General features: G+C 38.3%; 64 protein-coding genes, 6 tRNA genes and 1 riboswitch (2 of these 71 running past the window's edge). Of the genes, 58 read left to right on the top strand and 12 right to left on the bottom strand.

Annotated elements, in window-relative coordinates:
- The 10 genes from BN1068_RS02790 to BN1068_RS02835 form a co-directional block, all read left to right on the top strand.
- Positions 1–203, top strand: the final stretch of a protein-coding gene (locus tag BN1068_RS02790; RefSeq protein WP_175637043.1) for a Na/Pi cotransporter family protein. 1426 nt of this gene lie to the left of the window's left edge; only the last 203 of its 1629 coding nucleotides appear in the window; its start codon lies beyond the left edge, outside the window; its stop codon occupies positions 201–203.
- A 285-nt stretch (positions 204–488) separates the two neighbouring features.
- A tRNA-Asn gene (locus BN1068_RS02795) sits at positions 489–563 on the top strand.
- 1 nt (position 564) lies between these two features.
- Positions 565–641: transfer RNA gene (locus tag BN1068_RS02800), tRNA-Met, on the top strand.
- 30 nt (positions 642–671) lie between these two features.
- Positions 672–747: transfer RNA gene (locus tag BN1068_RS02805), tRNA-His, on the top strand.
- 14 nt (positions 748–761) lie between these two features.
- Positions 762–838, top strand: a tRNA-Ile gene (locus tag BN1068_RS02810).
- Between the two features lie 12 nt (positions 839–850).
- Positions 851–943 (top strand) — tRNA-Ser (locus BN1068_RS02815).
- 52 nt (positions 944–995) lie between these two features.
- Positions 996–1068, top strand: a tRNA-Phe gene (locus BN1068_RS02820).
- A 306-nt stretch (positions 1069–1374) separates the two neighbouring features.
- Positions 1375–1986, top strand: a complete 612-nt coding sequence (gene sodA, locus BN1068_RS02825) for a superoxide dismutase SodA (protein WP_077601311.1) — start codon at positions 1375–1377, stop codon at positions 1984–1986.
- A 150-nt stretch (positions 1987–2136) separates the two neighbouring features.
- Positions 2137–3414 (top strand): MFS transporter, encoded by a 1278-nt coding sequence (locus tag BN1068_RS02830; RefSeq protein WP_077601312.1) that lies wholly within the window; start codon positions 2137–2139, stop codon positions 3412–3414.
- Between the two features lie 141 nt (positions 3415–3555).
- On the top strand, positions 3556–5646 hold the full coding sequence (locus BN1068_RS02835; protein ID WP_368483267.1) for a peptidoglycan D,D-transpeptidase FtsI family protein: 2091 nt from the start codon (positions 3556–3558) through the stop codon (positions 5644–5646).
- Positions 5647–5813: 167 nt separating this feature from the next.
- Here the strand turns inward: BN1068_RS02835 and BN1068_RS23905 are convergent, their stop codons facing one another.
- A complete protein-coding gene (locus BN1068_RS23905) occupies positions 5814–6437 on the bottom strand; it encodes a hypothetical protein (RefSeq protein ID WP_077601313.1) in 624 nt (207 codons plus the stop codon).
- A gap of 12 nt (positions 6438–6449) precedes the next feature.
- Positions 6450–6680, bottom strand: coding sequence for a hypothetical protein (locus BN1068_RS02845; protein WP_077601314.1), 231 nt, complete (start codon positions 6678–6680; stop codon positions 6450–6452).
- A gap of 239 nt (positions 6681–6919) precedes the next feature.
- On the opposite strand from BN1068_RS02845, the gene rpmG reads away from it, so the two are divergent.
- The 8 genes from rpmG to BN1068_RS02880 all read left to right on the top strand — a co-directional run bounded on the left by rpmG (position 6920) and on the right by BN1068_RS02880 (position 14873).
- Positions 6920–7069, top strand: a complete 150-nt coding sequence (gene rpmG / locus BN1068_RS02850; protein ID WP_017797039.1) for a 50S ribosomal protein L33 — start codon at positions 6920–6922, stop codon at positions 7067–7069.
- 71 nt (positions 7070–7140) lie between these two features.
- Positions 7141–7719 carry a 5-formyltetrahydrofolate cyclo-ligase gene (locus BN1068_RS02855; protein WP_077601315.1) on the top strand — a complete coding sequence of 193 codons (579 nt, stop codon included), beginning with the start codon at positions 7141–7143 and terminating at the stop codon, positions 7717–7719.
- 97 nt (positions 7720–7816) lie between these two features.
- A complete protein-coding gene (locus tag BN1068_RS23520) occupies positions 7817–7990 on the top strand; it encodes a hypothetical protein (protein ID WP_175637044.1) in 174 nt (57 codons plus the stop codon).
- Positions 7991–8249: 259 nt separating this feature from the next.
- On the top strand, positions 8250–9800 hold the full coding sequence (locus BN1068_RS02860; protein WP_077601316.1) for a rhomboid family protein: 1551 nt from the start codon (positions 8250–8252) through the stop codon (positions 9798–9800).
- A gap of 236 nt (positions 9801–10036) precedes the next feature.
- The gene (locus tag BN1068_RS02865) at positions 10037–11482 is read left to right on the top strand and encodes a spore germination protein (RefSeq protein WP_077601516.1); all 1446 of its coding nucleotides are present in this window, start codon (positions 10037–10039) and stop codon (positions 11480–11482) included.
- Between the two features lie 67 nt (positions 11483–11549).
- Positions 11550–11762: a YqgQ family protein gene (locus tag BN1068_RS02870; protein ID WP_077601317.1), complete on the top strand. Its 213-nt coding sequence runs from the start codon at positions 11550–11552 to the stop codon at positions 11760–11762.
- Complete coding sequence (locus BN1068_RS02875) at positions 11755–12714, top strand: ROK family glucokinase (protein WP_077601318.1); 960 nt, start codon at positions 11755–11757, stop codon at positions 12712–12714. Before BN1068_RS02870 ends, BN1068_RS02875 begins: the two co-directional genes overlap by 8 nt.
- Positions 12715–12935: 221 nt before the next feature.
- Complete coding sequence (locus BN1068_RS02880; protein ID WP_077601319.1) at positions 12936–14873, top strand: LTA synthase family protein; 1938 nt, start codon at positions 12936–12938, stop codon at positions 14871–14873.
- Between the two features lie 483 nt (positions 14874–15356).
- On the opposite strand, the gene BN1068_RS24250 is transcribed toward BN1068_RS02880, so the two are convergent.
- Positions 15357–15548: a YqzE family protein gene (locus BN1068_RS24250; protein ID WP_077601320.1), complete on the bottom strand. Its 192-nt coding sequence runs from the start codon at positions 15546–15548 to the stop codon at positions 15357–15359.
- 151 nt (positions 15549–15699) lie between these two features.
- Between BN1068_RS24250 and comGA the strand changes: the two genes are divergently transcribed.
- The 8 genes from comGA (at position 15700) to BN1068_RS02925 (ending at position 19903) form a co-directional block, all read left to right on the top strand.
- Positions 15700–16698 carry a competence type IV pilus ATPase ComGA gene (gene comGA, locus BN1068_RS02890; protein ID WP_077601321.1) on the top strand — a complete coding sequence of 333 codons (999 nt, stop codon included), beginning with the start codon at positions 15700–15702 and terminating at the stop codon, positions 16696–16698.
- A complete protein-coding gene (locus tag BN1068_RS02895) occupies positions 16667–17707 on the top strand; it encodes a type II secretion system F family protein (RefSeq protein WP_175637045.1) in 1041 nt (346 codons plus the stop codon). The genes comGA and BN1068_RS02895 overlap by 32 nt, the downstream gene beginning before the upstream one ends.
- A gap of 12 nt (positions 17708–17719) precedes the next feature.
- Complete coding sequence (gene comGC / locus BN1068_RS02900; protein WP_175637046.1) at positions 17720–18025, top strand: competence type IV pilus major pilin ComGC; 306 nt, start codon at positions 17720–17722, stop codon at positions 18023–18025.
- The gene (comGD, locus tag BN1068_RS02905) at positions 18012–18443 is read left to right on the top strand and encodes a competence type IV pilus minor pilin ComGD (protein ID WP_077601323.1); all 432 of its coding nucleotides are present in this window, start codon (positions 18012–18014) and stop codon (positions 18441–18443) included. Before comGC ends, comGD begins: the two co-directional genes overlap by 14 nt.
- Positions 18427–18765, top strand: a complete 339-nt coding sequence (locus BN1068_RS02910; RefSeq protein ID WP_077601324.1) for a hypothetical protein — start codon at positions 18427–18429, stop codon at positions 18763–18765. Before comGD ends, BN1068_RS02910 begins: the two co-directional genes overlap by 17 nt.
- Positions 18749–19183, top strand: coding sequence for a competence type IV pilus minor pilin ComGF (comGF, locus tag BN1068_RS02915; protein ID WP_175637047.1), 435 nt, complete (start codon positions 18749–18751; stop codon positions 19181–19183). The genes BN1068_RS02910 and comGF overlap by 17 nt, the downstream gene beginning before the upstream one ends.
- Entirely contained in the window at positions 19155–19529 is a 375-nt protein-coding gene (locus tag BN1068_RS02920) for a hypothetical protein (RefSeq protein WP_077601325.1), read from the top strand. Before comGF ends, BN1068_RS02920 begins: the two co-directional genes overlap by 29 nt.
- A 131-nt stretch (positions 19530–19660) precedes the next feature.
- The gene (locus BN1068_RS02925) at positions 19661–19903 is read left to right on the top strand and encodes a DUF2626 domain-containing protein (protein ID WP_040985302.1); all 243 of its coding nucleotides are present in this window, start codon (positions 19661–19663) and stop codon (positions 19901–19903) included.
- Positions 19904–19985: 82 nt separating this feature from the next.
- Here BN1068_RS02925 and BN1068_RS02930 read toward each other — a convergent pair whose 3' ends face one another.
- Positions 19986–20615 (bottom strand): MBL fold metallo-hydrolase, encoded by a 630-nt coding sequence (locus tag BN1068_RS02930; RefSeq protein WP_077601326.1) that lies wholly within the window; start codon positions 20613–20615, stop codon positions 19986–19988.
- 142 nt (positions 20616–20757) lie between these two features.
- Here BN1068_RS02930 and BN1068_RS02935 point away from each other — a divergent pair, with 142 nt between their 5' ends.
- Entirely contained in the window at positions 20758–20931 is a 174-nt protein-coding gene (locus BN1068_RS02935; RefSeq protein ID WP_077601327.1) for a DUF2759 family protein, read from the top strand.
- 104 nt (positions 20932–21035) lie between these two features.
- On the opposite strand, the gene BN1068_RS02940 is transcribed toward BN1068_RS02935, so the two are convergent.
- The gene (locus tag BN1068_RS02940; protein WP_077601328.1) at positions 21036–21821 is read right to left on the bottom strand and encodes a YqhG family protein; all 786 of its coding nucleotides are present in this window, start codon (positions 21819–21821) and stop codon (positions 21036–21038) included.
- Positions 21805–23472, bottom strand: coding sequence for a DEAD/DEAH box helicase (locus BN1068_RS02945; protein ID WP_077601329.1), 1668 nt, complete (start codon positions 23470–23472; stop codon positions 21805–21807). Before BN1068_RS02945 ends, BN1068_RS02940 begins: the two co-directional genes overlap by 17 nt.
- 137 nt (positions 23473–23609) lie before the next feature.
- Positions 23610–23699, top strand: a riboswitch (glycine riboswitch).
- Between the two features lie 320 nt (positions 23700–24019).
- Here BN1068_RS02945 and gcvT point away from each other — a divergent pair.
- From gcvT to gcvPB, 3 genes are read left to right on the top strand one after another with little or no spacing between them, the layout of a single operon-like run.
- Entirely contained in the window at positions 24020–25123 is a 1104-nt protein-coding gene (gene gcvT, locus BN1068_RS02950) for a glycine cleavage system aminomethyltransferase GcvT (RefSeq protein ID WP_077601330.1), read from the top strand.
- Positions 25124–25158: 35 nt separating this feature from the next.
- Positions 25159–26508 carry an aminomethyl-transferring glycine dehydrogenase subunit GcvPA gene (gene gcvPA / locus BN1068_RS02955; protein ID WP_077601331.1) on the top strand — a complete coding sequence of 450 codons (1350 nt, stop codon included), beginning with the start codon at positions 25159–25161 and terminating at the stop codon, positions 26506–26508.
- Positions 26501–27961: an aminomethyl-transferring glycine dehydrogenase subunit GcvPB gene (gcvPB, locus tag BN1068_RS02960; protein ID WP_077601332.1), complete on the top strand. Its 1461-nt coding sequence runs from the start codon at positions 26501–26503 to the stop codon at positions 27959–27961. The genes gcvPA and gcvPB overlap by 8 nt, the downstream gene beginning before the upstream one ends.
- Positions 27962–28152: 191 nt before the next feature.
- Here gcvPB and BN1068_RS02965 read toward each other — a convergent pair whose 3' ends face one another.
- Positions 28153–28527, bottom strand: a complete 375-nt coding sequence (locus BN1068_RS02965) for a rhodanese-like domain-containing protein (RefSeq protein ID WP_077601333.1) — start codon at positions 28525–28527, stop codon at positions 28153–28155.
- A 332-nt stretch (positions 28528–28859) separates the two neighbouring features.
- On the opposite strand from BN1068_RS02965, the gene BN1068_RS02970 reads away from it, so the two are divergent.
- On the top strand, positions 28860–31424 hold the full coding sequence (locus BN1068_RS02970) for a vitamin B12-dependent ribonucleotide reductase (protein WP_077601334.1): 2565 nt from the start codon (positions 28860–28862) through the stop codon (positions 31422–31424).
- A 49-nt stretch (positions 31425–31473) separates the two neighbouring features.
- Here BN1068_RS02970 and BN1068_RS02975 read toward each other — a convergent pair whose 3' ends face one another.
- Positions 31474–32247, bottom strand: coding sequence for an ABC transporter permease (locus tag BN1068_RS02975; protein ID WP_077601335.1), 774 nt, complete (start codon positions 32245–32247; stop codon positions 31474–31476).
- On the bottom strand, positions 32234–33208 hold the full coding sequence (locus BN1068_RS02980; protein ID WP_077601336.1) for an ABC transporter ATP-binding protein: 975 nt from the start codon (positions 33206–33208) through the stop codon (positions 32234–32236). The genes BN1068_RS02975 and BN1068_RS02980 overlap by 14 nt, the downstream gene beginning before the upstream one ends.
- 459 nt (positions 33209–33667) lie before the next feature.
- Between BN1068_RS02980 and mntR the strand changes: the two genes are divergently transcribed.
- Positions 33668–34087 (top strand): transcriptional regulator MntR, encoded by a 420-nt coding sequence (gene mntR / locus BN1068_RS02990; RefSeq protein WP_077601338.1) that lies wholly within the window; start codon positions 33668–33670, stop codon positions 34085–34087.
- Positions 34088–34227: 140 nt separating this feature from the next.
- The gene (locus BN1068_RS02995; RefSeq protein WP_077601339.1) at positions 34228–35118 is read left to right on the top strand and encodes a patatin-like phospholipase family protein; all 891 of its coding nucleotides are present in this window, start codon (positions 34228–34230) and stop codon (positions 35116–35118) included.
- 182 nt (positions 35119–35300) lie between these two features.
- On the opposite strand, the gene BN1068_RS03000 is transcribed toward BN1068_RS02995, so the two are convergent.
- Positions 35301–35678, bottom strand: a complete 378-nt coding sequence (locus tag BN1068_RS03000) for an SA1362 family protein (RefSeq protein ID WP_077601340.1) — start codon at positions 35676–35678, stop codon at positions 35301–35303.
- A 261-nt stretch (positions 35679–35939) separates the two neighbouring features.
- On the opposite strand from BN1068_RS03000, the gene BN1068_RS03005 reads away from it, so the two are divergent.
- The 24 genes from BN1068_RS03005 to spo0A all read left to right on the top strand — a co-directional run bounded on the left by BN1068_RS03005 (position 35940) and on the right by spo0A (position 55713).
- Positions 35940–36446, top strand: coding sequence for a YqhR family membrane protein (locus tag BN1068_RS03005; protein ID WP_077601341.1), 507 nt, complete (start codon positions 35940–35942; stop codon positions 36444–36446).
- An 86-nt stretch (positions 36447–36532) separates the two neighbouring features.
- Entirely contained in the window at positions 36533–37594 is a 1062-nt protein-coding gene (locus tag BN1068_RS03010) for a M24 family metallopeptidase (RefSeq protein WP_077601342.1), read from the top strand.
- Between the two features lie 180 nt (positions 37595–37774).
- Positions 37775–38332, top strand: coding sequence for an elongation factor P (gene efp, locus BN1068_RS03015; RefSeq protein WP_077601343.1), 558 nt, complete (start codon positions 37775–37777; stop codon positions 38330–38332).
- A 243-nt stretch (positions 38333–38575) separates the two neighbouring features.
- Entirely contained in the window at positions 38576–39529 is a 954-nt protein-coding gene (gene spoIIIAA, locus BN1068_RS03020) for a stage III sporulation protein AA (RefSeq protein ID WP_077601344.1), read from the top strand.
- Positions 39492–40010, top strand: a complete 519-nt coding sequence (gene spoIIIAB, locus BN1068_RS03025) for a stage III sporulation protein SpoIIIAB (RefSeq protein WP_254846700.1) — start codon at positions 39492–39494, stop codon at positions 40008–40010. Before spoIIIAA ends, spoIIIAB begins: the two co-directional genes overlap by 38 nt.
- Positions 40011–40025: 15 nt before the next feature.
- Entirely contained in the window at positions 40026–40226 is a 201-nt protein-coding gene (gene spoIIIAC / locus BN1068_RS03030; protein ID WP_042534715.1) for a stage III sporulation protein AC, read from the top strand.
- Positions 40227–40237: 11 nt separating this feature from the next.
- Entirely contained in the window at positions 40238–40630 is a 393-nt protein-coding gene (gene spoIIIAD, locus BN1068_RS03035; RefSeq protein WP_077601346.1) for a stage III sporulation protein AD, read from the top strand.
- A gap of 79 nt (positions 40631–40709) precedes the next feature.
- Complete coding sequence (gene spoIIIAE / locus BN1068_RS03040; protein ID WP_077601347.1) at positions 40710–41891, top strand: stage III sporulation protein AE; 1182 nt, start codon at positions 40710–40712, stop codon at positions 41889–41891.
- A gap of 5 nt (positions 41892–41896) precedes the next feature.
- On the top strand, positions 41897–42523 hold the full coding sequence (gene spoIIIAF / locus BN1068_RS03045) for a stage III sporulation protein AF (RefSeq protein ID WP_254846687.1): 627 nt from the start codon (positions 41897–41899) through the stop codon (positions 42521–42523).
- Positions 42520–43158 (top strand): stage III sporulation protein AG, encoded by a 639-nt coding sequence (spoIIIAG, locus tag BN1068_RS03050; RefSeq protein WP_077601348.1) that lies wholly within the window; start codon positions 42520–42522, stop codon positions 43156–43158. Before spoIIIAF ends, spoIIIAG begins: the two co-directional genes overlap by 4 nt.
- A gap of 13 nt (positions 43159–43171) precedes the next feature.
- The gene (locus tag BN1068_RS03055; protein WP_077601349.1) at positions 43172–43726 is read left to right on the top strand and encodes a SpoIIIAH-like family protein; all 555 of its coding nucleotides are present in this window, start codon (positions 43172–43174) and stop codon (positions 43724–43726) included.
- A gap of 214 nt (positions 43727–43940) precedes the next feature.
- A complete protein-coding gene (accB, locus tag BN1068_RS03060; RefSeq protein ID WP_077601350.1) occupies positions 43941–44432 on the top strand; it encodes an acetyl-CoA carboxylase biotin carboxyl carrier protein in 492 nt (163 codons plus the stop codon).
- A gap of 13 nt (positions 44433–44445) precedes the next feature.
- Positions 44446–45819, top strand: a complete 1374-nt coding sequence (gene accC, locus BN1068_RS03065; RefSeq protein WP_077601351.1) for an acetyl-CoA carboxylase biotin carboxylase subunit — start codon at positions 44446–44448, stop codon at positions 45817–45819.
- A 12-nt stretch (positions 45820–45831) separates the two neighbouring features.
- The gene (locus tag BN1068_RS03070) at positions 45832–46215 is read left to right on the top strand and encodes an Asp23/Gls24 family envelope stress response protein (RefSeq protein WP_077601352.1); all 384 of its coding nucleotides are present in this window, start codon (positions 45832–45834) and stop codon (positions 46213–46215) included.
- A 172-nt stretch (positions 46216–46387) separates the two neighbouring features.
- Complete coding sequence (nusB, locus tag BN1068_RS03075; RefSeq protein WP_077601353.1) at positions 46388–46768, top strand: transcription antitermination factor NusB; 381 nt, start codon at positions 46388–46390, stop codon at positions 46766–46768.
- Between the two features lie 12 nt (positions 46769–46780).
- Positions 46781–47635: a bifunctional methylenetetrahydrofolate dehydrogenase/methenyltetrahydrofolate cyclohydrolase FolD gene (gene folD / locus BN1068_RS03080; RefSeq protein WP_077601354.1), complete on the top strand. Its 855-nt coding sequence runs from the start codon at positions 46781–46783 to the stop codon at positions 47633–47635.
- Complete coding sequence (gene xseA / locus BN1068_RS03085; protein WP_077601355.1) at positions 47632–49002, top strand: exodeoxyribonuclease VII large subunit; 1371 nt, start codon at positions 47632–47634, stop codon at positions 49000–49002. Before folD ends, xseA begins: the two co-directional genes overlap by 4 nt.
- On the top strand, positions 48980–49222 hold the full coding sequence (locus BN1068_RS03090; protein WP_077601356.1) for an exodeoxyribonuclease VII small subunit: 243 nt from the start codon (positions 48980–48982) through the stop codon (positions 49220–49222). The genes xseA and BN1068_RS03090 overlap by 23 nt, the downstream gene beginning before the upstream one ends.
- Before the next feature lie 4 nt (positions 49223–49226).
- Complete coding sequence (locus BN1068_RS03095; protein WP_077601357.1) at positions 49227–50111, top strand: polyprenyl synthetase family protein; 885 nt, start codon at positions 49227–49229, stop codon at positions 50109–50111.
- 55 nt (positions 50112–50166) lie between these two features.
- Positions 50167–50973: a TlyA family RNA methyltransferase gene (locus BN1068_RS03100; protein ID WP_077601358.1), complete on the top strand. Its 807-nt coding sequence runs from the start codon at positions 50167–50169 to the stop codon at positions 50971–50973.
- A gap of 55 nt (positions 50974–51028) precedes the next feature.
- The gene (ahrC, locus tag BN1068_RS03105; protein WP_077601359.1) at positions 51029–51478 is read left to right on the top strand and encodes a transcriptional regulator AhrC/ArgR; all 450 of its coding nucleotides are present in this window, start codon (positions 51029–51031) and stop codon (positions 51476–51478) included.
- Between the two features lie 24 nt (positions 51479–51502).
- Positions 51503–53197 (top strand): DNA repair protein RecN, encoded by a 1695-nt coding sequence (gene recN / locus BN1068_RS03110; protein ID WP_077601360.1) that lies wholly within the window; start codon positions 51503–51505, stop codon positions 53195–53197.
- 247 nt (positions 53198–53444) lie between these two features.
- Positions 53445–54635, top strand: a complete 1191-nt coding sequence (gene spoIVB, locus BN1068_RS03115; protein WP_175637048.1) for a SpoIVB peptidase — start codon at positions 53445–53447, stop codon at positions 54633–54635.
- Positions 54636–54930: 295 nt separating this feature from the next.
- Positions 54931–55713 (top strand): sporulation transcription factor Spo0A, encoded by a 783-nt coding sequence (gene spo0A, locus BN1068_RS03125; protein ID WP_077601363.1) that lies wholly within the window; start codon positions 54931–54933, stop codon positions 55711–55713.
- 202 nt (positions 55714–55915) lie between these two features.
- Here spo0A and BN1068_RS03130 read toward each other — a convergent pair whose 3' ends face one another.
- Positions 55916–56179, bottom strand: a complete 264-nt coding sequence (locus BN1068_RS03130) for a hypothetical protein (RefSeq protein WP_077601364.1) — start codon at positions 56177–56179, stop codon at positions 55916–55918.
- A gap of 195 nt (positions 56180–56374) precedes the next feature.
- Entirely contained in the window at positions 56375–56995 is a 621-nt protein-coding gene (gene lexA / locus BN1068_RS03135; RefSeq protein WP_077601365.1) for a transcriptional repressor LexA, read from the bottom strand.
- Between the two features lie 477 nt (positions 56996–57472).
- Here lexA and BN1068_RS03140 point away from each other — a divergent pair, with 477 nt between their 5' ends.
- On the top strand, positions 57473–57671 hold the 5' end (the start) of the coding sequence (locus tag BN1068_RS03140; protein ID WP_077601520.1) for a YneB family resolvase-like protein. It continues 452 nt past the right edge of the window; only the first 199 of its 651 coding nucleotides appear in the window; it begins with the start codon at positions 57473–57475; the stop codon falls past the right edge of the window.

Consider the following 57671-nt stretch of genomic DNA (forward strand, 5'->3'; position numbering starts at 1 on the left):
AGGAAGCAGCTTTAGAAGTCATTCAAAAAGAAGATCAGATTGACAAAATGGAACGTAAATTCCGTAAAAATCATATCATTCGTATGAATGAGGGGATTTGTAATGGAACAGCAGGTATCGTTTTTGTAGATGTTCTAAGTAATTTAGAAAGAATTGGCGACCATGCTGTTAACATTGCACAGAATGTTTTAGAAGAGCATTAATTATTAACTTATATAAAAGACTCTGTCTGATAAAAATGAACAGACAGAGTCTTTATTTAATAAAGGATGTTAACGGAGTTTCTGCAAAAAACTGCTTTATTTGTTATTAATTAAAAGAAATTATATAAGTTTTAAAAGTTTTTGTTGAAATATGTTATGTTACGTGCTATTATAATTCTTGCAGTCAACTTCTGATAAAAACTTTTGCAAGACCGCAAAAAAAGTTGTTGACATAATCTACATAACATGATAAATTATATTTTGTTGCTAATTAAAAAACATTATTCCACAGTAGCTCAGTGGTAGAGCAATCGGCTGTTAACCGATCGGTCGTAGGTTCGAATCCTACCTGTGGAGCCATGGCGGTGTAGCTCAGCTGGCGAGAGCGTACGGTTCATACCCGTGAGGTCGGGGGTTCGATCCCCTCCGCCGCTACCAAAAAAATTATACATAAACTACTATTACATGGCGGTCGTGGCGAAGTGGTTAACGCACCGGATTGTGGCTCCGGCACGCGTGGGTTCGATCCCCACCGGTCGCCCCATTAAAATAGTAAAAGGACCCTTAGCTCAGTTGGTTAGAGCTATCGGCTCATAACCGATCGGTCGCAGGTTCGAGTCCTGCAGGGTCCACCATTTATTTTGTCCGGAGGTATACCCAAGTCTGGCTGAAGGGATCGGTCTTGAAAACCGACAGGCGGGTCAAACCGCGCGGGGGTTCGAATCCCTCTACCTCCTCCATACATATTTAAAAAAGAATCATGAAGAGCTTTTATATAAAGCTCCAATACACGGCTTGGTAGCTCAGTCGGTAGAGCAGAGGACTGAAAATCCTTGTGTCGGCGGTTCGATTCCGTCCCGAGCCATCCAAAAACAAGCGTATAGCTTGTTTTTTTTATGTTCATTATAATCTTTCTGCATTCCTTTCAGTCTCTCTGTTTGAAATATCACCAGGCAATTTTATGAAGAAAAGCTGGCTATAAAGGAATAGTTCTTTAGGGCAAAAAAGTTTACTTTATTCAAAAATAGAAACATGTCATTTTCTAAACTGTCATTTTAAAAGGAATCAGCGACACGTAGGAGTGCAAAATATTTGCAAGAAATACTTTCCTTTGATACCTTTATAAGTGAAGATCTTAAAAAACATCATTTATTTAGAGGAGGAGTTACACATGGCAAAATTTGAATTACCGGAGTTACCTTATGCATACGATGCGTTGGAACCAACTATCGATAAAGAAACAATGAATATCCATCATACGAAGCATCACAACACCTACGTTACAAAATTAAATGATGCACTGGAAGGACATGAAGATCTGCAAAATAAATCCGTAGAAGAGCTTGTAACTGATTTGAATTCCGTACCTGAAAGCATTCGTACAGCAGTACGCAACAATGGCGGCGGACATGCGAACCACAGCTTTTTCTGGAAGACACTGTCACCAAATGGCGGCGGAGAACCGGCAGGAGAACTGGCTGATAAAATCAACAGCAAATTCGGTTCTTTAGACAAATTTAAAGAAGAATTTGCAGCTGCAGCAGCGGGACGCTTTGGTTCTGGCTGGGCATGGCTGGTATTAAACAATGGCGAGCTTGAAATTACAAGCACACCGAACCAGGATTCACCATTAACAGAAGGTAAAACACCATTATTAGGACTGGATGTATGGGAGCATGCATACTATCTTAAATATCAAAATAAACGCCCTGAATACATTTCAGCATTCTGGAATGTAGTAAACTGGGATCAGGTAGCTAACAATTACGAGGCTGCGAAATAATAAATAAGAGGATGTTCCAAAAGTGCTTATGCCTTTAAGCCTGGACATGCTTTATAATAAAAAAGCTTGCAGGACTTTAGTTTTCTGCAAGCTTTTTTGTATAGATACGATTCCTTCGCTAAAAATAAAAGGAGAAGGAGTCGTTTTCTTATGCAATTACATCAGCAATATAGAAGATATCGAAACCAGAAGGATGAATATAGAGACTTATGGATGCTCCTGTTGATTGGAACATTATATGCAGCGGGGATCTTTTTATCAAATACTTTTGTAAATGTGTACTTATGGAAGCAATCCGGGGACTTTTTTGTGATTGCTAATTATCATTTAGCGAGCTACGTATTTCAAGCATTATCATTTATTTACGCAGGGAAATTATCAAAAAAAATAGACCGTATCATTATATTGAGAATCGGTATACTTTTTTTATGTTTCTTTTTCTTGTTTGTGCTTTGGATTGGGGAACTGGCGGCATATTATAATTTTATTCTCGGCTGTCTGCTGGGAATAGGTTATGGTTTTTTCTGGCTGGCATACTATCTGCTTACTTTTGAAATCACAGAGCCAGATACAAGAGATTGGTTTAACGGTATTTCAGGCACGCTGACGTCATTTGCAGGCATGATCGGACCGTTACTTGCAGGATGGATCATTTCAAAAATGGCCGGAGATGTCGGTTATACGGCAATTTTTATTATTTCCTTAAGCTTATTCATTGCTGCCATTGTTGTCAGCTTTTTCATTATTCGTAAGGGCAGCAGAGGGAGCTTTGCTTTAGCTGCTGTCATCAATGAAAGAAAGAGAAATAAAAATTGGAAACGTATTTTACATGCGCATTTTTTTCAAGGGTTAAGAGAAGGAATTTATGGATTTTATATTACCATTTGGATTTTCCTTGTTACAAATAGTGAACTGGTTTTAGGTGTTTTTAATTTATTTCTTTCAGGCTTATCCATCGTCTTTTATTTTGTTGCTTTAAAATGGATTAAACCATATTTAAGAAAAAAAGCTATTTTATTTGGCGGTATTCTGCTGTTTGCTTCTATTTTTATTATAATTTTTGAAATGAGTCTTTTCTGGTTAATTATTTATGCAGTAATTATTGGTATTGCTTTTCCAATTTTAACTGTACCGTATGAGTCACTTACTTATGACGTGATTGGCAGGGCCCGCATGGTAGAAGAAAGACGGGTGGAGTATATAATTGTCCGGGAGATTTATTTAAATTTGGGAAGAATCGCTTCGGTTATGGTGTTCATATTCGGGATGTTTCTATTCCCGCATGATATGATTATTCCGATATTACTGGTTATTTTTGGGGCAGGTCATGCGATTATTTATTTTTGTATCCGTAATATTTTTATCGGGCCGACAAAAAAACAAAAAATAGCATTAAAAGAAGATTTCACGGACGAAAAAAGTCGTTAAGTGTGATAAAATCAAACAGTAGTATTGATAACTGAAATGTTTAAAAAGATGCGTAGATATCATTTCAATTTTTTTGCTTTTTAAACAAATCATAAAATCTGATGCCATGTATGGCCAAAATATATGTAAAGGGGGAGCAAAGTGGTAGACAAGAAGAAAAAGAAAAAACGGGCCCAGCTTCCTGTTCGTATGAATATTCTTTTCTTTGTCATCTTTTTATTATTTTCTGCACTTATACTTCAGCTAGGTGTTGTTCAAATTTTAAAAGGGGAATCCTATCAGGAAGAAATTGAGAGAACGAATTTAGACACGACAAGTGTGCCGGTACCCCGGGGGAAAATTTATGACAGGAATGGGAACATCATAGTAGATAATGAAGCTACGTATTCCATTACATACACACCCCCTAAAGACGTTCAGGCAAAAGACCGTCTGAAGGTAGCTGAAACGTTAGTTAAATTCATCGATATGAGTGATAAGAAAAAAATCGATCGAATAACAGATAGAGATAAAAGAGAGTATTATTTATTACTGCATCAAGAAGAGATAGAAAAACGGCTGGAAAAATTGGACACAGAGGAGATGGATGCTTCTGAGGAATATGCTGCCACGCTGGAGTTAATTACAGATGAAGAAATTGCAGATTTTTCCGATGAGGAATTAGAAATTATAGCTACCAAAAAAGAGCTGGACAAAGCCTACGCACTGACACCCCAGATAGTTAAAAATGAGGGAGTATCAGCAAAAGAGTATGCCACGGTTGCTGAGCATCTGGATGAACTTCCCGGGATCAACGCAACAACAGATTGGAATCGTGTTTATCCGAACGGAGATACATTATCAAGCATTTTAGGCAGTATTTCCAGTCAGGAGCAGGGGATTCCGGCCGAGGATATGAGTGCTTACCTGACGAAGGGCTACAGCAGAAACGACCGTGTCGGCAGAAGCGGTCTGGAGGAGCAATATGAAGACTTTCTGCGCGGGCGTAAAGAGCAGATTCAATATACGACACGCCAGAATGGAACAATCATCGGCTCCGAGACCATCGTTGAAGGAGAACGGGGCAAGGATTTAGTTTTAACAACAGACTTAGAATTCCAGGAAGAAGTCGATAAAATTGTCTTAGAGGAATTAAAAGCGGCAAAAGCAAGCAATCCTTATGACAACCGGTATCTAACAAATGCGTATGCTGTGGTGATGAATCCGAAAACTGGAGAGCTTCTTGCTATTTCCGGTGTGAATTATGATAAGGAAAAAAATGAATATAATAATTCTTCCTATATGGCTTTGTCCAATGCGACAGAGCCAGGATCAAGTATTAAAGGAGCAACCATTCTTGCCGGATATGATTCTGGTGCTATTTCACCGGGAGACAGATTTTATGATGCTCCAATTACACTGGCGGGAAACATAACGAAGAAATCTGTTCAAAATATGGGATCTGTAGATGACCTGGATGCATTGAGACGTTCTTCCAACGTTTATATGTTCTATGTTGCATTGCGTATGGGCGGGGATTATCGCCATCCACTACCTAAGAATGCCAATCTGAATATAGATAAGGCTGAGACCTTGCAGACCTTACAAAATTATTTCAATCAATTTGGTTTAGGTGCATCGACAGGAATTGATTTTCCATATGAAAGTACCGGAGTAAGAGGGCAAACACCAGAAAATCCAGGTAATATTCTTGACTTTGCCATTGGTCAGTATGATACGTATACTACGCTGCAGCTGGCACAATACGTATCGACTATTGCCAATGACGGTTACCGTGTTCAGCCGCACTTTTTAAAAGAAGCCCGGGATCCCATTGCTTCTTTAGATGAGCTTGGGCCATTGTATTATTCAAAAAATACAACGGTAATGAACCGGATTAATATGACAAATGATCAAATTAGCCGGGTGCAAGAGGGCTTCCGCCGAGTGTTTCAAGAAAGCGGAGGGACAGGAAACAGTTATTTTAAGAATAAATCATATAATCCAGCTGGTAAAACAGGTACGGCTCAGACTTCTGTTTTTGAAAATGGGCAAAAGATTGATCTTAATAACCTGACAATGGTCGGCTATGCGCCATTTGACGACCCGGAGGTTGCTTTTGCGGTTGTTGTTCCAAGTGTAGGAATAAGTAAAGGGAACGGGGTCAATGGTAAAATTGCTTCGAGGATTTTAGATGCTTATTTTGATATTAAAGAAGATCATGATGAAGAAGCCGCTGAATCAGATGATTAAAGCGAAGAATAATAGAAAAGCATCCACCTGGAAATGGGTGGATGTTTATTCTATGTACAGGGTTTATTTATTGTAATTAGTTTTAGCTATAAGACTTCAAAAAATTTTACACAAGAAAAAATGAGCAGCTCCATTCGGAGCTGCTCATTTTTTGAATCAAATCATATTTATTCTGAATAGGTAGTAATAATGTCGCCTATCTCATCAAAGGACATTTCGCTGTCTACTTCATAAGTCCCCGGTTTTACGCTGCCGCTCAGATCATTGTCTTCCAGGAAGTCATTAAAATCTCTGGCATCGTCAATAATTCCGGCATCTTCTAAAGCATCACTGATGTTGGAAGGCGGTGCACCATTTTCTAATGTAATTTCCACTTCAACTACATCAGAGTCTTCGGAGGATTCTTCGTCTTCATTACCTTCATCAGTACTGTCTTCTCCGTCTTCATTTTCGTTACTATCTTCCTCATTACTATTTTCATCATTGTTGTCTTCATTTTCATCAGAATCATTGTTTGAATCTGATTCATCCGCTTCATTATCGGCTTCAGCGTCCTCTTCTGCATTTCCATCAGAATCATCCCCATCAGCAGCTTCTCTATTCACGCTATATGCAATATATTCATCCTGTGTCAATACAGCATATCCTTGATTTTCCAGAGCAGAAATCAATTCATCCGGTTCCATATCCTCCAGGCTGTCCGAAGAATTGTTGCCAAATATATATATAGCGAGAAGCAGGACACCGCTTGTCAACAAACCGACAGCAAACGCTCTAACATGTTGTTTCATGATAATACTCCTCTAATTATTATTTTTAGGATGAGCCGGTTCTGCTTCATCAGATATATTTTGAGGCAATAATTCTTCTTCTAAAACAGAAACCTTCTTCTTCAACTGATATGTATCTTGCATCGTTGTAATAGATAATTGTTCAAGCTGGCTTTCCACTTCTTCCAGACGGTCGTTAATAAAGAATGATAGAATAAATAATACAATTCCTATTACGACAACTGCCAAAATGGCATATAGCATTTTTATTTCCCTCCCTTTATGTATCATTTATAGTTATACCATAAATTAAAAGAAGTGACTATGCTAAAAGCATGATAAATCATGAAGGGGGATTACTTTAACCCTGATAAAACGTGGTGTGAAAAGTTTTATTATGTTTTGCTATAATCTTTCTTGATAAATAGCAGAAACTTTGATAATATAATTAAAGTCTGTACAGTTATGTAAAAAGGCAAGTTGAAAAGTTTGGAGGGATAGATATGCGCGTAAATATAACGTTAGCTTGCACGGAAACAGGAGATCGTAATTATATTTCTACAAAAAACAAACGTACAAATCCTGAGCGTATTGAGCTTATGAAATACTCACCACGTCTTAAAAAACATACCCTACACCGTGAAACAAAATAAGCAATCATGAAAACTCTTATCTGATGTTCGTTGGATAAGAGTTTTTTTGCAGACAGAGGTGAAAATATCATATGTCAGAGAAAAAAATATTACGGCAAAAAATGCTGAAAGAATTAAGTCTTTTGTCGAAGCTTGACCGGAAAAAAGTAGAAACAGGACAGCAGATGCAGTTATTTACAACTCCGGCATTTCAAAATGCTGCAACAATAGGCGTTACCATTTCAACAGAAATAGAATGGGATACATATACAGTTATTAAAAAGGCCTGGGGAGAGGGCAAGATTATCGCTTCCCCGAAATGTATGGTAAAAACAAAGGAACTGCACTACTATGCCTGGAATCATCAAAATCAAATCCAGGACGGATATGCAGGTATAAAAGAACCGATTCCGGAAAAAACAAAACAAATCCCGTATTCAGATATTGATTTATTGATTGTACCAGGAGTAATTTTTGATAAGCGTGGTTATCGTATTGGTTATGGCGGCGGATATTATGACAGGATGCTTGCTGATTATACAGGTACAACCATTTCGCTTTGCAGTGAACAGCAATTAATTCAGCAAATTCCCAGAGAAAGCTACGATCTTCCCGTCGAACAGATTATTACAGAAGAACGTATCTTACATACATCTGAACAGAATACCTGATCTCTTATGTATAAGATTCCTTCCTTCGTTGAAAATAAATGATATAGAAAAGAAGATACTTTTCATATCAATGATTATTAACAAGGAGGTAAGGAAAATGATGCGTATGATTTTTACAGCGGCAATGGTTCTATCTATTGTTTTTATGCTTATGAAGTGGAAGAACAGGATTTTAAACGGCTTTTTAAATTGGAAGCAGGGAAGAAAATATTTAGTACCAATTATTGCTAACGTTATTTTATGGAAAAAGAAAAAGGAAGCGGTTGAATAAACGATATTCATTATGCAAAACTCTGCTGATAATAAATATTCCCTCTTTGCCTTCAATTATAAATAGAAAGCATAAGCACCGCTTTTAATGAGGCAATTAAACAAAGGCCGGTCCCGGTTTCTACCGATTTTTGCGGGCCGGGCAGCTGCCATCCTGGACAACTGCCAAATAAAAACACTCTGTTGGCAGCTGTTCTGTTTTATCATAGTTGCGCATAATTAGAAACATTTGGTATGCTTCAAAGAGAGGAGGGTGATTTATGGAGGATGCACATGTGCAGTATAGAGCGTATGAGCTGGTGAGAAAATTGGCAGAGCAAGGGTTCCGGATTATTGCAGGAGACTATAAATTGGATGAAATCTGGATGGAACGGAAAGCCGGCAGAAAATCCGATATTATTCGTGTAAAACCGCAAACCTTTGATTGGGCCAACCAATTACGGCAGGATTCGCAGATTGCTTATCAGCAAATGCAGCGGATAAGACAAGCTATCGCAAGTGTTAATACCGAACTATATTTAATATACATAGCTGAAGAACATCCGGTTGATGAATGGGAAGAATTGAAAAAACCGCTGGGTGAAGGAAATAAGAAGTCACCAAGAATGCACATATATTATCTTGATAGAGAAGACGAAGAAAGTGAGCTCAGTATCATAAGTCACGATTTAAATATTTCATTGACGGAAGAAGATAAAAGAGAGTTAGATGAGATGGAAAAAGAGGCAGCGGCAAATCATATGAAAAATACGCTGTTTCGAAAAATCCAGGAAGAGCAGGAGAACCGTAAAAAAATATTTTCGTTTTCCACTCCGTTGTTTACATACATATTAATCGCCTTAAATATTGTTATTTTTATTCTTCAAATCACAAGAGGGGATATAGAAAATACGCAGCATTTAATTGATATGGGGGCAAACTTTAACCTCCTTGTCATGGAAGGGGAATGGTGGAGATTCTTCAGCTCGATGTTTTTGCATCTTAACTTTCTTCATCTGATTATGAATATGCTTGCTCTGTATTATCTAGGAACTGCGATTGAACGGATATTCGGGAGAACCCGGTTCCTCTTGATCTATTTCCTTGGCGGCCTGACAGGTTCCATTGCAAGCTTTGCTACTTCAATCAATGTATCTGTAGGCGCATCAGGTGCTATATTTGCATTGTTTGGCGCACTTCTGTTATTTGGACTTATCTATAAGCAAATTTTCTTTCAAACAATGGGTATGAATATCATTCTTATTTTAGGAGTAAATCTTCTGCTCGGCTTTACCGTTCCAGAAATAGACATGGGGGCACACCTTGGCGGATTAGCCGGAGGATTTTTAATTGCTGCAGCCGTCTATGTTCCAAATAAAAAAAATCAAAAGAACCAGCTGCTGGGACTTATCGGTTTTATCATTCTCAGTATCGGATTATTTATTTATGGATGGTCTTTTAATTCCTCATCTCCGGAAATGAAATTAATTGAAGCAGAAGCACTCATAGAGGAAGAGAATTTTAGTGGGGTTATTTCTGTAACAACGGACGCACTTGAGGAAACGGGCGATTCGGATCTGATACCTTATCTTCTTTTTCACCGCTCTTACGCTTATATTCAAGAGTTAGAATTTGCAAAAGCAACAGAGGATTTGGAAGCAGCTATTCAATATGATGAAAGAATACCGGAAATGTATCATAATCTGGCAATTTTATACTCCCAGCAAGGAGCAAGCACCCAAGAGATTGAAGACATTATTGATGAAGGATTAAAGCAATTCCCGGATAATGAAGAGCTATCGAATATAAAAGAAAAATTACCTTCTTATTAAGATGAAAACCAGGCTGAGATAAACAGAAATGCTGCCTGGTTTTTTATATGCCTTAAAGAGGAAGTTCAAAAATTCCAAAAAAATGACACTGCGAATTTCTGCGTTGATGAGCTTCTTGGTCCTTTTTGTCGTCCTTTTTGAACATGTATTTAAATTGAATGGAATGTATAGTTTTTATCTGGTGATATAAACTATCAACATCCTACTGTATTAAGGTGATAAAAGTGACCGATAAAATGAAAAAAGTAGTTCCAGATCTTAAAACAAACGTTTCTTACCTAAAGTCTTATTTAGCAGTTGATAAAAGCTTTGACCTGATTTACCTGGATTTGAATTATGCTGGTAAAGATATGGCTATGTTTATGGTGGATGGATTTGTCAAAGATGATATGATGCTGTTTATCATGCAGTCTCTGCAAAGGCTGCGTCCGGATGAACTGGATATAGATACATTACAAAAATTAATGAAAAGAGATATTCCTTTTATAGAAATAGAAGCACTGGAGGATATGGATAAATTAGTTGACTTTATTCTTTCGGGAGCGACGGTTTTATTCGTAGAAGACTTGGAAAAGGCAATTGTTATTGATGCAAGAACATACCCGGCACGATCACCTGAAGAACCTGATTTAGAAAGAGTGGTCCGGGGACCGCGGGACGGATTTGTGGAAACGCTGGTATTTAATACGGCACTGACAAGGCGGCGGGTCAGGGACCGCTCTCTCCGGATGGAGTTTACGCAGGTGGGCAGACGTTCTAAAACGGACGTTGTAATCAGTTATATAGAGGACATAGCGGACCCTAAACAAGTAAAGAAGCTAAAAAAAATGATTGACGGTATAGATACAGACGGGCTCCCTATGGCAGAAAAAACGATTGAAGAATTTTTCAGTGACCGTTATTGGAACCCGTATCCGGCAGTCCGGTATACAGAACGGCCAGATACGGTTGCATCCCATCTTTTTGAGGGTCATATTGTTCTGATTATTGATGGATCACCAAGTGCGATGATTACACAGACAACTTTCTGGCAGCATCTGCAGCATGCAGAAGAATATCGGCAAAAGCCAACTGTTGGCGCTTATTTACGAATTGTTCGGTTTATTGCCATATTTCTTTCCCTTGTCCTTTTACCACTCTATTATTTATTTTCCGTCCAGCCTGAACTTCTGCCCTCTGCGTATTCCTTTATAGGCCCGAAGGATGCGGGGGTCATCCCGTTACTGGTCCAATTTTTAATTGCAGAATTGGGACTGGATGTTTTAAGGATGGCATCTATCCATACACCATCTGCACTTGGAACAGCCCTGGGCCTGGTTGCAGCAATTATGATTGGGGAAGTTTCTGTACAGGTCGGCTGGTTTTCGCATGAGGTTGTTTTGTACATTGCTACTGCAGCAATTGGTTCCTATGCAACACCAAGCTATGAATTAAGTATGGCAAATCGTCTTGTCCGCTTATTTTTATTATTTTCAACAGCTTTGTTTGGCATAAGCGGTTATGTTATTGGGGTAACTGTATGGCTATTATTTTTAATAAAGATGAGAACATTGGATACGCCTTATTTTTGGCCGTTAGTTCCATTTTCAGCAAAGAGTATGCGCGATACATTTATCCGTTTCCCATTACCGGAAAGGCACCTGAGACCGTCTATATTGCGACCAAAAGATCCAGATCGTTAATTTGATCTGGATCTTATTCTCATTTCCCATTTGATTTCCCATTTGATATAATACTCTTGGTGATAACATGCAAAATATACATGATGTACGGAAGCTGCTGATGAAGTTTGGAACTTTTATTTATACGACAGACCGATTAGGTGACTTAGAATTAATGATGATGGAAATAAATGAATTGTATGAGTGGAAGTTCATCAGCAGTCAGCAATTTCAGCAAGCGGTATTGCTCATAAAAAAAGAAAGCAGAGAATACAAAAAGGGGACGAAAATAGATGAATGAATTATTAGCAGGAGTAGATATTGGCGGAACTTCAGTAAAAATTGGATTCATTACGAAAAAGGGAATAATTCAGGAAAAGTGGGAAATACCAACAGATTTAACAAACGATGGTGTAAATATTATTTCTGATATTTGGAAAAGCATTGAATCGAAATTACAGGCATTGTCATTAGATCATTCTTCCATTAAAGGAATCGGGGTCGGGGCGCCGGGATTTGTAGATGCACATGCAGGTATTATTACGGAAGCGGTCAATATCGGATGGAAAGATATGCATTTGGCGGAAGAACTTGAAAAATTGGCTGGAGTACCTGTATATGCTGAAAACGATGCGAATATTGCTGTGTTAGGAGAAAACTGGGTCGGGGCAGGGAATCAATCCAGGAATTTAATAGCAATTACATTAGGAACAGGTGTCGGCGGGGGAATAATCGCAAACGGCTCTATTTTAAATGGTGTTAATGGCATGGCCGGTGAGATAGGTCATATTGAAGTGATGGAAAATGGCTATCCGTGTAATTGCGGCAAAAAAGGCTGTTTAGAAACCATTGCTTCTGCAACAGGAATTGTCAGACAGGCAATGGAGAAGATACACACCAATCCAGAATCATTGCTGGCAAAGTTATTTAAGGCAGAAGGGCACGTTTCTGCCCAAAATGTTTTTGAATTAGCGAAGCAGGGAGACCAGGCTTCCAAAGAAATTATTGAATATACAACAGATGTTTTAGGGAAAGCAATGGCAAATATGTCAATGATTATAAATCCATCCAATATTTTAATAGGCGGCGGTGTTTCTAATGCCGGGGATTACTTAATTGATGCTTTGACGAAAGCTTTCAGAAAGCATGCCCTGCCTAAAGTGAGTGAAGTTTGCACCATTAAAACTTGCCAGCTCGGTAATGATGCAGGTATTATTGGAGGAGCATATTTAGTATATGAGAATTACAGTTAATTGATTTTTAGACTTGATTTTTTTTGAATATCTACTAAAATAGTAATTTATGAACGGGTAATTAAATAAAATGATTAAATGTGAAACCTTTTTTCTTGTTAAACCGTTATACAAGATGTACAATTTTTTAATTGCAGGTTTACATTAGTTAATAAAATGGGAAGTAGTATGTTAAAAGGTAAATCAGCATTCCTGTTTTTATTATTTAGGAGAGGATATAAATGAAACGATTTAAAAAGCCGAGGATACCGCTCTATATTATTGCAGCATTTCTTCTTGGACTGAAAACCTATATTGTCTACCGGTTTGTGTTTAATATTGAACTTGACAATTCCATGCAGGAATTAATTCTGTTTATTAATCCTTTTGTGTCAGCATTTTTAATTCTGGCATTAGGAGTCTGGTTTAATAAGTCTTCCAGACAAATGAAGTATATTCGGTATGCTACATTGGCGGCATCTCTGCTTATCTGGGCGAATCTTGTATTCTACCGCCAATTTACAGATTTTATAACAATCCCGCAATTATTTATGGGAAGCAATATGACAGATTTAGGGTCCAGTATCCTGACTTTAATTAAGCCATGGGATCTGTTTATATTTGTAGATGCTGCGATTATCTGGTATCTAAGTAAGAAATATGAAGGAAGTCTTGCTGTCCAGTATCCTAGAAGCGGTAAGGTAGGCGCTCTGGCATTTTCATTAGTTTTGCTTGCGGGTAACTTTTTCTTAGCTGAAATGGAAAGACCGCAACTTTTCACCCGCGGATTCGACCGTGAATATTTGGTGAAAAATATTGGTCTGTTTAACTATCATGTATATGATGTTGTTGTTCATTCTAAAAATGAATCACAACGTGTATTTGCAGATGGAAATGAAATTCCTGAAATTCAGGAATACATTAAAGAAAATGTGGATCATGAGACCAGTGAAAAAATGAAAGGTGTTGCGAAGGATAAAAATATCATTTTCCTTAACGCAGAATCATTACAGCATTTTGTCATGAACAGTGAAGTAAATGGAGAAGAGGTTACACCATTTCTAAATGAATTAGCTCAGGATGAAGATACGTATTACTTTGATAACTTTTACGAACAAACTGGTCAGGGAAATACATCTGATTCAGAGTTCTTAGTAGAAAATTCATTGTACCCGTTATCCCGCGGAGCAGTGTTCTTTACACACGGTAATAATGAATACCATTCTTTCGATGAAATGATTAAAGAAGCCGGTTATACTTCTAACGTGTTGCATGCGAACAATAAAAGTTTCTGGAACCGGGATGCAATGTATGACAGCCTGAATATTGATAATTTCTTTGGAGAAGAAGCCTATGATGTAACACCGGAGGACTCTGTCGGATGGGGACTCAAGGATAAGCCGTTTTTTGAACAGTCTATCCCGATATTGGAAGATCTGGATGAACCATTCTATTCAAAAATGATTTTATTAACGAATCACTTCCCATTTGAATTAGAAGAGGAAGACGCAACGATTGATAAATTTGATTCTAATTCTAATACGCTAAACAGCTATATTCCAACTGTCCGCTATATGGATGAAGCTATTGAGGAATTCTTCGATGAGTTAAAAGAATCCGGTCTTTATGAAGATTCCATTATCGTCATTATGGGTGACCACATTGGAATAAGTGCCAACCATAATAAAGCGATGGCTCAATATTTAGATCAGGATGAGATTACACCATATGATCAGGTTCAATTACAGCGTGTACCATTATTTATTCACATTCCTGGAGATGGAAACGGAAAAGTAATGGATGAGATTGCCGGTCAAATTGATTTAAAACCGACAATGCTGAATATGTTGGGTATTGATGCTGGTGAGGATATTTATTTTGGTAATGACTTATTCAGTGACGATAGAAAAGATTATGTAGCATTGCGTAACGGCGATTTTGTCAGCAATGATTTTGTAAAAACAGCCGGTTCATGCTATGAGCGTGAAACTGGAGAATTAATGGATCAGGCTGTAGAAGAAGAAACAGATTCCGAAGAAGAAGCAAGTGAAGAATTAGAGAAAGTAGAAAGTGCTTGTGATTCTATTCAAGAAAAAGTAGATACAGAGCTTTCCTACTCTGATTCCATCATTTACGGAGATTTATTCCGGTTTGTTGACTTCGGAGACGAAGAAGAATAAAAGAAACGAAACGGTACAGGTGATAAAAGCCTGTGCCGTTTTTTTATAAGATAAAAAAGCTAAAATGATCTTTTCATCAAACAAAACACGATTATTTCCTCCAGCTCCATCAGGATATGACTCCTTTCATTCGTTGTAGTAACCTAATTGAGCGCAGACCAACCACGTAGACTCCTAAGTGGTTCGCAGGCTAAACCCGTGACTCCTGGGGTTGCGATTACTCACCCCATCGAAAACATTTGTGCATCGCAGGGCGAGCTGAAGATCCACTTGAAAAGCGGTCTTCTTTTCAAGTTAGCTGAAGCCGTCCCCATGGAAAGCGTAGTGGTTGGTCGGAGCGGCGCTATACACAATCTCCATTTCAATAGAAAGATTTAACAAAATACAAGCTGGATAATGAAGAACATGTTCATCATGGAATAGCAAGGTATAGATGCTTATTCTTAAGTGCGAAAGTTGAATGAACAGCAAAAAATAACCGGATCAGTCCTGCCGATTTTTTCTTTTATAGTACCAGGATTGAATTGAGAAAGGTATTACACCAAGCCATTTATTACTGTATAGTTGATTAGAAGATTTCTTTTTTTGTTTCCGTTCTTTTTTTTCTTCTGTAGGCAAATTTATATATTTCATCATCTCTTCTGTTAAAAAACGAATATAGTCGTTACTTTTCATGAGTTAAATTTAACACTCCTTTTCAAGACCGTTTTACTTATAGTGTTAACGATAAAATAAATTCTATTCTTTTGAATAAAAAAGAAGGAGAATCAGAATAAATGTAGAACTTATAGATTATGTCAGAAATATTTGTAAGGGAGGTGAGTTAATGAATCACGTCACCAAATTATCTGACGACCTCTTTCAGTCTGCAGTCAGACAGCAAGCTTCTGATATCCACTTTTATCCATACGAGCAGCAAACAGAAATCTACTTTCGCATCCACGGAAAACGTACCTTTATCCGAAATATTCTAACGAAACAATACCAGCTTTTAAGAACATTTTTTAAATTCAGTGCAAATATGGATATTGGTGAAAATAGAAAACCTCAAGCAGGAACATTGCTTTGGAGTTTTGAATCGAAGGACTATGCACTTCGAATTTCGACGCTTCCTCATTATCAGCAGGAGAGTATTGCTATCCGTGTTCTTCCTCAAAATGATACCTTGCCGCTCGATCACTTATTTCTTTTTCCCAATCAAGTACAGCAAATGCGCAGGTGGATGAATCATGATTCCGGACTTATCCTGATAACTGGAGCAACAGGAAGCGGAAAATCATCTACTTTATATTCTTTATTAGAAATGGAAATGAAGGAAAAACCCTGCCAAATTATTTCTCTGGAAGACCCGATCGAAAGAAAAATAAATCAAATTTTGCAGGTGCAAATTAACGAACATGCCGGAATTTCCTATCACACAGGTCTGAAGGCTGCTTTACGTCATGACCCGGACATTATAATGGTGGGAGAAATTCGGGATCAGGAAACGGCGAAATTTGCTGTGGAGGCTGCTCTGACTGGTCATCTTGTCTTAAGCACCCTGCATGCTAAAAATGCTGTCGGTACTATTTTCCGTTTGAAGGAAATGGGAATAAAAACTGCTGATCTGCATCAAATTCTGATTGGTGTTGGAGCCCTTCGGCTGATTCCAATTACAAGAAAGAATAAGCAGCAGCGGAGCGCTATTGGAGAATTAATGGAGGGAGTTCATCTGACAGAAGCTATCGATGGTACATTACGGGCTTTACCTGAAGCACAGCAATTTAAAAAATTACAAAGAAAGGCATTTGCTTATGGCTTTACGCAAACGATATTCCCTCAATAATCAAAAATTAACCATCACTGCACAGCTGCAATTTCTTCATATCTTACAGCGCATGCTTTCAAAAGGCCTCACGCTCATTCAATCATTAGACGCAATGAAATATTATGCTGAGTTAGAATATACCTCCAGTCAGATTTTAAAGCGGCTGGAAGCGGGGCAGCATTTGGATGAAGCAATGGATGAATCCGGTTTTCATCATTCAATTATTTCCTATCTCTTTGTTGTACGGGAAAAATCGAATATATCCGAACGGATTGAGCAGTGCCATCAATTATTTCAACAACATGTCCACTACATGCGTAAATTTCAGCAGACAGTCCGTTATCCGCTTATTTTGCTATTTATTTTTAGCGGATTATTATTTTTTATTTATGCACGTGTCATTCCTTCCTTTCAGCAGCTCATGTTCGGCGAGCTTCCAATGCTGCTGAAAGCCGTTATTTTTCTATCTTCCTGGCTTGGTTATTCCATTCTTGTTCTTGTTGCTGTTTTCAGCTTTGGTGTAGTTATTTGGATCTTTTCAAGGAATAAGATTTCTTTAGAAACAAAACTGTCCCTTTATAGAAAGATTCCGTTATATCGCTCTTATGTAAAGAGGCAAACATCCTTTCATTTTGCTGCTTTATACAGTTCTCTCCTGCAGACGGGGATGCCAATGAAGGAGTTATTACATTATATGTCCAGACAGACCAGGCTGCCTATTATTTCATATTATGCCAAGCAGATGCAGCTAGAGTATTTTAGGGGGAGATCCATTCAGGGGCTCTTGACTACAATGAATTTTTTAGACAGGCATTTGACAGATATATTATCTTCTAATATGGATGCAGTAAACCTGGCAAAAGATTTAGCTATTTATGCTGAAATCTCGATTGATACGATGTATCAGCGGCTTCAAAAAAGAATTATTTATATTCAGCCTGTTTTTTTCTCGATCATTGGCGCATTTATTATATTTATCTATATCAGTCTGATGTCGCCTATGTTTGAATTAATGAATACAATGTGAAGGAGCTTTTTTATGTTGAAAAGTGAAAAGGGATTTACATTAATTGAAATGTTAATCGTTTTGATGGTAATCTCTATCATCATGATATTAATTATACCGAACCTGGGGAAGAAGACAGGGGATGTCCATACCAAAGGCTGTGATGCGTTAATTTCTGTAGTGCAGGCCCAGGTGGATGCTTATCATATTGATACCGGTAATATGCCATCAAGTCTCGAGCAGCTTGAAAGCACTGGTTATATAAATGAGGATCAGCAGACATGCTCAAATGGAAATAAGCTTTCCATTTCTAATGGTGTAGTAAATGCTTCAAACTGAGCGGGGGTTTACGCTTATCGAGACATTATTTGCATTATCCATCTTGTCTGTCATCCTTTTACTCATTCCTAAACACCAGGTAGAACAGATTAATAAATTGGAGGGCCGGCATTTTCTTGATACATTAGAAATGGATGTGCTTTATCTTCAGAATAAGAAGAGCACACAGGAAAGCGGCAAACCATATCTTTTAAGGTTTTCCAGTGATAGCTATAGTATATTGTTTAACTATTCTACTGAGATCAGGCGGGAGTATCCGCCGCTGTTTTCTTTGAATACACCTTTCCCGAAGGATATTGAATTCTCCGTCGGCGGTGTTATTAAGAATCCGCAATCCATTTTAATCAGCTTTGGGGACGACCGTTACCGGATTGTATTTCCGTTTGGGAAAGGCAGATTTTATGTGGAAGAAAGATAAAGGATTTACATTATTTGAAACTTTAATAGCATCATTGCTTTTATTCTCTATGCTTACTGTACTATTACCATTGCTTTCCTTACTTGTTAAAGAACAGTACAGTAATGTAGAAAGATTAAAAATTACAAGTAAATTACATGACGAGCTGCAGGAAGCTCTGGCTGGAACGGTATCTTACCCGTCAGAATATACAATAATTCCTTACCGTACATCTGCAGAGTTCTCTTTTGCATTGGATGGAGAATACTTGAAAGGATGTGCAGAATGGACTAATGCAAAACAACAGACAGAGAAAAAATGTCTTTATGCAATTATGGAGTAACGCCAGTGGCTTCACTCTGATTTCTATGCTAATTGCAATGACAATCCTAGTATTAACACTTCCTTTTGTATACTATGCTTTGTCTACACTTCAAATAAAGCAGACCTATACGGAATCTTTATCGGTACAGCAATTATTTTTGCAATTACGCAACGATATCATCTCTTCTTCTTCAGCCCATATAGCTGACAATCGATTGTATATCCGATTTATTGATCCAAGTGATAATATCGAGAAAACAGCCCGCTTCAGTCAGTATAACAATTCCATTCGCAGACAAATAAACGAACAAGGCCATGAGATATATCTCCACGAAGTTTCGAATGCTGTTTTTGAGGAACAATCAAATATTATTTTTTTAACAATTACCATGGAATCAGGGGAAGTTTATGAAAAGACACTATACACTTATCCATAGCCAGCAGGGATTTTTATTATTCCATGTCGTGTGGGTTATCCTTATTGTGTTTCTTTGTTTACATTTTCTTCTTTATCAATATCAGACGGCCAAAATAGTAGCTGACAATCAGTTATCTGATATAGAGGTGGAAACACTTTTTCAAATGGCTTACAAAAGAGTCAATGGAGAAATAGATGTACAGGAGATTTCTTTACCATATGAAACCAGCTATCATTTTCCACGGGGGGAGGTTAAAGTAACCTTTCAGGCTGAAACAAATGAAACAATAAATATCATCTATGCAATAAAACAAACCGGAAGCGACCATATTTATCAATTTGCCAGATACGCCCCTAAACAGTAAGTGAGCGGATTTATCATTACTTTAAAATAAAAATTCTAATACAGGGGCAAACTATATAAGAATCGTTTACAATCCCATCCGGCTCGTATATAATAACTATGAGAACGTTACCTATAAAGGAGGGGGAAGACATGGACCGTATGTTTCGTGTTCTTGCCTTTTGGACAGGTATTTTTACAGTTATGTTTTATGTAGGTGACATGCTGAATACTGCACTTTTATTCCTTGTTCAAACGGCGTTTTTCCTTACATTGAGTTACTTAAAGCTGTCTGAACGTATGTACATGTACTTATTTGGTGCATATTGTACGGTATTTATTGTTGGATACACTTGGTATTCTGAGTTTATCCTTGTACCTGGATTTGGACATTAAAAACAGCGAAAAAGACCTTCTGTATTTTATGCAGCTGGTCTTTTTTCGCTTTTCTATCTACTTCTGAATCAATGATGCTTTTCTACGCTGGAAAAAAGGGGTTATTCTTCTTTTCGTAGCCTATCGTTGTTGCCGGACCATGACCTGGAAGAATGGTTAAATCATCCGGCAAATGATATAACTTATTTCTTATCGAGCTTTCCAGGACGTTGATATCCCCGTCTACTAAATCTGTTCTGCCGATTCCCTGCTGGAATAATACATCACCGCAAACAGCGAAATTCTCTTTAGAAAAAACAAAACTGATGCTTCCGGGCGAATGGCCCGGCGTATGTAATGTTTTAATGGTGAAACCGCCCGCTTCCAAGGTTCCTTCCGTCAGTTCTTTATCAGCTTCCTGAGCAGTAATGGGCTGTCCCATTAATTTAGCTGACCCATTTAATCTCGGTTCTCCAAGCCAGGACCACTCTGCTTTATGAAGATATACTGGTGCATCGGTATACTTTTGGGCACTATCTAAACCGCCAATATGATCAAAATGAGCATGAGTCAATAAGATTGCTTTCACATTCAGATCATTCTTTTCAACAGCTTCCATTATTTTCTCCGGTTCTCCGCCGGGATCAATAATTAAAGCATCTTTTTCTTCTTTTTTGTAAACGATATAGCAATTTGCCTGGACTAAACCTACCGGCATTGCGATAATTTCCATATCCAACTCTCCATTCTTTTATAATAACTCGACAAACACTTGGAAATACTATAAAATATAAATAGTTTAACGATAATTACATAGTATTAAATACTGGCTTTTTACACAAGAATAGTTACCTTGAAAAGGAGGAAAATTTCGGATGGGTCATATTGTTTTAGGAATTTTATTTTTACTAGTTGCACTATTAGCAGTCGTATCCGTGATTCGTCAGTTAAAATTTAAAAATATACTGGCGCTGTTATTCTCTGCTCTAACTGCCGTTGTCTTTGGATTCTTCTCCATTGCAACCATTATTTCAGAAATTATAGGCTAAAAACAAAAGGATTCTTTCTATTTTACTGAAAATAGAAAGAATCTTTTTTAAAGACCAAGTAATTTTCTTATTTTCTCTTTCGATTAGAATGGTCTGCACTTCCCTTAGTCCATCATTGCTTTTGTTAAATAAAATATCCCCCCGTTAATAACTTGAAAAATAACCTTTGGTTTAAACCGCTTTTCCAGTGCCTCTAACTCTTCTAAATATTTGGGGTGGTCAAGTTCGTTCTCGTAAAAATGCTTTAATGTCGCTTTATCTGTTTCCAGTTGTTTTATAGACTCGGCAGCCCAGGAATTATCCTGTTTTTGTACGTGCTGCAGCAGGAGATTCTGAATACGGATAAAACCGCTTTTGGGATTTATCATCGGCGACAGCGTATAGCAATAATCGGATATTGATCTTTCGAGCGCTATTTTCTCCAAAGAATCCATCATATTTAAAGCCATATGCCCATGAAGCAGCTGCAGACCGACAGAAAACACCTCATCCTTATGCCGGGCTCCCTGGTAACTGATTTTTATATTAATCACAAGCCAGGGATACAGCGGTGTGTTTTCTGATGCTTGAACCTTTTCAAACAATCTGGTATAACGCTCCTTTTCTATGAGCTTATTCATAATTTGATGAAGTCTGGGACTGCCGAAGTGAATCCATTCTCCGGGCTCATTTGTTTTTTCTTTGTCTGTAATCAGACGAAGCTTCTGAGGTTCTCCTTCCCGGCCCATTTTTTTAATATAATGCCAATAAAAAGGGCGGTTCATTAATTCTCTGTCCATCTCTTCGTTCAGCTGAATGAGGATTTGCCCCTCATTCTTAGAAAGTATTGTACACTGCTTTGTTTCAAAGTAGTTGATGAGAAAATCTGATAAATCAATTTGCTGTTCCATCTTTATATTGCTCCTCATTATTCTGAATTTCGAAATTTGCCTGCTCAATCACGGATGTCAGGTTATCGAGCTTAATACGTACTTCTCCGGCTGAAGTGGATTCCTGATAGATGGATTCTATTTCCTTCTCCATACTATCTACTTTTAACTCTGCTAAAATGGCATCTAAATTACCGATAACATTCTCAAACAAATGTATTTTTTCGTAAAGCATGGAGAGCACATGCTCTTCAATGGTTTGCTTTGTAACAATATTATAAATATGCACATCCGATTCCTGGCCAAAACGGTGAATACGGCCAATCCGCTGCTCCAGCCGCATTGGATTCCAGGGTAAATCATAGTTAATCAGATGATGGCAAAATTGCAGGTTAATTCCTTCACCGCCAGCTTCTGTAGCAATAAGCACCTGCGCATGGTCTTTAAATAATTGCTTCATCCAATCTTTTTTTCCTCTTTTAAAGCCTCCACGGAAAGGAACGGATGAGATGCCATGCTGCTGAAGATACCATTGCAGATAATATTGCGTGGCTCGATATTCTGTAAAAACAATAACTTTTTCTCCATTCAGCAATTTGATTTGTTCCACCAGCTTCTCCGCTTTTGGATGCTGATCCAGCTGCTCAATATTTTCTATCACTTCCTGGATAGCTGTTTGATTTTCATCAGCTCCCAATTTTACCAGGGAAGTAAAACAAGCTTCTCTCGAGGAACAGAATTCACGTAAATAGGTGATTTTAGCGAATGCTGCCATTCCAAAGGATAGCTCCATTAACTGCTGATAAACCTTCTCATAGTTTTCTGGAAGGGAGGTCCAAATGGTTTGTATTTTTCTTTTTGAATTGTTCAAGCTTGTATCTTTTCTTGTATTACGGACCATTACCTGCTGAACGAGTTTCTTCAGGTAAGGATCCTGCTCCATTTTTTTGCGGTCCTTTCCGTATTTCTCCGTGAAGGTTTTATAATTCCCTAAATGTCCCGGCTTTAAGAGACTGACAAGGTTAAATAATTCTAATAGTTTATTCTGAACAGGAGTAGCAGTTAATAAAAGACAATACTTTTTCTTTAATTCATGGACAAATTGATAGTTTTTCGTCTGTTCATTTTTTAATTTATGTGCTTCATCTACCAGAATAAAATCATAATCCAGGTTTAAAATGGCTTCCCGATGCGGGGAACGTTTTGCTGAATCAATAGAGGAAATGACAATTGGATTGTCCTCCCAGCTGTAATTTTTCCGGTAGGCAATGGCCGGAATCAGGAATTTATCATTTAATTCTTTTTCCCATTGATTAACGAGAGAAGCAGGAACAAGAATTAATGCTTTTTTTACTAAGCCTCTCACCATATACTCTTTTAGAATCAGACCTGCTTCAATGGTTTTTCCGAGTCCTACTTCATCTGCTAAAATAGCACGCCCATGCATGGACTCCAGCACCTGCTCGGCTGTTTGCAGCTGGTGATCCAGAATATCCAGATGAGGTAAATATTCCAGTGCCTGTAAACCTTTGAATGATGGTCTCTTTGTTACATTTACAGCCTGGTATGCCATACGGAAAAGCTCCCAATTGGTTAAATCGTTTTCATCACGAAAAGCTGATTCTAAGTCGTCTATAAATTGATTATCTTGCCGAATTTGGATAGAATCCATATATTTGATTCACTCCCTCTTAATAAAATATGGTTCTTTCAATTACTTTTTTGAAGAGATATGATATACTTTGGTCAAATAGATTTTCCTGCTAACATATACATAGTATAACCAACATCAATATATTAAATCAGCGGATGAACACAAGGGGAGAGCTTACAGTTGATGTAACGCCGAAGGAGCAAGTTAAGAGCGAATCTCTCAGGCAAAAAGACTCTTGTAGGACGCAACTCTGGAGAGTGTTTATAAGTAACGGAGGAGATATTTTCTCTGAAAGCTTATTAACCACCCACGAAGCAAGTATTCACATTTTACCAGTCTGTAAAAGCACATTGTTATCCTGTTTCGATAAGCATGGGTAAGGTAAGTAAGCTAATGCAGACGGTCTGATTCGTTTATTGCAAAATGAATTTTTTGTAAATGTGAATATGCAACTTTCTGGTTTGAGGACAGAGACTTCTTTTAGGAGGGGTCTCTATTTTTATGCAAAAAATGTATCTTTCGTTTCATCAGCACTTTAATCAACTTTAAAAAAGGAGAGAATCAGATGAGTGAATTAAAGCGTACTCCAATCTTCCCGGCTTATGAAAAAGTTGCCAAAACGATTGATTTTGGCGGATGGGATCTGCCGGTTCAATTTTCAGGTATAAAAGAGGAGCATGAAACTGTCCGAACAAAAGCCGGTCTGTTTGATGTATCCCATATGGGAGAAATTTTAGTAAGCGGCCCGGAAAGTGCTCACTTTTTACAGACTGCGCTATCAAACGATATTACCAAGCTTGTCCCAAACAAAGCGCAATATACGATGATGTGCTATGAGGATGGCGGGACAGTAGATGATTTAATTGTTTATATGCTTGCTGAAAATGAATACCTGCTTGTTGTAAATGCCGCAAACACAGAGAAAGATTTTGAATGGTTACTGAAACAAAATAATTCCACCCCGGGTGTTACTTTGGATAATATTTCGGAAAATTATGCACAATTAGCTTTGCAGGGACCAAAAGCAGAGCAGATTTTACAGAAGGTTGTAAAAGAATCGCTGAGTGACATATCCTTTTTCCGATTTAAAAAAGGTGTTGCTATTGAAGGGATAGCTGGAGAAGCTTTAATCTCCAGAACTGGCTATACAGGTGAGGATGGCTTTGAAATATATCTTGATTCGCGAAATGGCAAAGATTTGTGGAATCTTCTCCTTGAAAAAGGAAAAGAGGAAGGAATCGAACCCATCGGATTAGGGGCACGGGACACGCTGCGATTTGAAGCAGGCCTTGCTTTATATGGTCAGGAATTAGCAGCTGATATTTCACCTTTAGAAGCGGGATTAGGATTTGCTGTTAAGCTGAACAAAGAAGCAGAATTTACTGGTAAAGAAGCTCTGAAAAAACAAGCAGAGACCGGGCTGGAGAGAAAGCTTGCGGGGATCGAAATGATTGATAAAGGTATCCCGCGGCATGGCTATTCTGTATATCAGGATGATACAGAAATTGGTTTTATTACTTCAGGTACACAATCACCGACTTTGAATAAAAATCTCGGCCTGGCATTGATTCATTCTGAATTTGCAGAGATTGGAACGGAGCTGGAGGTTCAGGTGAGGAAGCGCCGTTTAAAAGCAAAGGTTGTTAAAACACCATTTTACCGCAGATAATCGTTTGCCAGTGCAATAAATAAGGGGGAAAAAAGATGGAGTTCCGTTATTTACCGATGACAAGTGAAGATAAACAAGAAATGATGAAAGCGATAGGGATCAAGGATACGGATGAGCTGTTTGCTGATATTCCAGCGGGCGTCCGTCTACAAAAAGAGCTGGATTTAAAGCAGCCCATGAATGAATATGCGTTAACGAAAGAACTGACAGCGATGGCAAATAAAAATATCTCCACCAAGGAAGTTGTATCGTTTCTTGGAGCCGGTGTATATGATCATTATATTCCGTCCATTGTCGATCATGTTATTTCTAAACCTGAATTCTACACAGCATATACACCATACCAGCCAGAGATCTCTCAGGGAGAATTGCAGGCTATCTTCGAGTTTCAGACAATGATTTCCGAGCTGACAGGTTTACCGGTTGCAAATTCCTCTATGTATGACGGGGGAACGGCTTTAGCAGAGGCTGTTAATTTAAGTGCAGCCCAGACGAAGAAAAAGAAGGTATTGGTTTCAGATGCTGTGCATCCCGAATATCAGCAGGTTATTCAAACATATGCCAAAGGACAGGAAATTGAAATTATCCCGATAAAATTAAATAACGGAAAAACAGATCTCATACATTTAGAGGAACAGCTTGATGATGAGATAGCAGGTGTTGTTGTTCAATATCCCAACTTTTTGGGGCAAATTGAGCCGATGGATGCGATTCAAAAGCTGTTAGAAAACCAGAAGAAGACGATGCTGATTGTTTCCAGTAATCCGCTTGCTTTAGGGTATCTGACTCCTCCTGGAGAATTTGGAGCAGATATTGTAACCGGCGATACACAGGTGTTTGGTATCCCGGCACAATTCGGCGGACCGCATTGCGGCTACTTTGCAACTACAAAGAAATTAATGCGGAAGGTTCCCGGACGTTTAGTCGGTCAGACAAAAGATGAAAATGATGTAAGAGGCTATGTGCTGACCCTGCAGGCGCGGGAACAGCATATCCGCCGTGATAAAGCAACATCAAATATATGCTCCAATCAAGCGCTGAATGCTTTAGCGAGTTCTGTTGCAATGAGTTCTATCGGTAAGCACGGGATACGGAAAATGGCTGAAATGAACATGCAGAAGGCCCGTTATGCGAAAAAGAAATTTGCAGCAAACGGTATATCTGTTGTTTACGAAGGTTCTTTCTTCAATGAATTTGTGATTCAGCTGAATCAGGATATTACAAAATTGAATGCTGCTTTGCTTGAAAAGGGTATTCTTGGCGGATTCGATTTAGGGAAGATTGACCCGGCATATCAAGGTCAGATGCTCGTGGCTGTGACAGAAATTCGTACAAAACAAGAAATTGATCAACTTGTGAAAGAATTGGGGGATATGCATGTCTGATAAGAATTTTCCACTATTATTTGAACGCAGTAAAGAAGGAAGAACAAGCTACAGTTTGCCGGAGTTAGAAACGGAATCTTTTGATCTGGAAGCGGAGTTAGGGGATGTTTATATCCGTAATGAACCGCCAAAGCTTCCGGAGGTAAGTGAATTAGATATTATCCGTCATTATACCGGACTTGCATCCCGCAATTATGGTGTGGATTCCGGCTTCTATCCGCTGGGATCGTGTACGATGAAGTATAATCCAAAAATCAATGAAGATATTGCACGCCTGGAAGGGTTCAGTCATATTCATCCATATCAGGACCCGGGCACGGCGCAGGGTGCTTTAGAAATGCTTTACGATTTACAGGAATCTTTAAAAGAAATTACAGGCATGCATGAGGTTTCTCTGCAGTCAGCTGCCGGCGCACAGGGAGAATGGACAGCGTTAATGATGATCCGGGCGTTTCATGAAGCAAATGGAGACCATCACCGGACGAAAGTAATTGTGCCGGACTCGGCCCATGGAACAAATCCGGCATCCGCAGCAGTGGCTGGATTTGAAGCTGTGACAGTTAAATCAAATGAAGAGGGCCTCGTGGATCTCGATGATTTGCGGCGTGTTGTCGGGGAAGATACAGCTGCATTAATGCTTACCAATCCTAATACATTAGGTTTATTTGAAAAAGATATCTTAGAGATGGCGTCCATTGTTCATGAAGCCGGTGGAAAGCTCTATTATGACGGGGCCAATTTAAATGCAATTATGGGCTATGTAAGACCTGGAGATATGGGATTTGATGCGGTTCATTTAAATCTTCATAAAACATTTACAGGACCACATGGCGGCGGAGGACCGGGTTCAGGACCTGTTGGGGTCAGTGAGGAGCTTGCCGCTTATCTGCCAAAACCATTGATTATTAAAGACAACGACACTTTCAGCTTGGATTATGACATACCAAAATCCATTGGCCGTGTCAAACCGTTCTATGGGAATTTCGGTATTAACTTACGTGCGTATACGTATATTCGGACGATGGGCGCAGAAGGCCTGAAAAAAGTCAGTGAATATGCTGTATTAAATGCGAATTATATGATGCGCAAACTGGAAAAAGCATTTCAAATGCCGTATCCGCAGCATTGTAAGCATGAATTTGTACTATCAGGGAGTATTCAGAAAAAACTGGGTGTCCGGACATTAGATATGGCAAAAAGACTGTTAGATTTTGATTTTCATCCGCCGACAATTTATTTCCCGCTAAATGTGGAAGAGGGAATGATGATCGAACCTACTGAAACAGAGTCTAAAGAAACATTGGATTCCTTTATTGATACCATGATTCATATTGCAAAGGAAGTAGAGGAAAATCCGGAAATTGTGCAAGAAGCTCCACACAACACGATTGTAAAACGGATGGATGAAGCGACAGCTGCCCGTAAACCGGTGCTGCGATATGAAGAAGAATAAAGCTGGAGCTGCTGTCTGCTGAAAAGGTAAATATTCAATAATAAAAGCTGATTCAGATATGTTCTGAATCAGCTTTTAACGTTATATACAATTGGACCGAACTTGAAGCCGGGCTTCTTGATAGTTTTAGTTTTCTGTAAATAGTCGGCTGCGTGTAAACAATTTTATCATTTTTGGGGCAGCAAAAAAGATTATTTTTTCGTTTTAATCTTCCCGGTCCATTTTTTAAATCCGCCCTTCAGCTGATAAATTTCTTTAAATCCTTTTTTATGCAGCAGCTGCGCAGCTCTGGCGGAACGGCTGCTATTTTGACAATACAGGTATACAGGCTTGTCCTTGCGCATTTCCACAAGTCTCTGCTTCATCTGGGTTACCGGAATATTACGCGCTCCCAGGATGTGGCCTCTTTCGAACTCCTGCGGTTCACGAACATCGATTAACTGTGCTTTACGATATCCTTCCCGAAACTGGTCTTCTGTCAGTACATTTAGATAAGTGCGTTGTCTATAAAAGCGAAAAATAGAAATCGCAAGCAGAACAACTAAAGCAATAAGTAAAAATGTCATTTTGTTTCCCCCGTCTATCTTTATATTCTACATATTCATTATATGGGCAGCCATTTTATTTTTCAAAGTTTTTATTTATGAAACATCCATTTATTATAAAAAAATAGCCGACTTCCAAATTACGGAAACCATTTTTAATAAAGGAGAGGTTTCCTTATCCATTTAAAGGGAATAAAAAAATAACCAGTCTTATAATGAAAAGTACTTGCTATTCTGATAATTAACTGTATATTGTGTCTGAATCATGAAATTAATACTATATATTGTGCTTTGAGCAGTGAGTGTGATAAAATAATAATTAATTAATCGTAAGTTGACAAGGAGCGATAACATTGACTATCCATTTGGAATCATTAAGACAGATTAATATAGAGGCGCTTAATGAAGATATAAAAAAATTCGAAGCAGTACACCCAATTACAGAAGAAATGCATATTACCCATCAAGGTGTGTCCAGGCTGGTAATGCTGGATCGATATGCTTTTAAAGATACGGAGAAAAAAACGTTAAAAAACGGTGATTTTGTCGTTTTGACTGTAAAAGCAGATCCTAAATTCCCGGCACGGGGCCTAGGATTTATTATAAATATTAATTGGAAAGAAAACAAGGCGGAAGTGGCTGTCGAAGCAGATTATATTGGTGTATTAGATAAGGAAGAAGAGAGGGAAAGCGGCATTATTACGCGTTCTCTTGATGTTATCGAGAAGCCTTTGGAAATTTATTATGAACAAATTGCCAAAAGAAATGCAACTGGGCTTTCAGAGGTCGAAGAAACGGAAGAAAAAAAAGCTGCATCCTATGAAGCATTCTACAAGCAATTGGCTTCCATGAATTTTATTCCAGCAGGACGCGTGCTTTATGGAGCTGGAGCTGAGACGGATGTAACATACTTTAACTGCTATGTTATGCCTTTTGTAAAAGATTCCCGTGAAGGAATTTCAGACCATCGTAAGCAGGTGATGGAGATTATGTCACGCGGAGGCGGTGTCGGTACAAATGGCTCCACATTAAGACCGCGGAACACATTGGCCAGAGGTGTTAACGGAAAATCATCAGGCAGTGTTTCCTGGCTGGATGATATCGCTAAATTGACAAACCTGGTAGAGCAGGGCGGCTCCAGACGCGGGGCGCAAATGATTATGCTCGTTGATTCTCACCCCGATATTATAGAGTTTATTATTTCTAAGATGCAAAATCCGCGGATATTGCGTTATTTAATAGAAAATACAGAGGATGAACAAATTAAGCAGCTGGCCAGAGAAAAATTAAAATTTACGCCGCTGACTGAAACAGAATTTGATTTATATCAAGGGATTGTCAATTACAAAGCCATACCCGGCCAGGGAGGGTTTACGGATGCAGCAATGAAAAAGGCCAATGACCAGCTGCGTGATGGAGGGACTTATTCTGTCCATAATCCAGACTTCCTGACAGGTGCAAATATTTCTGTCTGCATTACCAAAGAATTTATGGAAGCTGTAGAAGAGGACGATTTTTATGAACTGCGTTTCCCTGATGTAGAGAATTATACAGCAGAAGAAATGAAAGCTTATAACAAACAGTGGCACGAGGTTGGAGATGTCCGTAAATGGGAAGAGATGGGCTACGGTGTTCGCGTGTATCGTAAAGTGAAAGCGAAAGAGCTGTGGAACCTGATCAATATTTGTGCAACATACTCTGCAGAGCCCGGCATTTTCTTTATTGATAATGCCAATGATATGACAAATGCAAAAGCATATGGTCAGCAGGTTGTCGCAACCAATCCTTGTGGTGAACAGCCGCTTGCACCATTCTCTGTCTGTAATTTAGCTGCTGTCAACTTAGCAGAAATGGCTGATAAGAGAACAAAAACAGTGAATGTAGAAAAATTAAAGGATACGGTTGAGACTGGCGTGCGGATGCAGGACAATGTTATTGATGCAACTCCATATTTCCTGGCCGAAAATAAAAAACAGGCATTAGGGGAAAGACGTGTCGGTTTAGGGGTTATGGGACTGCATGATTTATTAATTTACTGTGAGACAGCTTACGGTTCAGAAGAAGGAAATAAGCTAGCTGACCAGGTATTTGAAATCATCGCAACAACTGCGTACCGGACTTCTATTGAGCTGGCAAAAGAAAAAGGAAGCTTCCCATTCTTAGTCGGAGAAACGGAGGAAGAAACAAAAGCTCTACGTGAACGTTTTATCCAAACGGGTTATATGCAAAAAATGCCAGAGGATATTCAGGAAGGTATTCTGGAACATGGTATCCGAAACTCGCATCTCTTGACTGTAGCCCCAACCGGGAGCACAGGTACAATGGTCGGAGTAAGTACAGGCCTGGAACCATACTTCTCATTCTCTTACTTTAGAAGCGGCAGATTAGGGAAGTTTATTGAAGTGAAAGCAGATATTGTAGAAGAATATTTACAAGCGCATCCGGAAGCAGCGGACAAGCCGCTGCCAGATTGGTTTGTAACTGCAATGGACTTAAGCCCTGAAGCGCATGCTGATGCACAATGTGTGATACAGCGCTGGGTGGACAGTTCCATATCAAAAACGGTAAATGCACCGAAGGGATATACTGTTGATCAGGTAGAGAGTGTTTATCGTCGTCTTTATAATGGCGGTGCTAAAGGTGGTACAGTCTATGTGGATGGAAGCAGAGATTCCCAAGTATTGACGTTAAAAGCAGAGGATAATCAAGTTGGAGAACAAACAGAGTTATTCCCGCATGAAGAAAAAGATAAGAAAATTGTGCTTATGGACACCATTCAGGAGTTAGATAAAACAAATGTAACTATCGGTTCAGAAGTAGGCGATACCTGCCCGGTCTGCCGGGAGGGGAGCGTGGAAGACATCGGCGGCTGTAATACCTGTACCAGCTGCGGTGCACAATTGAAATGCGGATTGTAATAAAAAGGAGAGTGGTTCTGATTGAACTGCTCTCCTTTTAGTATATGTGTTAATATTGACCGAGTAATCCTTTTTTCATAGCCATGCGTTCGCAGTAATTAAAAAACAGCAGACCGGCGATAAAATAAACAAAAGCATTTATAAATAAAATGGTTAATGGCAGCCATCCGATATCTATTAAAGTCTGTCCGCCAATCATAATGTCTCTGACTAAATCGACACCAATGACAAATGGCAGGAAGTACATGAATGGAGATGCTGCAAGCGGAATAAAAGTAAGACCTGCCAGCAGGAATTGCAGAATCTGCAGGAATGCCTGGATCTGTTTATAAACAATTGCCAATCCGCCGACCATTAAACCAACTCCATACATTCCAAAAACAGTTAAAACAAAGATAGGAAAAATGGATAAAATATCAATATTAAGCCATTGTCCCGCAGTCAGCATCGTAATAATTAACAAAACAAATATGATGATTCCATAAATAATCGTACTGGCAATCAGCCTTGTACTTAAAATACGCCAGATTCCCATCGGAGACATAGATAATTGTTCAAGCGTTCCGCGTATAGCTTCATTAACAATTTCAAAACCGAACATTTGAATAACACTAAGCGCTAAAAACCAGAAAATATAATTAACAATAACAAATTGAATATTGGCATCCTGTGTCGATGGGTCTCCAAAAAAGTGAATGACCCCGAATAAACCTAAAAAGATAAAGTAAAACGTTAAGACAAGTGCGATGGTATTAGGTAAATAACGCTTCATCTCCAGGTATTCCTTCCGCAGGTTAGCACGAAATAAGTTAATCCATTGCATATTGGTGGTCTCCTTGTATAATTTTTAGAAATACTTCATCAAAGCGAATCGCTTTTCTGTCAATCGAATCAATAGGAGTGCGATTCAATTGTAATACCTGAAAAATCTGATAAATATCCTCGCTTTTCTCCAGCTGTACAGTAAGGTAGCTGTGTGCTTGATCCTCTACATATTCATTTGCTGGAAAGCGTGCTGAAATTGCTTTTTGCTGGTCAAGGGATAGCGGTTCCGTTAAGGTCAGACGGTAGGAGCGGACTTCAAATAATTTTATCAGCTCATCGACCCGCTGATCGATAACAACTGTTCCCTGATTAATAATTACGGTTCGGTTACATATATCCTGAATAACATCCATATCATGAGAGCTGATGATAATCGTACGATGATAATTTTTAACAATCGATTTCAGTATCTCCCTGACCTCCAGCCCTGTTTGCACATCCAGCCCAAGTGTCGGTTCGTCTAAAAGCAATACTTCCGTATTAGCAAGCATCGCTACAGCAATGGCTAATTTTTGCTGCATACCGCGGGAAAGCCTGTTCACCAGTTCATTTTCTTTGTCCTTTAATCGGAACATTTGAAGCAGTTCATCAATTTCCTTTTTCACTTCTTTCCGGGATCTGCCTCTGTTGCCGGCAAAATACTCCAGATTTTCTCTGACCGTAAGCCGCCAGTATAAATTACGGTTTCCTTCCAGAACTGCACTGATATGCTGTAATGATTCTAAACGCCTTACCGTATTCGGTATTCCTTTTATCTTTATCTCTCCGCTGTCCGGGTACAGCAGCCCGCAGATTAATTTAATCGTGGTCGTCTTTCCTGCTCCATTAGGACCTAATAAGCCAAGAATCTCGCCTTTATATACATTAAATGCAACATTCTTTACAGCTTGAATAACTTCTTTCGATTTTCTTTTACGGTAGCTTTTCGTTAAATTATTAATCTCAATAATTTTCTCCACTTTATTCCTCCTCCTTATGACATCATCTTAGCAATTGTCAAAAATGCCAACAACAATCTGGCGAAGGAAATCCGCTCCGCCTTAAGATGTAGAAAGTACCTCGATAGTTTATTCCATGTGTAATAATGGAAAAGAGAAGGGGCACATACGAAGAAAAGGATAATAACTTGAGTTTTATGGAAAAATCAGCTATGATTAAGTTAGAAAAAAAGTTTCCTTTGATAAAAAAAATTAACTTTCTTATTAAAGGCACCACAGTTATCTGCATAAACACAACGGTTTTAATAGACCGGTTAAACGCAAAAGCTATTCGACAGGACGGGCAATCCCGGTCCCGGGTCTTAAAGAAGATATTTATTTAAGAACTTTATTGGATTGGAAGAAAGAGAAATATGCTTTCAATACTTCCTTTAACGAATACCAGATTTTCTGGAGATAATGCAAAGAGAGGAGCTTTTTATGCCTACACCAAGTATGGAAGACTATATTGAAATTATTTATAATTTAATTGAAGCAAAAGGATATGCCAGAGTTTCATCTATTGCAGAAGCATTGGATGTGCATCCTTCCTCTGTTACAAAAATGGTACAAAAATTGGACAAGGACAAATATTTGGACTATGAAAAGTACCGGGGGTTTGTATTAACGGCAAAGGGAAAGAAAATTGGGGAACGTCTTGTTTTCAGACATGAGCTGTTAGAAGAGTTTCTGGAATTAATCGGAGTGGATGAAGAGCGGATATATAATGATGTAGAGGGGATTGAGCATCATCTAAGCTGGAATTCCATTGACAGGATAGCAGACGTTGTTGCTTATTTTAAAGAAGACGAAAAGCGGCGTAATGATCTGCAAAAAATAAGTGAAGCGAATAAAGCATAGCCAGTTGTTCTTAGGAATAACTGGTTTTTTTTGTGCATGAAAACTTCTATTGAACTCCATCTCTGAAGTGTAAAAAAGCATAATAAACAAGCTAATAAACGTATAAATCAATAAGCACCTATAAGGGATGGAGCGATGTCATGAAGATTGATGCTGTATTTTCTGGCGGGGGAGTGAAGGGGTTTGCATATGTTGGCGTGTTAGAATCCTGGGAAGAGAAAAATCTGCAGGTAGAGCGTGCTGCCGGGACTTCTGCAGGTGCGATTATAGCAGGATTTCTGGCTGCAGGGTATCAATATAGAGATATTAAGGAATTAATGAAAACATTAGATGTACAAAAATTAGCTGACCCGCCATGGCTATCAAAGGTACTGCCGGTGACAAAATGGTTATTTCTCTATTATCAATTAGGATTATACAAAGGGGAGAAGCTGGAAGCGTGGCTGAGAGAAGCATTAGCAAGGCAGAATGTATATCAATTCGGTGATTTAAAGCCAGGTGTGCTAAAAGTGGTTGTCAGTGATTTATCTCTAGGGAAATTGGTAGTTATCCCAGATGATTTGGAAAGAGTTTACGGGCTCCAGCCGGAAACATTTTCTGTAGCAGCTGCTATCCGCATGAGTGCAGGTTTTCCTTATTTTTTTATGCCGAAAAGAATCCAAGGTAAAAATAAAGAAAAGAGTGTGATAGTGGATGGCGGTTTACTAAGTAATTTTCCATTATGGATTTTTTCTGAAGATGAGAAAATGAAAGCTCGTCCAGTAATCGGTGTGAAACTGACAGATCTATCTACATCTATGGAACCACGCGAAATTAGAAATGCTCTTAATATGTTTCCCCGCCTTTTTGCAACAATGAAGCAGGCACATGATAACCGCTATATATCGAAATCACAGGCAGATCATATTATTTTTGTGCCTACTCCTGAAGTGAGCTCCATGAATTTTGATATTACAGAGGTAAGCAGAGAAAAACTGCGGCAAATAGGGAAGGAATCCAGTGAAAACTTTTTACGCACCTGGAGCGGATAAGATTTTTCTGAAAGGAGAATCCAATGGATAAATTGCAAATAAAAACGCATTCGAATAGATATAGAATGCGTTTTTGACAGGAATGGTAAGGAGAAGTTTCCTTACGTAAATAGAATATACAGATATACATAAAGGAGCTTCGTTTCTAAGCTCCTTTAAAGGTTTGTAATTTATTAGTCTGTTTATGAAGAAACACGATTCTTTTTCTTTGATTTATTTCCTTCAATAACCCGTAAATGACTGGCTCTCTTAGGACTCCTTTTCTTTTGGCCCGGTTTTTGACTGTTGGCAGTGGTCACGGATTTTTGATGACCATACTTTGATTTGGATTGTTTTACAGCCTGCTTGTATTTTTTCATATTATTCTGCTGCCGTCCGGAAGGCTGCTGTCTGCGTATGAGAAAGAAATAAACCAATCCAAAAATAGCTGCCCCTATTCCAATCGAAATCAATAGCCTTGATAAAAACGCAGCTGTATTTCCAAATAACTGTGAAATTAATCCAAATGCCGCAAAAGCAATTATCAAGTAGACAAAAATAGATACTACTTTATTTCTCAATTGAAATCCTCCTTTCTCACACATTGTATTCTACTTATATTTTACCATATCTTGATAGAGTATGCCTGTTAAGGACCTTCTACAAAATTCGCCGATGTCCTTAGAGCAATATAGAAATTACTACAACACGCGAAAATTTACTTGCCTGTTAATTATTTATTCCCTTTTTTATAAAATATATTCCCGCAGTTTTATTGAAAAGATTATTTCATCATACTAGTTTTATTAATTGGTCATACTAGAGAATGGAGGTGATTGAAGATGAGACGTATGTCAAAGAAACAGAAAATAAAGGATAATGAGGAATCTATATTAAAAAAATCAATGTACACAGGGTTTGTAGGAGGAGTCCTATTCAGTTTACTTGGAAGTGCCATGTATTACTTCAATTTTCTGGAGGTTACTCCGAAGTTCTATCTGCTGACTTCATGGGTATCGGCAGAATGGACAGATACGTGGCTTGGTGTCTTATTTACAACGATTCTGGCTGGAGTTGTCTCTTTGCTTACTGCTTACCTTTATTATCTGATTCTCAAAAAAATAAAATATATGTGGGCAGGAATGATTTACGGCTTTATTTTATGGGTGATTCTGTTCATTTTATTTCATCCGATATTTAGCGATATTCCTGCTGTGATGGAGTGGTCAATAAATACATGGATCACGACAATATGTTTATTTATTTTGTACGGAACATTTATCGGCTATTCCATTTCATACGATTATATGGATTCCATGCAGACAGAAGATATCATTGAAAAAAGCTAGAATTTTCCTATCAGAGGTTATTCAAACTTATATATATATGATAAAATTACTTATGAAACTTGAGATTTTGGAGAGGATGAAGCCTTTTGACGAAAATTAATCGCTTACGTGAAAAATTAGAAGAAAGTAAAGTAGACGCAATAATCATTGACAGTCCTTATAACAGACGCTATATTACTAATTTTACCGGAACAGCCGGGACGGCATTAGTTACAAAGGATAAAGCTATATTTATTACAGATTTTCGTTATACTGAACAAGCTGCCGAACAGGCGGACGCATTTGAAATTGTGGAACATAAGCAAGGAATGATTCAAGAAATTGCTAATCAAATTGACAAGCTGGGTGTAAAAAAACTGGCCTTTGAGAAATATTATACGACTTATAGCCAATTTGAAACGTATCAAAGTCAATTTTCTCAAGAATTAGTGCCAGTAGAAGGAATTATTGAAGGATTACGCATGATTAAAACAGCTGATGAATTAACAATTATGAAAAAAGCTGCAAAAATCGCAGATGATGCCTTTGCGCATATTCAATCCTTTATCCAGCCCGGTGTGCCGGAAATTGAAATATCGAATGAACTGGAATTTTTTATGCGCAGACAGGGAGCGACCTCCTCAAGCTTTGATACAATTGTTGCATCAGGTTTGCGTTCCGCTCTGCCGCATGGGGTTGCATCCACAAAAAAAATCCAGGAAGGCGAGCTTGTGACGCTGGATTATGGTGCATTATATGATGGATATTGCTCTGATATTACAAGAACGGTAGCTGTTGGAGAAATTTCTGTAGAGTTACGCGAAATTTATGATATAGTATTAGAGGCGAACCTTCGTGGAGTAAAAGGAACTAAACCAGGTATGACTGGGAAAGAGGCAGATGCTTTAACCCGGGATTATATTACGGAAAAAGGATTTGGCGAACGTTTCGGTCATTCAACAGGTCACGCTTTAGGAATGGAAGTACATGAGGGCCCTGGATTATCATCCCGGTCTGAAGCGGTTTTAAAAACGGGAATGGTAGTGACGGTAGAACCGGGAATTTACGTTCCGGGGTTAGGCGGCTGTCGCATCGAGGATGATATTGTTATTACGGATAGTGGTAATGAGCGGCTGACATTTGCTCCAAAAGAATTTATACAGCTATAAGAGGATGTTCAAAAAGTCCAAAAAAGATGACACAGCGAATTTCTGCGTTGACGAAGATTTTTCAATACTCACGTATTATAAAGCATACGCTCCGTTTGAAAAATCTTTGTCGCCTTGAACTTCTTGGTCCTATTTATCGGACTTTTTGAACACGCACTATAAGGTATAGGAGGAAAAAATATGATTTCAGTAAATGATTTTAAAACAGGTTTAACCATTGAAGTAGATAATGATATTTGGCAGGTACTTGAATTCCAGCATGTAAAACCTGGTAAAGGTGCGGCTTTTGTCCGTTCTAAGCTTCGTAATTTGCGTAACGGAAATATTCAGGAAAAAACGTTCCGTGGTGGTGAAAAAGTAGGCAAAGCACATATTGAGAATAACAAAATGCAGTATTTATATGCTTCTGGTGATTCTCATGCGTTTATGGATACATCTACTTATGAACAAATTGAAATTCCTGAGAGCCAAATTAAAGATCAATTGAAATTTATTAAAGAAAATATGGAAGTCTCCGTTGTTACCTACCAGGGCGAAATTATCGGTGTCGATCTGCCAAACAACGTGGAGCTTCAAGTAACAGAAACAGAACCTGGAATTAAAGGTGATACAGCAAGCGGCGGTTCAAAACCGGCTACATTAGAAACCGGACATACTGTACAAGTTCCTTTCTTTATTAATGAAGGTGATGTTCTCGTTATTAATACAGCTGATGGAAAATATGTTTCCAGAGCATAATTTTAATAGAACAAGCAGTTTGCTTAAAGCAGGCTGCTTTTTTTTGTGAAAAAATAAAAACAGCCCCTGTATCCTCTGCGTGATTCTTCTTCCGTGTTTCTCTATAATTGCGATATTTTCAAGCTTCCCTTACAAAAAACATCATTTGCTTCCGGTCCACAGGGGGCATAATTTCATTTTAAAATCATATATCTGTAAGTAAAACAAGCTGATTATGTATTTTTCAAAAAGCGGGGTTTTATGATGTATGAAATTTTACGGCTTTTTCCACCAAATATTCAAACAGCAATAGAAGACTTTGCAGGTAATCAATGGCAGCAGCTCCAGGAAATCCGGGTACGCATTCATCAAAAAATAGAATTTATTTTCGACTCGTCTATTCGCTGGCTGGACAAGCCATTACCGACCAAGAAAGAGACGATATATATTTTAAATCAGCTGAGTGAATATTCCTTGTATCGGATGGAAGAGGAACTGCGTAACGGGTTTATTACGATAGAAGGCGGACATCGTGTCGGTATTGCAGGAGGCATTATAACTGCAGATCAAAAAGTAAAAGCAATTCAGCCGGTATCCTTTTTTAATATTCGTATTGCCAAGCAAAAAAAAGGATGTGCAGATGCCCTGATGCCTTATATCTATGACGGTGCATATCATCATACAATGATTCTCGGTGCGCCACAATCTGGAAAAACAACGATAATACGCGATATCTGCAGGCAGATAGCCAGCGGTTCTCATTCGAGCCGCTCAAAAAAAGTGACAATTATTGATGAGCGTTCGGAAATAGCTGCATCCATCCGTGGTGTTCCGCAGCATGATATAGGGATGCGGACAGATGTATTAGATGCTTGTCCGAAAGCAGAAGGAATGATGATGGCTATTCGTACCTTATCCCCCGATATCCTTGTAGTTGATGAAATTGGTGCAGAAAAGGATGTGGAAGCGATTATAGAAGCATCGCAGGCAGGGGTGAAGGTTATTTGTACGATACATGCGGATGATATAGCTGACTTATTCCGTCGGCCAACCATGAAAAAAATATTACAGGAGTCTATTTTTGAGCGATTTTTACTTTTGGGACAAGGAAAAAAGATTGGCAGGCTTATTCATGCTTTTGACAGAGATGGTAAACAAATTAACACCAGGCAAAGAGGTGGTGACATTGAAATGGATTGGCGTACTGCTTTTAATTAGTATGTCTACGGCCCTTGGATGGGAATGGGGAAGAGCGTTAAAACAACGGCCAAAGCATATTCAATTATTTTTACAGTCACTTCAGATTTTAGAAGCGGAAATGGTATACAGTCAGGTTCCACTACAGGAAGCATTTCAAATTATTGCGAAGAAATTACCGAATCCAATAGCTATGTTTTATCAAGAGCTGGCTGACGCATTAGAAAATAAAGAAAAGGACTTTGATGAGATATGGGAAGGATCTGTTCAAAAATTAATCGGACAATCCTCGCTGCAAAAAAGCGAGCTGGAGATATTGATTCAATTTGGCAGAACACTTGGTCAGCATGATATTGAGCAGCAGCAAAAGCATTTAAAATTAACGAATCTCTATTTGGAAGAGCAATGGAAAAATGCCACAGAACGTTTTAATACTTACGGCAGGCTGTCAAATGTATTAGGCCTTTTATGCGGTATCTTTCTGGCACTTTTGTTTATCTAAGGAAGGGGCAAGGACATGTTTGTGGATGCATTAATTCTATTTCAGATTGCCGGTATAGGCATTATTGTTGCGCTTATCCATACGATTTTAAAACAAATGGGGAAAGAAGAAATTGCACAATTTGCCACATTAATTGGTTTTATACTCGTTCTGCTCATTGTGGTTAATGGGCTGTCAGACTTATTTCAGCAGATCAGGTCAGTATTTCTATTTTAAGGAGATTGGACATGGATATTCTCCAAATTACGATTCTAGGCGTTTTAGCAAGTTTATTATATATCCTTCTGAAAGAAGTACATGGTTCCATTGCCTTTTTAATTATTCTTATCACGGGCATCGTTATTTTTTTCTCCATTATCCAGCAAATCCAGTTAATATTTGAAACAATCCGGAAGCTGGGAGATCAGGCAAACATTGAAGGACTTTATCTGACAACAATTTTAAAAATTATCGGTATTTCCTATATAGCAGAAATCGGGGCACATTTGACAAAGGATGCCGGTCTTAATTCTGTATCAAAATACATTGAATTAGCAGGAAAAATATTTATTTTATTACTTGCCGTTCCGATTATTACTGCTGTCATCGAAGCAATTATCGGTTTTATCCCTAATGTTTGACCGGCATGAGAAAACGAAGCCAGGAAAGGGAGTATCCAGATTGTGTATAAGACCAGCCAAACTACTCCGGACGATATGTATGTTATTAGTTGCTTTTATAATTAGCCAGGGCATTCCGATTGTTGCTGCAGCAGAGGATAATCCGGCTGAAGAGCCCATTACTGCTGAGGAAGAGGAAACACTTCAAAATACATTATTAGATGAGATTTCATTAGATGAAATTCAATCCTATTGGGATGAGCTGATAACGGAATACGGTGATAACTTGCCTGATCTACAAAAAATCAGCATTTATGAATGGATAAAAAATGGAGATAGCATATCGATACAGGACATCCTGTTATATTTCTTACGTTATCTCCTGCATGAACTGATTATTAATGGAAAACTCCTGGGTACGCTTTTAATGCTGACATTATTTGCGGTTGTTCTGCAGTCTATTCAGTCAGCGTTTGAACAGACAACGGTCAGCAAGGTTGCTTATTTTGTTGTATTTTTAGTCTTGTTATTTATTGTATTAAACAGTTTTTATCTGGCGACCTCCTATACGAAGGAAGCCATTGATACGATGCAAAGCTTTATGATTGCACTGCTCCCTCTGGTGCTGGGGATGATGGCAAGCTTTGGCAGTGTGATTTCTGTTTCATTTTTTCATCCGGTTATTATTTTCTTTATTCACTTTAGTGGTGTATTTATCTCAACCTTTGTTTTACCTTTATTGTTTCTCTCGGCGATGCTTGTTATTATCAGCAGTTTGAATAGCCATTTTAAAGTGACTCATTTGGCAAACCTTTTTAGAAATGTTGCTGTTGGCAGTCTGGGTATTTTTTTAACAATCTTCCTGGGGGTTATTTCCGTTCAAGGTACTGCAACAGCAATTCAGGACGGGGTAGCGATAAAGACAGCTAAATTTGTTACAGGAAATTTTATACCGGTATTAGGACGAACCTTTACAGATGCTGCGGATACGATTCTCAGTGCATCGCTTATATTAAAAAATGCTGTCGGCATGATCGGCCTTTTTATTATTTTATTTATTGTGGCTTTTCCAGCTTTGAAAGTTGGTGTGATCGCAATAATTTATAAATTGGCAGCCGCTATATTGCAGCCGATCGGCGGCGGTCCCATTGTCCAATGCCTGAATACAGTAAGCACCTATATTTTATTTATCTTAGCCTGTTTATTGGCTGTCTCACTGATGTTCCTGCTTGGCATTGTCATTATTGTTGCAGCAAGTAACTTAACTGTCCTACTACGATAGGGGTGATGAGAATCGAAATATTTACAGATTGGGTAACACAAATTATTTTATTTATTATTCTGGCCTCCGTGATTGATTTGCTTATACCGGCAAACCATTTACAAAAATATGTCCGGCTGGCTATTAGTTTAATATTAATTTTGATTCTGCTTCAGCCTGTTTTTTATTTATTTAATACCGACATAAATGCAGCCATATCAAGCTCTATGAACCGGATTGAGAGGCAGTTTAATAATGAGCCCTCGATAGAAAATCAAATAGATTTTGAAAAAAATGAAATAGAAAATGGACAAGATGCATATATTTTAAAACAAATGGCTATTGAATTGGAAAAAATAGCAGAGGAATCGTTAAAAGAGGAATTTGCCGTAGAGATTGCATCTATTGATTTCCAATTTTCTGTTATGGATTCCTTAACTTATGAGGATCTGACAGAGGTCATTGTCTATATAACAGAATCAGAACCAGGGGAAGGAGCGATGAATACGGTAGAGGATGTTGTTATTGAATGGGACCACGAGGAGGAAGAGCATGCAGAAGAATCGTTTCAGGAGATTGAGAACAGTTTAAGAGAGCTTTGGGAAATTGAAGATAAAGAAATAACGGTCTATTGGGAAGGAGAGGGATTTTGAAAAATAAACTAACTTCTTTTTTAAAACAGGCCAATAGTAATGAAGAGGCTTCCGGCAAAGAACAGAAGCAGCCATCTAAAAAAATCGGGTTTATTGTTATTTTAGGCTTAGTGGGAATTCTGATTATGGTTATCAGTAACCTGTTCAAGCCGGAACAAGAAACACAGCCGGTTCCTTACGACGATACGCAGATAGAAATTTCTGAAGAAGCGGCAACCCAGTCAATGAATGGGGAAGTAAAAGAATTGGAAAACGAGCTGGGTGAGCAGCTGGCCGGTATGCTGAATCAGATGGATGGTATTTCGGAAACAGAAGTAATGATAAATTTAGAGGCAACCAGTGAACAGGTTTATGAAAAAAATCGGACTACAGGTCAACAGACAACAGATGAAACGGATCGAAATGGCGGCTCCAGAGTAGTGCAGGATCAGACAGATGATCATCAGGTTGTGCTCTACCGGCAGGGAGATCAGGAAACCCCTTTACTTGTACAAACAAAGCAGCCAGAAGTGCGGGGCGTATTTATTATAGGCCAGGGGATGGAAAGTCAATCTATGAAAAGTCAAGTCATTGAAGCAGTGTCAAGAGTGTTAGATGTCCCTTCACATAAAATTTCAGTAATGGCTAAAAATTAAGGAGGTAGAATGTATGTTAAAAAAACAAACAGTATGGTTACTGACAATGTTAAGCTTGATGGTTGTTTTAAGTGTGTATTACATTTTTTCGTCAAATGGAAATGATTTAGCTTTTGTAAATGATGGACAAGAAACAGCCACGGAAGATGCGGTACCGGCAACGCAATCGGAAGAAGACATTGAAGTGGAGAATATAGAGAATGTAGATAGTGATGAATTGTTTACCACAATCCGGATGGAAATCCAGGATGAACGCAGCCGGAAAAAAAGCCAGTTAACAGATGTAGTGGCTTCAGCAAATGCATCACCGACAGAAAAGGATGAAGCGCTGCAGGAAATTGACAGCCTGGAGGAACTATCAAGTAAAGAAAACATTATTCAGCAACAGCTTCTGGCTGCAACAGAATATGAAGATATTCTTGTCCGCTCCGACGGCGAGAAAGTACATGTACATGTGAAAACAGAAGACTTATCTAATACAGAAGCAGCGAATATCATGCAGATGGTACGTGATGAATTTGGAAAAGATATTGTAACAGAAGTTAATTTTCAACCGACAGCCAAATAAAATCTGGAGCCGGCAGCCCCTTGAGCTGCTGGCTTTTCTTATTTTTAAAATATAGTTAAAACCAACATTTTCAGGCTATAACTGTTATAATAACAAGATAGTATTTGCGGTAGACTTGAAGTTTTTGCTCATTTTATCGTAATATATTAGAAGGTAATGAAACAGCCAATATGAAATACTAAAAAAGATTTTAATTGAAGCGAGGAGTGCCAATATGTTACAAGTAGATGAGATTAGAGAAATTATTGAAATGGTTGATAAATCATCATTAACGGAATTTTCCTATGAGGCAAACGGTGCAGTGATAGCTATGAAAAAAAATACAGGTTCAGTGACTACTACCGTGCAAACACAGCCTCAAATCACAGCTGAGCCTCAAACTCCGGCAGTTCCAAAACCGCAGCCTGAAGTAAGTGCACAAACAGAAACGAAAGCAGAAGAAGCACCTCAAGCTTCAGCTGACTATGATTATGAAATTGTTTCTCCAATGGTTGGAACATTTTATGCTTCTTCTTCACCGGATAGCGATCCTTTTGTGACAAAAGGCAGTGCAGTGAACACAAACACAGTTGTATGTATTGTGGAAGCGATGAAATTATTTAATGAAATTGAAGCTGAGACTAATGGTGAAATTGTGGAAGTCTTAGTTGAAAATGGCGAGCTTGTAGAATATGGCCAGCCATTATTTAGAGTAAAGAAGAAGTAAGGGGATGGAATAATTGATTAAAAAGCTATTAGTTGCCAATCGTGGAGAAATAGCTGTCCGGATTATCCGCGCCTGTAAGGAGATGGGCATCGAGACGGTCGCAATCTATTCTGAAGCAGACCGGGAATCGTTACATGTTGAGTTAGCGGACGAAGCCTATTGTGTCGGACCGAAATTAAGCAAGGACAGCTATTTAAACATAACTAATATTATGAGTGTTGCCCTGTCAACAGAGGCGGATGCAATACATCCGGGATATGGATTCCTGGCAGAAAATGCTGATTTTGCAGAGATTTGCAGGGAGTGCAATGTTACATTTGTTGGCCCGACACCTGAAGCTATTCAAAAAATGGGGATCAAAGATGTTGCCAAAGAAACAATGAAATCTGCTGATGTTCCTGTCGTCCCTGGATCAGAAGGAATTGTAGACGGCATTGACCATGCAAAACAAATTGCCGAAGAAATAGGTTATCCTGTTATTATTAAAGCAACTGCTGGCGGTGGCGGTAAAGGAATTCGTGTAGCCCGTTCAGAAGAAGAATTAATCAAAGGAATGGAGCTGACACAGAAAGAAGCTGAAACAGCCTTTGGTAATCCGGGTGTCTATATTGAGAAATACATTGAAGATTTCAGACATGTGGAAATTCAGGTTCTGGCCGATACACATGGGAATATTGTACATCTCGGTGAAAGAGATTGTTCTATTCAGCGCCGTTTGCAAAAGCTTGTCGAGGAATCTCCTTCACCTGCCATTAACGAAACAATTCGCAGCCGTATGGGAGCAGCTTCTGTAAAAGCAGCCGAGGCAGTAGATTATGTTGGTGCCGGCACCATTGAATATATTTTTGACAGACAATCAGAAGAATTTTACTTTATGGAAATGAATACACGTATTCAGGTAGAGCATCCTGTAACGGAAATGGTTACCGGTGTGGATTTAATTAAAGAACAAATTCGTATTGCTGATGGCAGGGAGTTGGCATTTACCCAAGAGGATATTACTTTTGAAGGGCATGCCATTGAATGTCGTATCAATGCGGAAGATCCATATAAAAACTTTATGCCTTCAGCAGGAGAAATCGAAATGTACCTGCCGCCGGGCGGGTTGGGAGTTCGCGTTGATTCCGGCGCATACAGCGGCTATAGAATTCCGCCATATTATGACTCCATGATTGCTAAGCTTATTGTTTATGCTCCAACCAGAGCAGAAGCTGTAGAACGTATGAAGCGTGCGTTAGAAGAGTTTGTTGTTGAGGGCGTGCATACGACCATTCCATTCCAATATCAAATAATGAACCACCCCGTATTTAAAGAGGGAGACTTCAATACGAATTTCTTAACTGAATATCCAATCATCCAAGAAAGGGAAGATGAGGATAGCAAATAAGGAGTGATGGCAATGAGTGATCAACTATTATTAGATATTCTTGAGGATGACAGTTTAGGCAGTGTACAGATTGTACCGCAAGTCCTTGAAGTTATCGCGGGAATAGCTGCAACGGAAGTAGACGGTGTAAAATCGATGCACGGTAACTTTGCAACAGGTGTTGCTGAAAGATTTGGCAAGAAATCACATGGCAAAGGTGTTCGGGTTGAATTAACAGAAGAGGGCGCTATTATTGATATCTATGTAATTCTTAAGTTTGGAAAATCGATTCCGGAAGTTGCAACAAAGCTGCAGACTAATATTAAGCAAAATATTCATACCATGACATCTATTCAGGTTGAAGAAGTAAATGTCCATGTAGCAGGTATTCAAATGGAAAATCAGGAAATTGTATAAATATACATTTAATTCACAAAGGGGAACACGGGTAAATGACCTGTGTTTCCTTTTTGTTGGCTGAGTATGTCCTTTTTAATCATAGAAGCGGGTATACTGTATCCTAGCCAAAATTAAGGGAAACATGTTATGATTTTAACAGTAAACGAAAGAAAATAGAAGGAGCTGCGTGATGAACCGACATAAAGCCAGAGAAAAAGCATTTCAGACGCTTTTTCAATTAGACATAAATGAAGACGAGATCAGTTTAGCAATGGAGTCATTGAAGGAAGATGAACGAAAGGATGTTTTCCTGACTATGCTGATTGAAGGAGTAATCACTTATAAAGAAACCATTGATTCAAAAATAGCAGGAAACCTGGAAAATTGGTCGCTCGAGCGCATTGCGGCGGTGGAGCGTACTATTTTAAGAATGGCAGTTTATGAATTATTATACATGGAGGACATTCCGCCGAATGTATCTATCAACGAGGCAATAGAGCTGGCGCATACATTTGGAGATGAACGATCCGGTAAATTTATTAACGGTGTATTATCAAAAGTTATTTCTTAAGGAGGGGCAATGATGACTGCAGAAATATTAAATGGAAAAGAATTATCTGATCAGCTGAAGGTAGAGATGAAGCAAGAAGTAGAAGCATTGAAGCAAGAGGGCATCCATCCGCATTTGACTGTTATCTTAGTAGGAGACAATCCTGCATCAAAATCCTATGTCAGAGGAAAAGAGAAGGCTTGTGAAATAACCGGGATAGCATCTGAATTAATTGAGCTTCCTGAATCAGTATCCGAGCAGGAGCTTTTACAGGTTATTGAAAAGCAGAATAATGCTACAGAAGTACATGGAATCCTTGTCCAATTGCCGCTGCCTGATCATATCGATGAACAGAAGGTTATTCATGCTATTTCACCTTTAAAAGATGTTGATGGTTTCCATCCGATTAATATTGGAAAGCTTGTAAACGGAGAAGAGACCTTTTTACCTTGTACACCCTTTGGTATTTTGACAATGCTTGAATCTAAAAATATTGAAATAGAAGGAAAACGTGCAGTGATTATTGGGCGAAGTAATATTGTCGGGAAGCCGATGGGATTATTATTGTTGGAGAGAAACGCTACAGTTACATACTGCCATTCCCGTACGAAAAACCTCCGTGAAATTGCGTCTGAGGCAGACATTCTAGTTGTGGCAATGGGCAGAGAGCATGCTGTTGACGGAAGCTATGTCAAAGATGGAGCAGTTGTTATTGATGTGGGAATTAACCGCATGGATAACGGAAAGCTGACAGGTGACGTAGAGTTTGAAAGTGCAAAGGAAAAAGCATCTTATATTACACCTGTTCCCCGCGGTGTTGGTCCAATGACAATTACAATGCTTTTAAAAAATACCATTAAAGCAGCAAAAGGATTGTCTGAAAAGTGAAGGATAACTATCTGACGGTTACTGCCCTGACCAGATATGTGAAACGTAAGATAGATACAGATCCTCATTTACGTCAGGTTTGGCTGCGCGGGGAAATATCTAATTTTAAACATCATAGCCGCGGGCATATGTATCTGACGATTAAGGATGATAATGCCCGTATTCAGGCAGTCATGTTTTCTTCTAATAACAGCAGACTTCTATTTCGCCCGGAAAATGGTATGAGCGTGCTTATTCGTGGAGAGGTAAGTGTCTATGAGTCAAGCGGGCAATATCAGCTCTATATCCGTGAAATGGAGCCTGATGGCATTGGAGCATTGTATCAGGCTTTTGAGCAATTGAAAGAAAAATTGCAAACAGAAGGCTTATTTCTTGATGATCAGAAAAAGAAGATTCCTGCCTATCCGGATCATGTTGGTGTTATTACCTCGCCGACAGGAGCTGCTGTCCGTGATATAGTGACAACGATTGAAAGAAGATCCCCTTCTGTGAAGATTACCGTCCTGCCTGTTTCCGTACAGGGACCACAGGCGGTCAGTTCTATTGTAAGAGCAATACAATATGCGAACGCATTTTCAGATGAGTATGATGTTTTGATCGTAGGCCGCGGCGGGGGTTCTATTGAAGAACTGTGGAGCTTTAATGAAGAAGCAGTTGCAAGAGCGATTTACGACTCAAGCATCCCGGTAATTTCTGCTGTGGGGCATGAAACGGATACAACAATTGCAGATTTTGTAGCTGATTTACGCGCACCTACACCGACAGGAGCTGCTGAATTGGCTGTTCCATCTCAAACAGAACAGCTTGATAAAGTATCGTATTTTGTGCAGCGCTTAACACAGGTTATGCGTACGGATATACAAATGTATTCAAAGCGTTTAGAACGTTTAAGCCAGACCTATGCGTTTAAGTATCCCAAACAACTGATTGCTCAGAAGGAACAAGAGCTGGATACGATGCTGGATACGCTTAACAGATCCTTTAAAAACCGGGTGGAAGAGAAGCAGGTGCGTTACACACATTTGAAAAAAAGATTGAGTACACAGCATCCGGAGCAAGAAATAAAAGCCGCAGCTGATAATAATCATAAATTAACAACACAGCTAAACAGGTCCATGAAACAACTGTTTACAAATTCAGAACGTGAGCTGCAGACTTCGATAAATAAATTAACACTGGTTAATCCGCTCGCGATTATGGCACGGGGTTATGGAATCAGCTATAACGAGGACGGTAAAGTAATTAAATCGATTAAGGAAGTGGATCTGGGAGACCAGATAGATGTAAGGCTGAAGGATGGATATGTTCAAGCAGAAGTACAAAAGATAAAGGAGGCAGATGACAGTGGCGGAAGAAAAGAAATATGATGAATTAACCTTTGAGCAGGCTATGGAGAAATTGGAAAACATTGTAACAATGCTGGAAGAAGGTGATGTTCCTCTTGAAAAGGCGATCGAATATTATCACGACGGAATGAAGCTTTCTAAACTGTGTAATGAGAAATTAACAAATGTACAGGAAAAAATGGTTCATATTTTAAATGAACAAGGAGAACTGGAACCGTTTGATATAGAGGAGGAAAAATAAGATTATGCATAAACGATTGCAAGCTTATCTAGAGTTTTACCGTGAAGAACTTCAAAAAGCATATACAAGCTGCTTTGATAAGCTTGAGATACCTGCTAATTTAAAACAGTCCATGCTTTATTCCTTAGATGCGGGCGGGAAAAGGTTACGCCCCATTTTATTATTTGCAAGCTATGAAGTATACGGGCAGGATGTTCAAAAAGTGATGTCCTCAGCGATTGCTCTTGAAATGATACATACCTATTCACTTATTCATGATGATCTGCCGGCAATGGATAATGATGATTACCGGCGCGGTATGTTAACGAATCATAAAAAGTTTGATGAAGCCACAGCTATCCTTGCCGGTGACGCATTGTTAACCTACAGCTTTGAATTGATTTTAAGTGATCCGCTGCTTACTTCAGAAGAGAAAGTTGTCCTTGCCAAAGAATTAGCTGCCTGCAGCGGACCTAAAGGGATGGTCGGTGGACAAATTCTTGATATGGAAGCGGAGAAGCAATCTGTTTCTTTAGAGGCCATGGAAGAAATTCATGCTCTAAAAACGGGTGAACTCATTCGTTTTGCCATTTTTACAGGAGCATATTTAGCAAATGCCACCGATGAACAGTTACAGTATTTGAAGCAATACGCATACTATTTAGGACTGATTTTTCAGGTGCAGGATGATATTCTGGATGTTTCCGGCGAAGAAGAAAAACTGGGCAAGCGGGTAGGCAGTGATGAATTAAATGAAAAAAGTACGTATCCAAAATTATTGGGTCTGGATGGTGCGATTGCACAAAAAGAAAAGTATGTCCAAAAAGCATATGAAAGCTTGAGGTTAGCAGGCGCAGAAGATTCCCTTTTGAAAGCATTGACAGATTACTTTAGTCAAAGAGATCATTAAAAAGAAAATTCAAAAAGCCTAATAAAAATGATTCGTTCGGAAAAGGAAAAGGTCTATGAAAAAAAAGAAAAGAATTGATGAGCTATTAGTGGAACGGGAACTGGCAGAAGATATTGAAAAAGCGAAACGTGCTGTAATGGCGGGATTAGTCTATTCCGGAGAAGAACGTATTGACAAACCGGGCAGTCTGATTCCGGTTGAGACGCCGCTTCGAATCAAAGACAAGCGTTTAAAATATGTAGGACGTGGCGGATATAAACTTGAAAAGGCACTTCAATCATTTTCCGTAGATGTTGCAGATAAAATATTTATGGATATCGGCTCTTCAACAGGCGGTTTTACTGATTGTGCATTGAAAAATGGTGCAAAAAAATGCTATGCCATAGATGTCGGCTATAATCAATTGGATTGGAAGCTTCGAAATGACCCACGTGTCATTGAGATGGAGCGGACAAACTTCAGACATGTTACACCAGATATGTTAACGTCCGGCTTTCCGGAAGTAGCTTCTATTGATGTATCTTTTATTTCTTTGAAGCATATTTTCCCGGTCCTGGCAACATTATTAAACGAAAAAAATGATATTATTGCCTTGATAAAACCCCAATTTGAAGCTTTTAAAGACCAGGTTGGCCCAAAAGGAATTGTCAGGGATCCTTCCATTCATTTAGAGGTTTTGGAAAAAACAGTAAAGTATGCTGCGGATGTATCTTTTACCTTAGTGGACTTAACTTATTCACCTATTAAAGGAACAGAGGGCAATATTGAATTTTTGGCACATTTTAGATGGAATAATAAAGAAACACCAAAAGAAATTGTGTTAGAAAATGTTGTGAAGGATGCGCAGCTGGCACTGATATAATAAATCTCAGATAAGCTTTATTAAAAGAAGAAGTTCAAAAAGGAGGGATTTATACTTGAGTAAAATACAACGTCATATTAAAATTCGGGAATTGATTACTGAAAATATTATTGAAACACAGGATGAACTTGTCGATGCTTTGAAAAATCTCGGCTATAACGTAACGCAAGCAACGATATCACGCGATATTAAAGAGCTGCAATTGGTCAAGGTTCCGACAAATACGGGACAGTATAAATATAGCCTTCCAGCAGATCAACGCTTTAATCCGCTGCAAAAGTTGCAGCGATTAATCGTAGATACATTTGTTAAAATAGAAAATGCAAGTCATTTTATCATTCTAAAAACACTTCCCGGCAACGCTCATGCAGTCGGTGTTTTAATTGATAATCTGGATTGGGAAGAGATTATGGGAACAATCTGCGGGGACGATACTTGCTTAATTATTTGCCGGACTCCGGAACATGCAGAGGAAATTAAAAATCGGTTAATCGGGATGCTTTAAAATTGTTTAGTTGGGGTGAGGAGCATGTTAACAGAATTATCTATAAAAAACTTTGCGATTATTGAAGAATTATCCATAAGCTTTCAGGAAGGACTTACTGTTTTGACTGGGGAAACAGGTGCAGGGAAATCAATTATTATTGATGCTATCCAATTATTAGCTGGGGCACGGGGATCTGTGGACTTTGTCAGGCATGAATCAAATAAAGCGGAGATTGAAGGATTATTTTTTATTGATCATAAAAAGCATCCTATTTATCAGGTTGGTAAAGCATACGGGATTGAAATAAGTGATGAACAAATTGTACTCCAACGAACGATTACGGCCTCAGGAAAGAGCATCTGCCGTGTAAACAGTAAATTAGTCACTTTAGCCATCCTCAGAGAATTTGGAAAGACATTGATTGATATTCATAGTCAGCATGAGACACAATCGCTGATGGATAATGAGCAGCACATTGACTTTTTAGATCTTTACCTGGGAGATGCAATGAAAGAAGCGAAAAAGGATTATCAGGATATTTATTACCGTCTGGAAAATCTGAAGAAGAAGTACCGCAGTTTGAATGACAATGAACAGGAGATGGCACAACGTCTGGATCTGCTTCAATTTCAGCAGCAGGAATTAACAGAAGCACAGCTTGTCCCTCAAGAAGATACGGATCTGGAAGAAGAACGCAACCAGCTTGCTAATTATGAAAAAATACATAAATCGCTTTCTGATGCTTATTTTTCACTATATGGTGAGCAGCACGGATTAGATTTAATCAGCCAGGCACAATTATCATTACAGGATGGTGCGGATTTAGATCCTTTTATTGCCGAAAAATTAGATAGTATGTCTAACCACTATTATATGCTGGAAGAGATTACTTATGATATCCGCAATTACCTCGGTCAGCTGCAATATAATCCAGAACGGCTTAATGAGATTGAACAGCGCATGGATGAACTGAACAGACTAAAAAGGAAATACGGTCCGACTGTGGAAGAAATGTTAGACTATCTAGGCCGTGTAGAAGAAGAAATCGAGCAGATTACAAACAGGGAATCGCATTTAAATACACTGGTGACAGAAATTGATGAGCTTGAAAAAGATGCTTTATTAGAAGCAGACCAGCTGCATCATTTACGAAAGCAGGCTGCTGAACAGTTAACCTATGATATTCACATGGAGTTAAAGGATCTCTATTTGGAAAAAACAACCTTCTCCATTGATTTTGAAGATTCTGCGCAGCGGAAACTGAAATCGAACGGATATGATAAAATATTGTTCCGAATTTCAACGAATGTCGGAGAACCATTAAAGGATCTGACAAAAATTGCTTCAGGTGGAGAGTTATCCAGGATTATGCTTGCTTTAAAGAAAATCTTCTCAAAGCATCAGGGAATCACGAGTGTTATTTTTGATGAAGTGGATACAGGTGTCAGCGGAAGAGTCGCGCAGGCGATTGCTGAAAAAATTCATGAAATTTCTCTTGAATCACAGGTTTTATGTATTACCCATCTTCCGCAGGTTGCTGCGATGGCAGATACACATAAATTTATTCAGAAAAAAGAAAAGTCGAATCGTACCTTTACTTCTGTTATTGAATTAAATGATAAAGAGCTTATTGAGGAATTAAGCCGCATGATTACAGGAACAAAATTAACAGATACTGCAAAAGAACATGCGAAGGAAATGTTAGTATTGGCAGGACATTTTAAAAAATCAAATTAAAGGGATAAAAACGAAAAAAAATCGGACAATAAACGTACCGGTTTTTTCTTTTTCCTGTACTTACAAATTTCGTTAATAACATGTCCTTTTGCATCTTTAGAACAACAACACTATACGTTAGTTTATCTATATTTTTATAGGAAAAGATACACATATCACATAGGTTGTTCCAGTTTAAACTGCCCTCCAATTGCAAAAAGTATATGTACAGAAAGATAATATTTTTTGTATGAGGAGGAGACGATTTATGAGTAAACCAAGCAAGAGCAATTTAAAATATAAAATATGCTCGCTGTTATCACTTTTTTTTATGTTGTTTTTTCTTTTTCCTTCCTTTATCCACGCAGATACATCCCTACAAGGATATAAAGAAGTTTTCCATGACTCCCCGATCATTCCCTTTTTAAATAAGGAGGAGAGCTCAAAAGAGGACAATAAGGAGCAATATCAGCGTCTGGAGGATGTGAAAGTAGTGCCGGGGGGACAATCGATTGGAGTTCAACTGGAGACAAAAGGAGTTCTGGTTGTAGGCCATCATCAGGTAAAAGTGTCAGAAGGAGCAAAATCTCCAGGAGAAGCTGCTAAAATAAATGTTGGTGACACGATTGTTGAAATAAACGGCCAAAAGATTAACCATATGACAGATATCAAACCGATTGTTGATAATAGCGGTAAAGAGAATAAAAAGCTGCAGATCAAACTGAAACGCGGAGATAAAATGATCGAAACCAGTTTACAACCGATTTTTGATAAAAAAGAAAAAGCTTATAAAATCGGGTTATATATTAGAGATACTGCTGCAGGGATTGGCACAATGACGTTTTATGACCCGAAAACAGGCCGGTATGGTGCCTTAGGGCATGTTATCTCAGATATGGATACAAAAAAGCCGATTGATATTAAACAAGGATCCATTATTCATTCTTCTGTAACAGCTATTGAAAAGGGAGATAATGGTTTACCGGGAGAAAAACAAGCCTCCTTTCAAACACAGGAAAAAAGAATTGGTAATATAACAAAAAATACGGATTACGGTATATTTGGGATATTAGAGAAGGAAGTGAATCATGAAAAATACGATGAAGCATTTCCGGTAGCATTATCTCATGAAGTCAAAGAAGGTCCGGCAAAAATTCTTACAGTAGTTGATGGAGAAAAAATTGAAGAATTTGATATTGAAATTATCAGCAGTGTTCCTCAAAAATCAGCGTCAACAAAAGGAATGGTTATTCAGATTACTGATCCTCGATTGTTAGAGTTAACAGGCGGGATTGTGCAGGGGATGAGCGGCAGTCCAATTATTCAAAATGGCAAAATTATTGGCGCAGTAACACATGTATTCGTCAATGATCCAACCTCTGGTTATGGTGTTCATATCGAATGGATGCTTGAGGATGCCGGCATTATCAAGTCTGAATCCAATGAGAATGCAGCTTAAAAAAATACTTGTAATGGTGATGGCCATTACAAGTATTTTTTTAATTAGTACTATAAAGATTAAAGCTGCGTACAGTGTATGGATACAGGTGTTTTATATCCAATCACTATCTGATATAATGAAAACGAATACAAAGAGCTTGAAAATCGTGTCGAAAGTTGGTGAAAAATAAAGAAAAACAGAGAATACTTAAGAAAATCGAAATAAATCAAAAGTTTTTTGATTTTAAAGAGGATATTTATATTTTTTGTAGAATATGTAATAGGTGCATAAAAAGCAAAGGGAGGATTTTTTAGTGAGTAAAATATCTGTATGTTTTGTTGATGATAATCGTGAGTTAATTCAATTAATGGAGGACTTTTTTGGGGAGCAGGAAGAAATTGAAATTGTTGGAACAGCATTAAACGGCAGGGACTGTATCCCGCTGATTGAAGAGAAAAACCCGGATGTACTGGTATTAGATATTATCATGCCTCATATGGACGGAATTGCCGTATTAAATGAAATTAAAAAAATGGATTTAAATAAAAAACCACATATTATAATGCTGACAGCTTTTGGTCAGGAAGAAGTGATGAAGAAAGCTGTAGATTTAGGAGCTTCTTATTTTATTCTGAAGCCATTTGACATACAGAATCTGGCTGACCAAATCTTACAGGTTCAAGGCAGCAGTATTCCAAGAGTATCGAATGTCAATAAAACAAATACAGAAAACAGGAAAAAACAAGATTTGGAAGCAAATATAACAAATATTATTCATGAAATTGGTGTACCTGCACATATTAAAGGATATATGTACTTAAGAGAGGCAATTACAATGGTTTATAATGATATTGAACTTTTAGGATCTATTACAAAAGTGCTTTACCCTGATATTGCTAAAAAATTTAATACAACTGCTTCGCGTGTAGAAAGAGCTATCCGCCATGCAATAGAAGTTGCCTGGAGCAGAGGAAATATTGATTCCATTTCGGCTTTATTTGGCTACACCATTAATATTTCAAAAGCGAAGCCGACAAACTCAGAATTCATCGCGATGGTTGCTGACCGATTACGTTTGGAACATAAAGTGAGTTAATATTCCTATGACGAGTACGAAGCAGCCGACATAATTTTATACGGGTCATCCGGTTTCAAATCCTAAATATAAAAAAAGGAGTCAGCTCACTTTTTTATATTCCCAAAAGTCGGTATATTACTTATTTTTAGATTAGCGTAAGTAATGGTAAGCATCGGTTTCCTTAAACGAAAGGAAAGATTGAATGAAATGCTTTGTCGATTTAGCCAATTATAAAAACAGTCACCTGATACCATAAGGCAAGAGCGACAAGTAAAAGAGCAGAAATGATTTTTATTAAATTAGTTTTGGAAAAATAGTTTTTGTCTGGATAAACTTCTAAAAAAGTGACAATGAGTAAAAGAGTTGATAAAAATGGCAGCGTTAAGTAGTCAGCAACTTTCGTTAGATAGATAATTCCCAGAACAAAGCTGATAATAATAATTGGAATATAAAGCCAACGTTTCTTTTTTATCGTTTCAGTCAATTTTACACACTCCTTGAACTTGTACTTTATATAAAGCATATTAGGCTTGGACTAATTTTATGTTAGAAAAAAGGTTAACGGATACAGTTTTAACTGTATCCGTTAACCTTTTTTTAGGAATAGCATCGCTTATAGGCCCGCGAAGAAGCAGGATGTTCTGTTCTCAGACTGTATAAATATACTGCATTTTTATTTTTAGTGGATATTGCGGTATAATCCGATAACCTTACCCAGGATAGAAACATTTTCATAATAAAGTGGTTCCATGGTTGCGTTTTCCGGCTGCAGTCGAAAACGGTTTTTTTCTTTAAAAAATCGTTTAACAGTAGCCTCGTTATCCTCGGTCATCGCTACAACTATATCCCCGTTATCAGCAGAACTCTGTTGTTTGACAATAACCATATCATTGTCTAAAATGCCTGCTTCGATCATACTTTCTCCATCAATTACAAGTACAAACAGATTATCCTCCGGCCCGGCTGAGGAGCTCGGAACAGGAATAAATTCTTCAATATTTTCAATGGCTGTAATAGGAATACCTGCTGTAACTTTTCCGATTACAGGTACGTAAATAGCTTTGTCTCTGGGTGCTTCATTTTCATTCTCATACATAATCTCAATGGCACGGGGCTTCGTAGGATCTCTCCGTATATATCCTTTGTTTTCAAGTCTTTCCAAGTGCCCATGAACCGTAGAGCTTGAAGCTAACCCGACAGCAACGGCGATTTCGCGAACGGAAGGCGGATAACCTTTCTGTTCTACTTGTTCTTTAATAAAGTCAAAAATCATCTGCTGTCTTTTCGATAGTTTTGTCATGACTTTCTCCCCTCTAGCATAGGTATTTGTTATTCACAGTATAGCACTTAAATAATAATTTTACAAACAAATGTTCTAAAAAGTGTTGACAAGAACAACTGTTCTAAATATACTATAATCAGAACAACTGTTCCGGGACCTTATAAAATACTGAAGGGAGTTTTTTAATATGTTTGAAAAACTAATGAAATCAGATGCGTTTTATATTGTAGCTTTTATTATTGCTTTATTATTTTTATATACGATGATGGTTACTACTGCTTAAGTTTTTAAGCCCATATGGCTTATTTCCTTGCATGTTTTATAGAGAGTAAATAAAATTTGCAGTGTTGGTAAAATAAATTATTTAAAGTGCGTGTTCTAAAAGTATGAAGAAATTTGCTGGTTCATTTTTCATTAGACTTTTGAACAAAAAGTGAAGGCGCATTTTACTTTATAGATGTAAAAAAGAGGGATTTTCTATTGGAGGATAAAACATTGAGAGCAATAATTTATTGTCGGGTGAGTACAGAGAAAGAAACACAGGAAACATCACTTCAGAGACAATATGAAGAGCTGACAGCACTGGCTGGAAAATTAAATTTTACAGTTGTGGATTGTATTGAGGAAAAGGCCAGCGGTTATGACATAGATAGAGACGGTATTTTTAAGCTTCTTGATTATTTTTCACATCAAG

Source organism: Oceanobacillus sojae (assembly GCF_900162665.1).
GTDB lineage: Bacteria > Bacillota > Bacilli > Bacillales > Amphibacillaceae > Oceanobacillus > Oceanobacillus sojae_A.

Coding starts and splice junctions, on each gene's coding strand:
- BN1068_RS02895 (WP_175637045.1), top strand. CDS start 16,667: ATGGCTTTACGCAAACGATATTCCCTCAATAATCAAAAATTAACCATC.
- BN1068_RS03070 (WP_077601352.1), top strand. CDS start 45,832: ATGAGTGATCAACTATTATTAGATATTCTTGAGGATGACAGTTTAGGC.
- comGD (WP_077601323.1), top strand. CDS start 18,012: ATGCTTCAAACTGAGCGGGGGTTTACGCTTATCGAGACATTATTTGCA.
- comGC (WP_175637046.1), top strand. CDS start 17,720: ATGTTGAAAAGTGAAAAGGGATTTACATTAATTGAAATGTTAATCGTT.
- spoIVB (WP_175637048.1), top strand. CDS start 53,445: ATGAGTAAACCAAGCAAGAGCAATTTAAAATATAAAATATGCTCGCTG.
- BN1068_RS02940 (WP_077601328.1), bottom strand. CDS start 21,821: ATGGAACAGCAAATTGATTTATCAGATTTTCTCATCAACTACTTTGAA.
- recN (WP_077601360.1), top strand. CDS start 51,503: ATGTTAACAGAATTATCTATAAAAAACTTTGCGATTATTGAAGAATTA.
- comGA (WP_077601321.1), top strand. CDS start 15,700: ATGAATCACGTCACCAAATTATCTGACGACCTCTTTCAGTCTGCAGTC.
- spoIIIAC (WP_042534715.1), top strand. CDS start 40,026: ATGTTTGTGGATGCATTAATTCTATTTCAGATTGCCGGTATAGGCATT.
- BN1068_RS02925 (WP_040985302.1), top strand. CDS start 19,661: ATGGACCGTATGTTTCGTGTTCTTGCCTTTTGGACAGGTATTTTTACA.
- BN1068_RS02830 (WP_077601312.1), top strand. CDS start 2,137: ATGCAATTACATCAGCAATATAGAAGATATCGAAACCAGAAGGATGAA.
- spoIIIAA (WP_077601344.1), top strand. CDS start 38,576: ATGTATGAAATTTTACGGCTTTTTCCACCAAATATTCAAACAGCAATA.
- BN1068_RS02880 (WP_077601319.1), top strand. CDS start 12,936: ATGAAACGATTTAAAAAGCCGAGGATACCGCTCTATATTATTGCAGCA.
- BN1068_RS03005 (WP_077601341.1), top strand. CDS start 35,940: ATGAGACGTATGTCAAAGAAACAGAAAATAAAGGATAATGAGGAATCT.
- BN1068_RS02910 (WP_077601324.1), top strand. CDS start 18,427: ATGTGGAAGAAAGATAAAGGATTTACATTATTTGAAACTTTAATAGCA.
- BN1068_RS02855 (WP_077601315.1), top strand. CDS start 7,141: ATGTCAGAGAAAAAAATATTACGGCAAAAAATGCTGAAAGAATTAAGT.
- BN1068_RS02865 (WP_077601516.1), top strand. CDS start 10,037: ATGAAAAAAGTAGTTCCAGATCTTAAAACAAACGTTTCTTACCTAAAG.
- mntR (WP_077601338.1), top strand. CDS start 33,668: ATGCCTACACCAAGTATGGAAGACTATATTGAAATTATTTATAATTTA.
- BN1068_RS03100 (WP_077601358.1), top strand. CDS start 50,167: ATGAAAAAAAAGAAAAGAATTGATGAGCTATTAGTGGAACGGGAACTG.
- BN1068_RS02965 (WP_077601333.1), bottom strand. CDS start 28,527: ATGACATTTTTACTTATTGCTTTAGTTGTTCTGCTTGCGATTTCTATT.
- spoIIIAE (WP_077601347.1), top strand. CDS start 40,710: ATGTTATTAGTTGCTTTTATAATTAGCCAGGGCATTCCGATTGTTGCT.
- lexA (WP_077601365.1), bottom strand. CDS start 56,995: ATGACAAAACTATCGAAAAGACAGCAGATGATTTTTGACTTTATTAAA.
- BN1068_RS02930 (WP_077601326.1), bottom strand. CDS start 20,615: ATGGAAATTATCGCAATGCCGGTAGGTTTAGTCCAGGCAAATTGCTAT.
- BN1068_RS02860 (WP_077601316.1), top strand. CDS start 8,250: ATGGAGGATGCACATGTGCAGTATAGAGCGTATGAGCTGGTGAGAAAA.
- rpmG (WP_017797039.1), top strand. CDS start 6,920: ATGCGCGTAAATATAACGTTAGCTTGCACGGAAACAGGAGATCGTAAT.
- folD (WP_077601354.1), top strand. CDS start 46,781: ATGACTGCAGAAATATTAAATGGAAAAGAATTATCTGATCAGCTGAAG.
- BN1068_RS02875 (WP_077601318.1), top strand. CDS start 11,755: ATGAATGAATTATTAGCAGGAGTAGATATTGGCGGAACTTCAGTAAAA.
- efp (WP_077601343.1), top strand. CDS start 37,775: ATGATTTCAGTAAATGATTTTAAAACAGGTTTAACCATTGAAGTAGAT.
- BN1068_RS02870 (WP_077601317.1), top strand. CDS start 11,550: ATGCAAAATATACATGATGTACGGAAGCTGCTGATGAAGTTTGGAACT.
- BN1068_RS03095 (WP_077601357.1), top strand. CDS start 49,227: ATGCATAAACGATTGCAAGCTTATCTAGAGTTTTACCGTGAAGAACTT.
- BN1068_RS02995 (WP_077601339.1), top strand. CDS start 34,228: ATGAAGATTGATGCTGTATTTTCTGGCGGGGGAGTGAAGGGGTTTGCA.
- nusB (WP_077601353.1), top strand. CDS start 46,388: ATGAACCGACATAAAGCCAGAGAAAAAGCATTTCAGACGCTTTTTCAA.
- gcvPA (WP_077601331.1), top strand. CDS start 25,159: ATGGAGTTCCGTTATTTACCGATGACAAGTGAAGATAAACAAGAAATG.
- gcvPB (WP_077601332.1), top strand. CDS start 26,501: ATGTCTGATAAGAATTTTCCACTATTATTTGAACGCAGTAAAGAAGGA.
- BN1068_RS02845 (WP_077601314.1), bottom strand. CDS start 6,680: ATGCTATATGCCATTTTGGCAGTTGTCGTAATAGGAATTGTATTATTT.
- gcvT (WP_077601330.1), top strand. CDS start 24,020: ATGAGTGAATTAAAGCGTACTCCAATCTTCCCGGCTTATGAAAAAGTT.
- BN1068_RS23520 (WP_175637044.1), top strand. CDS start 7,817: ATGATGCGTATGATTTTTACAGCGGCAATGGTTCTATCTATTGTTTTT.
- BN1068_RS24250 (WP_077601320.1), bottom strand. CDS start 15,548: ATGAAAAGTAACGACTATATTCGTTTTTTAACAGAAGAGATGATGAAA.
- BN1068_RS02920 (WP_077601325.1), top strand. CDS start 19,155: ATGAAAAGACACTATACACTTATCCATAGCCAGCAGGGATTTTTATTA.
- BN1068_RS02935 (WP_077601327.1), top strand. CDS start 20,758: ATGGGTCATATTGTTTTAGGAATTTTATTTTTACTAGTTGCACTATTA.
- BN1068_RS02945 (WP_077601329.1), bottom strand. CDS start 23,472: ATGGATTCTATCCAAATTCGGCAAGATAATCAATTTATAGACGACTTA.
- spoIIIAF (WP_254846687.1), top strand. CDS start 41,897: ATGAGAATCGAAATATTTACAGATTGGGTAACACAAATTATTTTATTT.
- BN1068_RS23905 (WP_077601313.1), bottom strand. CDS start 6,437: ATGAAACAACATGTTAGAGCGTTTGCTGTCGGTTTGTTGACAAGCGGT.
- BN1068_RS02975 (WP_077601335.1), bottom strand. CDS start 32,247: ATGCAATGGATTAACTTATTTCGTGCTAACCTGCGGAAGGAATACCTG.
- BN1068_RS03055 (WP_077601349.1), top strand. CDS start 43,172: ATGTTAAAAAAACAAACAGTATGGTTACTGACAATGTTAAGCTTGATG.
- accB (WP_077601350.1), top strand. CDS start 43,941: ATGTTACAAGTAGATGAGATTAGAGAAATTATTGAAATGGTTGATAAA.
- sodA (WP_077601311.1), top strand. CDS start 1,375: ATGGCAAAATTTGAATTACCGGAGTTACCTTATGCATACGATGCGTTG.
- spoIIIAD (WP_077601346.1), top strand. CDS start 40,238: ATGGATATTCTCCAAATTACGATTCTAGGCGTTTTAGCAAGTTTATTA.
- comGF (WP_175637047.1), top strand. CDS start 18,749: ATGCAATTATGGAGTAACGCCAGTGGCTTCACTCTGATTTCTATGCTA.